We start from the raw sequence: 57,671 nt of genomic DNA, 5'->3' as shown, positions 1-57,671 counted from the left end.
AGATGCGATCTAATATTAGGCAGTTATTTTACTATATAAAGCCTAATCTATCCTATTTTGTCATAGCTTTTATTGCAGTTTTATTTTCAGCCTTAACGATCCTCCTCTTTGGCAGAGGCTTAAGCAATATAATTGATTCTGGCACAGAGCACGATTTTACTACCAAACTATTAGTTGCAATACTTATAGTTTTAGCCATTTCTCTCACTGCATTTACTCGGTTATATTTCATTGGCATTGGCAGCGAGAAAGTTATCGCAAGAATCAGATATGACTTATATAGCAGTATCACTAACTTGCAACCAAGTTTCTTTGAGAACACAGGCGTACAAGATGTTATCTCAGCGTTAATTACTGATACCTCTGTGCTGCAATCAATAATAAACAGCAGCTTACTAACCATATTACGAAATTTTGTGATTCTGATTGGCAGTGTTGCTATGTTATTATATACAAATATACAACTAACTGCGTATGCAGCCGCAATAATACCTATACTACTCATTATCATGACCTCACTTGGAAAAAAAGTGCGTAGCTATGCACGCTTTGCCCAGGATAAATTAAGTGAGCTTGCGTCATTTAGTGAGGAAAATTTTAGATCTATAGTGACTATCAAATCGTTTGTACTCGAAGAAAATGAAAAAACCCGTTTTAAGGAGTATTTAAACTCAGTATCAAAATCATACGTAAAATTAGTACTCTTGCGTGCTATTCTAGTAACTCTAGTTATCACGTGTGTGATAGGTTCACTAGTTGTTTTGCTCTTTTTTGGTATTAAAGAAGTCTTAAGCAATAATATAACTATTGGAGAACTCTCCTCATTTGTGTTTTATTCAGCGCTTGCGGCAGGAGCTATAAATAATTTGAGCGATAATATCAGTGATTTACAACGAGGTCTTGGAATAGTAGAGCGTTTATTTGAATTTAAAAATATGAAAAGCTCTATAGTAGATGCCGATGATCCTATAAAAATTTATAGTGTTCAAAAAGGAATTTCGTTTAATGGTGTAACATTTTTTTATGCTGATAAGCCAGCATTAGATAACGTATCATTTTCTATAGAGGCAGGTCAAGCAGTATCAATTGTTGGACCATCTGGCAGTGGTAAAAGCACCATTTTAAAGCTTCTGCTCCGTTTTCATGATCCAAACAAAGGTAGCATTACTATCGATGGGCACAATATTAAGTCAATTGCGCTAAATGACCTCAGATCGTTGTTTGGCTTAGTGCCACAAGATCACATGATATTTTCTTGCTCAATAATGGAAAATATACTATATGGCAAACCAGGTGCCGAATATGAGGAAGTGAAGCAAGCAGCCATCAGCGCTTATGCGATGGAATTTATTGATAAGCTGCCTGATAAATTTGATACATTTGTAGGAAAAAGAGGATTAAAACTTTCTGAAGGACAAAAACAACGTATTGTAATAGCAAGGGCCATACTCAACAATCCTCAGGTTTTAATACTGGATGAAGCAACCTCTGCCCTTGATTACAAAAGTGAGAACCTCGTGCAAAAAGCATTGAGCAAGTTAATGCAAAACAGAACAACAATCGTAATTACACACAGGCTATCAACCGCACTCAAGACTGACAAGATTATAGTAATTAATCATGGAAAAGTAGAAGAAGTAGGAACTCATGACTTTCTAATGAGTAAAGACGGGCTGTATGCAAAACTGGCGAAGATACAGTGGAATTGAAAGAAAATTTAAATCATACCGTTAGTTGATATGCTAGATTTATAATTAAAATTATTAAATTTTTAATTTTATTATTTTATAATGGTTCCATAGTTATCCGGAAATTTCGTGATCTGTAGTTTCTTTCATTCACGTTATATTCATAGCTTGTTCTATCTTAATGTAATTCCAATTTTGACTGTATAGGAGGTCTCTATGTTAAAACATAACTATAGTGATAAAATCAATAATCGCTATTCATATACTAACAAATTTTCTTATAGTGATGAGGGTGTAGACGAGACGATCAAGGATAAAATCACAACTGAAGATCAGGTAGTAACTGATGATGTTGAAGAGCCTGATGCTGGTAATGATGGTTACAGCGAAGGTATGGCTTTCTCTTACCATGGTTACGGCAACGACTTAATATAAACTCTGATCCAGGAAGATAAAATAGTTAAGATAAACCTTCAACTAGTCCCACTTATTCACTATACTGCTATAGATTTTATAGCAATATAGTGAATGAACATTTTTAAGCAGATTTCCTCTCTAATCTTTAGTAAATTGAATGAGTTGAAACAAAGGGGTGTTATAAGCACAAGTGCAGCAAACTTTATCATAGAGCCTCCAAGCAATAGAGTCCATGGAGACATTTACACAAATGTTGCTATGGTGCTTGCAAAGCATGAAAAGAAGAATCCCATTGAAATTGCAGAGGTTTTAGCCAAAGAATTTGAACTTTTTGATGAAGTTGCAAAAGTGGAAATAGCAGGCTCTGGTTTCATCAACATGCACTTAAAAATAGAAGTGTGGCATGGAATTTTAAAACAAATAAATGAGCTAAAAACAGAGTTTGGCACCCTAGATATAGGGAACAATCAGGCCATTAATGTTGAATTTGTATCTGCAAATCCAACTGGTCCACTGCATATTGGTCATGCAAGAGGGGCAGTATTTGGTGACGTTCTGGCAAATTTATTGAAAAAAGTTGGTTATAAAGTTACTAAGGAATACTATATTAATGATGCTGGAGCGCAGATAGATACGCTAATTCGGTCAGTATATTTGCGGTATAAGGAAGCTCTGGGAGAAAAAATCAGCATCGAAAAAGGTTTATACCCAGGTGAATATTTAAAACCAATAGGGACTGGGCTGGCCAAAAAATATGGCGCAGAGCTTCTAGAAAAGCAAGATAATCAAGTGATTAGAGACTATACTTTAAGTTCTATCTTAGAAATCATAAAGGAAGACATGAACTTACTTGGAGTAAATCATGATGTTTTTACTTCAGAGTATGAGCTACAAAAAAGTGGCAAAATTGAAGAGAGTATAAAGATATTGTCTGACAAGGGTCTAGTGTATGAAGGGTACCTGGAGAAACCAAAAGGCAAAGAAAGCGAAAATTGGACTTCCAGAAAAGAGATGCTATTTCGCTCTACAAAATTTGGTGATGACGTTGACCGTGCATTGAAGAAAGAGGACGGCAGTTGGACTTATTTTGCCTCGGATATCGCTTACCATTTTGATAAGATATCGCGTGGTTTTAACAATATGATCGTAGAGCTTGGTAGTGACCACGGCGGTTATGTCAAAAGACTCAAAGCAGTCGTCTCTGCGCTCAGTGATGATCAAGCAAAAATAGAGGTAAAACTGCATAATATTGTGAATTTTTTCGAGAACGGCAAACCTGTTAAGATGTCCAAAAGATCAGGAAACTTCCTAACAGCAAGAGATGTAGTGGAAGAAGTTGGCAGGGACATAACTCGTTTTATAATGCTAACACGCAAGAATGATATGGTCTTGGACTTTGATTTTGCTAAAGTTAAAGAACAGTCAAAAGACAACCCTATTTTTTACGTGCAATATGCGCATGCTCGTGCTCATTCGTTAATGCGTAATGCTCCAAAAGAGCTCCCAACAGCAGATCCTTCACTTTTAAGGACAGGTGGAGAGCTCTTCCTCATAAAAACCTTAGCAAAGTGGCCAGATGTGGTAGAAATTGCAGCAAGGCTTTGTGAGCCACACAGAATTACTTTCTACTTACTTGAAGTTGCAGAAGCGTTTCACGTTTTATGGGGGTATGGCAAGAGTGATTTAAACATGCGTTTCATACTGGAAGACAACTTAAACCTCACCGCTGCAAGAATGTTTCTCGTGCAGGCCTTAGCACACGTCATCGCTTCTGGACTTTCTATCTTCAATATAGAGCCTTTGGAAGAGATGAGTTGATTTTTTTATGCAAGATTGTTTTTTCAACGAATAGAGAAGTTGACAAAATTAAGTAAAAATGTTATAGTTTGTAGTAGTATTTTCTGGTTAATATATGGCTCACAGTCAAAAAAAGCTCAATGTTAATGTAAGTTTTGACAGTAAATTGGCTCAGTATCTTACAGAAATGGCAGAGACTCAAAATAAAACTATTCCTGAAGTTTTAGTAGATTTAGTGGAAGAAGAGTTCGAAGAAGATGTAGAGCTATCCAAAATAGCTGACGATCGCCTCTCTGAAGGTGAAGAAGAAGTAGAGGATGATGAAAACATCTGGAAATAAAACTTACACTATAAAATTCTTAAAAAATGTTATTGAAAAAGAAATTCCAGCTCTTCCGGCAAAGATTAAATTAATGGTTCAGGAGGCCATAAAGAAACGCCTTACAGTTGATCCTTTTAATCTAGGAAAGCCTTTATGTCATAGCTTTAGAGGGCAATATAGGATAAGGGTTAGCAACTACCGTATAATTTACATCATAAATCATTCAGAACGTAAAGTACTTATTACTGCAGTGGGGTATAGAAAAAACATTTACAAACACAGAAGATTACACAATTAAAAATATAAGAAAGATCTCACCGCTGCAACTTGTCCAAGCCTTAGCACACGTCATTGCTTCTGGACTTTCTATCTTTAATATAGAGCCGTTAGAAGAAATGAGTTGATTTTTTTTTGTTACAATATGTAATGATCAAAATATTATTCAAAGTAGGGTAAAGTTATGACGATCAGTTTTAGGGAGTATTCAACTGTATTCACTGAAGTTGCGGAACAGACAGATTTAAATGGAAATAACATAATTGAAAGAATAAAAGGGCATTAGCATAGATCCCGCTAACAAGCAGCGGGATGACGGTTGTCAGGGTGTCAGGCTAGTACCTTCTCTTGTCATCCCAGTGCCCAGACACTGGGATCCAGAAAAGTTTGCTTGTGAACAAGCAAACTAGCATGGAAAGTGGTTACAACATTTTCGATGAGATTATATGGAAAACTGTATTCCAGTGTCAAGCACTGGAATACATCACAGGGGCACTGGAATGACACCCTTTACGGGCTCTTAAATTGCAACTATAAATGTTTAAGAAATTTACCAAATGAAAAAAAAGGCAAAAGAAGCCCCATGGTGGTTGGCTATTTACTATGTACTAAAATATCGGCGTTTTTTTTATTCTAAAACGCTTGATTAAGAGCGATTTAGCTGCTTTTAACTTGCAACTAACCTACACCGCAAGTGTTTAAGAAATTTACTAAGCAGGAAAAAAGGCAAAGAAACCCCGTAGTAGCTAGCATTCAAATTCTCCCTTGTCAATTTGACGTTTTTTGCTGTCTTAAACGCTTTGTAAGCGCGTTTCGGCTTATATAGGTAAAAACCCAGAAATTTTTAAAGACATGCGATGCACGTAGTGCGAAAAATTAAACATGAGACGCCAAATACCCTAAGTTTTTTGTCATTAACCTGCACAGATTGCGAAGATAAATAAATAGCTTCAGTTTCATGATAAGGGGGTTGGCGAAGGGTGTCAAGTAATTCCGTTCCTTATGGGTAAAAAAAGAGAAACTCTAAGTTGCAGCCGCACAATGTTTCTCTTTTCTGCTGTTGATGATTATTTCGCCTATTGTAACTGCCGCTAGAATAAAGCAATAATATACCTGTGTTAATAAAGAAATAGGTGATACAGAGGCGATGCTACCTGCTAGCAATAGTTGGGAACCATAAGGTAAGATACCTTTTGTAGCACAAGCAAAAACATCTAATAAGTATGCGCTGCGATGTGGCGCAATACTGTGTTTTTGTGCAAGCCTTTTTGCAATGCCACCACTTAGTAAAATAGCAATGGTATTATTGGCAACTAAGGTAGTAAACATAGACGCAATTCCTGCTATCACAAATTCAGCTTTAGTTTTTGTGATATTGCTTTCATCGATGAGTTTATGCAACGCTTTTTGACCTTGCTTGTACATTATATGGCTCAATCCACCGATAAATAGAGCAAATATCACTATTTCGTTTACTTTTTTGAAACCGTCATACACGTCATGAGGAAATTGAATGATAGCATAGTCAAAAAAAGTTATTCCTAGCACACCAGCAATAATTATGTTTATAGTTATTGTTACTAAAGTGGCGACTTCAAGCAGCCCCATGATTATTAAAGAAATGTAAGGAATAATTTTTATTATAGAATAATAATCTAAATTTGATATAGAAATAATTTTTGTACTATTTGAGGCAACTGCTAGGTAGATGAGTGTTATAATGCTGGCAATAAGTGCAACTTTAGAGTTCATTTTAAGTTTATCTTTTGCTGAAGCTTCCTGTGAAGAAACAGATGCAATGGTGGTATCAGATATCATCGAAAGGTTATCGCCAAACACGGCACCACCTACTACAGTTGCAGTTCCTATTTCGAGACCAAAAGCTCCACTTTTTGCCAGATTAACAGCTATAGGTACCATCAGCGCAACAACTCCCATAGATGTGCCAATTGCAGTTGAAATAAAAGCAGAAGCCAAAAATACTCCAGGCAGCAGTAATCTTGCTGGAAGGAAATTAAGAATTAAATTAGCAACAGTGTCTGCGCTACCGATTGATTGAGTCACCGCAGAAAATGCTCCAGAAAATAAAAAAATTAAACACATAGTAAGGGTGTTTTTGTCACCCATGCCCTTGATAACAGTATCGATGTTATGCTGAATTTTATTTGTACCACGTGAGACAGCAAAAAATAGTGCTGGTAATAAGCAGATTACTGGTGAAACCTGATGAAGTGGATTATCAGTTCCGATAAAAGAAAAATAAGCACCACTTCCAAGATACAAGATTAAAAAAATAATCAAGGGGACAAAAGCTGTCATTTTACTGTACCTAAACTTATAACTATAACTAATTAAGTGGTTTTAAGCAAGTTTGGTTTTCACTAGTTCTACAGGAAGTCAATAGCAGAGTTTTAAACTTCATATTTAATCTACTAAATAAATAGCACATGTAGCTTATTGCTTGACAATAGGATCTAATTGTTGTCTAGATTCCAGCATCACGCGCACAACTGTACGAACATTTGTTTGCGAAGAAATGTTATAGCTGGTTTTGCCTCAAACACAAAGATGTCATCCGAGTAGCTGACTACTTGGATCCAGAAAATTTTGCTGCGAGTAAGCAAATTTGTTTGGTGAGCATAGAAAGTGGAATGTGTAAGCGCAGCCTCAACAGGTTGTCATCCAAGTAGCTGACTACTTGGATCCAGATTGGATACTGAGTTGGTGAGTATAAAAGTATAGCTAACGCGAGCTCTACGTCATACCGCCGCAGAATAATTAACCGTCATACCGCGATTCATTCGCAGTATCCCTTCGCGGTATCCCTTAGCCGCTAACAAGCAGCGGGATGACGAGCTTATCGTCATGCCACCGCGAACCGTCATACCGCGATTCATTCGCGGTATCTCTAGATCCCGCTAACAAGCAGCGGGATGACGGTTGTCGTTTAGCTATAAATATTTAAGAAATTTACTAAACAGAAAAAAAGGCAAAAGAAGCCCCGTAGTTGGCTAATTACTTACATTATACTTTCAAGTATGGCGTTTTTTTATTCTAAACGCTTAATAACCGCGACTCAGCTGCTTTTAAATGCAACTAACCTTAGCTATAAATATTTAAGAAATTTACTAAACAGAAAAAAAGGCAAAAGAAACCCTAGGGTAGCTAGTTATTCACTATCCATTTTTTAAGTTGGCGTTTTTTTATGTTTTAAACGCTTTATAAGCGCGTTTCAGCTTATGTAGGTAGAAGTTTGATAAAGACATAAGGTGCACATAGTGCAAAAAATTAAACATGAGACGCCAGATACGTGAGTTTTTTTGTCATTTAATCTGTACAGAGAAGATAAATAAATAGCTTCAGTGTTTATGATAAGGGGGCTGGCGGAGTTTGTCAAGCAAGTTTTTTATTTCTAGCGGTTGTTGCCAAAAACTATACAAGAAGTCTATTGAAATTACGTATATCAATCGTTGTAAAATCACACAATTGCTCTGTAGAGCTATGCCCTGTAATAATTACTATACCATTTTGCTCAGAGCGTATTGAGATTAGGTTCAGCACTAATTCACACGTTGCACTATCAAGATTACAAAATGGTTCATCTATCAGCCAAACGTTTGCATTAGAAATCAAGAGGCGAGCAAGCGCAACTCTCCTTTTCCAGCCTGCAGAAAGTTCGCCATATCTAATATTAAGTACAGGTTGCAACTGCAAGCAACAAATAGCTGCCACAATCAATTCTCTAGTATTTCGTATTCCTGCCCAGAATTCTACGTTTTGAGCAACAGTTAAGCTATCTTTACAGGCATTCTTATGGCCTATATAGACCATAGAAGATATATAGGATTTTGGATCATCATATATATCTTTTCCGCAGTGCCTTATATTGCCTGATACCGGCGGTAAAAGTCCAGATAAACTTCTAATTAAGCTGGTTTTACCACTACCATTTGGACCAGTGATTAGAATCTTTGATTTTAGCTCAGCTTTAAAACTGAGATTCTTAAATAGTACCTTATTATTACGAGTGCAGGATAAATTTTCACATTCAAGCATGGATTATCTGCCCTTTCCCTTATGTTTACCTTGAGTTGAAGCCTGAGCTTTTACAAACAGCTCCCAAAATCCTTTCTGTCCGCCTTCTCTATGTATCAATTGTGCAAAACGCTGCATTAAACCATTACCCATCATAACCATCTTTGTCCATTTACCTACCGGTTTTGCTATGTCAACTATTTCTGGATCTTCTTTATAAACTTGCACATCTTTTTGCTTCTCACGCAGTATTTCCTGTTGTTTCATCAACTCTTTTTGCTTATTTTTTTGATATAATTCATTGAATTTTCTGTCTTCTTCCCACTCTTCTTTAAAAACTTTTCTAGGAAATATGATTTTTCTAATGCGATTTTTGTATATTTTTCTCAAAAAGAGAAATACTTTGACTATAGCAAGTAATGCTATACTATATATAATAATTTGTCCGAAAGACATTTTCTGTACTCAGCTTACGCCACATTATATTATACCATAATTATAGAAATTGTGCAATTTTTGTGTGAGTAAAGACAGTATAAAAGTAATACTGCTCTATTTCGTAAACTGGACAAATATCTGACGAATGGGCTTGTATGTGGTAAGGTTTATTTCTATACTTTTTAAAGAATTTAGAAGTGAAACAAATATGAACTGCTACAAGACTCACACGTGTGAAGAATTAAGAAAGAATGATGTAGAAAAGGAAGTTACCCTTTCTGGATGGTTATATCGTAAGCGCGACCATGGTAACCTAATTTTTGTTGATTTAAGAGACTTCTACGGAATCACTCAGCTAGTATTTAATAATGACAAAGACTTTTTTGATGAGATATCAAATTTAAAATTGGAGAGTGTAATTACTGTTACAGGAATAGTTGAAGCTAGAACTGAAGATACGGTAAACAGCTCTATTTCTACCGGAGAAATCGAGGTGATAGTCAACAATTTGCGCGTTGAGTCGGAAGTTGAGTTCCACTTTGATGAAGAAATAGCAAAAGAAGAAAGAAGTATATTGGCAAGCATTACCGGCGAGCAAGAATACCCAGAAAACATGAGATTTAAATATCGATTTCTTGACTTAAGACGTGAAAAAGTCCGCAACAATATTATTTTGCGCTCACAAATTATTGCAGAGCTCCGCAAGCTCATGATAGAGCGAGGATTTTTAGAGATTCAAACTCCAATACTCACTGCTTCCTCTCCTGAAGGAGCACGCGACTACCTAGTGCCAAGCAGGCTAAATCCTGGCAAGTTCTATGCATTGCCACAAGCTCCGCAGATTTTCAAACAGTTGCTCATGGTTTCAGGGTTTGATAAATATTTCCAAATTGCACCGTGTTTTCGTGATGAAGACGCAAGGGCTGACCGTTCTCCGGGAGAGTTTTATCAGCTAGATCTTGAAATGTCTTTTGTAACTCAAGAAGACATCTTTCAGATTATTGAGTCTACCTTATATAGAGTGTTTGCTAAATTTTCTCGCAAGTCTGTCGATAAAGATTTTCCACGCATTACATACAAAGAGGCAATGCTTAAGTATGGTTCTGACAAGCCAGATTTGCGTAATCCACTATTAATCAGCGATGTTACAGAAATTTTTCGTGATTCAGGGTTCAATATTTTCAAAAGCAATATTGAGCGTGGTATGGTAGTGAGAGCCATCCCTGCACCTAAAACAGCAGAGGAACCACGCAGCTTCTTTGATAAAAAGATAGAACATGCGCAAAAAGAATTCGGTGCTAAGGGTCTCGGATATATAACGTTTGATAAAGATGGAACTGCGAAAGGCCCAATTGCTAAATTTCTTGATGAAAATAGGCTAAACCACATAAGAGAAGCAACAAACATAGAGCCAGGAGATAGTGTATTTTTTGCTTCTGACAAAGAGAATGAGGCGGCAAACATTGCAGGAAAAGTACGCACTCTTTTAGGGTCAGAACTCAGTCTTATAGATGATAATATCTTCAAGTTTTGTTGGATCATTGATTTTCCATATTTTGTATATGACGATAAAAGTAAAAAAATCGATTTCTTTCATAACCCATTCTCCATGCCACACGGTGGTCTGAAAGATTTAGAGGACAAAAATCCACTGGATATCCTTGCTTACCAATATGATCTTGTTTGCAATGGAATAGAACTGTCAAGTGGGGCGATTCGTAATAACAAACTGGATATCATGTATAAAGCTTTTGCCATTGCAGGTTATAGCCGGGGAGAAGTTGATACAAGATTCGGTGCACTTGTACGTGCATTCAGATTTGGTGTTCCTCCTCATGGTGGAATAGCACCAGGAGTTGATAGAATAGTTATGCTGCTTGCTGATGAGCCAAATATTCGTGAAGTAATCTGTTTTCCTATGAACCAGCAAGGTGAAGATGTTCTAATGGGTGCTCCTTCCAAGGTGGAGGATAAGCATTTACGTGAATTATCCTTGAAGGTTATTGAATGAAAAATTTTATAGCAAGGAGCACCGGTTAATGATATATTAGGTTATGTTAAATTGAAAGACCATGAATAATATCCAAAAAGCAATACTATCGGGCATGATCTGTAACATGATTGTGTGGTATGAACTCACTCTTTTTGGAGTATTAACAGATACAATCATCAACGTTTTTTTCCCATCAGAAGATCATTATTTGAGTACACTCAAATTCCTTGGTGTTTTTGCAATTGGTTTTGCGTTTAGACCAATTGGTGCAGTAATTTTTGGTTATATGGGAGATAAGTATGGCAGAAGAAAGACTTTACTTACTTCAGTAATATTAATTTCAATATCATCCACAATTATGGGAATTATACCTGGGTATAAAGAAATAGGGTTGCTTTCACCTGTATTGCTTGTGTTTTGTAGAATAGTGCAAGGAATAACTGCAGGAGGTGAAACAAGCATTAATACAGCATTTACGATAGAGCATTCAAAAGATAAAAAAAATCTAGGTTTCTTAGGAAGTATGAAGCCCTTTAGCGGAGCCCTTGGAACGCTCTTATGCATAACAATGATATTTATCTGCAAAAGAGTTACAGGTGAGAACTATGAAATATGGGGATGGAAGTTGCTTTTTTATTTTTGCTTTTTTTGGGGGACAATAGGTTTTTTAACTAGGTACATATTAAAAGAAAGCTTAGCATATAAAACTAATAAGTACGCTAATAATTTAGCACATTCACCATTGTTAGAACTAGTAAGAAACTATAAAAGACCGCTTATTATTTCAATCAATCTGGGAATTGCTCAGAATGCAATTGTCTACGCAGCAATAATGTTTTATAATATATCAATAAAAGAGCTAGTTATTTTATCTATTAGTGTTAAAGATTTAATGAGGATAGTAATACAGGTTGTATTTGCAGCATCTGCGGTACTTTTTGCAATTTTATCTGATAAAGTTGGAAGAAAACGCGTAATGATTCCTGTACTGATTATGCTATCTCTGATTGGTACATGTGTATTACCATTATTATCTTCCGTTAACCACTATGTCGTAATAATAACTTACTTATTGATTACTATACCAGTAGGTGCATCTTTTGGAATATATGGTTCTGTTATTTGTGAACTGTTTCCAACAAAAGTAAGATGCACTGGCGTAAGCTTAGCAAATAATATATCTGCAGGAATTTTTGGTGGCCTTTCTCCATACATATGCATGTGGCTTATAGAAAAAACCGAAACAAAACTTGCAGCAGGCATTTATCTTACTGCCTGCGCATTAATTAGCCTAATATCTGTGCTTCAAATTAAAGCCAAAGACAGAAAAGTTGATTGGTGAAATCGTTTCAGTCGAAAAATAGCGCTTCAATGGATTTTTCGATGTGTTTAGTGATAGGAGCGGTGATAGTGATTTCTTTATTGTTTGGCAGTTTTAAAGATAAAGAATGCGAATGAAGGTGAATTTTATTTGCTATCCCATCAATAAAAGCTTTTTTACCACCATATTTACCGTCACCAAGAATAGGGCAATTTATATGAGCTAAATGTGCACGTAACTGATGGGTTCTGCCGGTAATTGGTTGTAATTTTAAATAAGCAACATTGTGTTTGGATTTTGCTATAATTGAAAAATGCGTAGTGGCATTCTGAGGTGAATTTTCATCAACGACCACTTTTTCTTGACCTGAAACATATTTTTTCACCAATGGATAGTCTATTGTTCCACTATCCTTGCTCGGTATGCCAGAAGTTAATGCTAAATAAGTTTTTTTTACTCTTCGTCCTTTAAATTCTTCCATAAGGTATCTGGCAACATTAGCGTTGCGTGCGAATATTATCACTCCACTCGTATCTCTATCTAGCCTATGGACAATTTTAAATGTTTCTCCCTCTCTTATTTGGTCAAGCAAATCACTCATGCTAATCTTTACTTTTACGCCACCTTGAACGATGACCCCTGCGGGTTTGTTTATAGCTAGTATATATTCGTCTTCATATAATATGTTCTCTCTTAGTAGATTCACTAACTTTTCATTATATTTGCGATCAGAATTAGCGTTTTCAATATAATTCAAGTGCTTCAGCGTTATAGTTTGCCCAGAATTTACTCTATCACTGGACTTTGCTTTGCAATCATCAACTTTGATTAATCCTTTCCTTAAAGATTTTTCAATTACAGATTGCTTTAGATCAGGAAAGATTCTTCTGATGTACCTATCCAGCCTAACGTTATCGTCTTCTATTAATATGGTTTTTATACTTTGTAGCATTCCATTATTTATAATGAATATCTAGTGAAATGTCAATTATTGGTGTCATTCCAGTGTCAAGCACTGGAATGACACCGAAGGGGCTACTGCCGTCATAAAGGAACCAGTGTCAGCTACTCGGATGACAGGAGAAGGAGACTACTGAGATGACAGCTAGCCTGAAAACCGTCATCCCGCTGCTTGTTAGCGGGATCTAGAGATACCGCGAATGAATCGCGGTATGACGGTTCGCGGCGGCATGACGTAGAGCTTGCGTTAGCTATACTTTTATACTCACCAACTCAGCTGGATCCAAGTAGTCAGAGCACTGGGATGACAAAAAAAGGAGGGCACTTGGATGACGGGAGAAGGAGCTATTTGGATGACATCGTTTACTATACAATGTTTGTACAGTTCTGGATAAAAAAATTAGCTAACAAATTTATAAACATCAGTATACAGCTCATCAACGCTTGGTTCTTTACTATTTTTGGCAAAATCTTCCGACTTTTTTACTAAATCACGTATTTCCTTATCAATTACTTTGCACTCTTCTTCTGAAGCCATTTTATTATCTGTCATGTATTTCTTTAAAGTGCTTATAGGGTCATGATTTTGCTTCATATCTTCAACTTCTTCTTTTAAGCGATAAGTAGCAGGATCTGACATTGAGTGACCGCGATATCGATATGTCTTCATTTCAAGCAGGATAGGCCCTTTTCCGCTGCGTGTGTGTTCCGCTGCTTCGCTTGTAGCCTCATAAACAGAGAAAAAATCCATTCCATCAACTTGTTTTCCAGGAATACCAAAACTTTCTCCTCTTTTATATAACTCTGTTACTAAAGTTGACCTTTGCACGGAGGTTCCCATTGCGTATTCATTATTTTCTATGATGTAAACCACAGGCAACTCCCACAAAGATGCCATATTAAACGATTCATATACTTGTCCTTGATTTGCAGCACCGTCGCCAAAATATGTAAATACCACATTATCTTTTTTCTTATATTTATTAGCAAATGCTATTCCTGTGCCAATTGGAACTTGTGCTCCCACTATTCCATGCCCGCCGAAGAATTTTTTTTCAACGTCAAATACGTGCATCGAACCACCTTTACCTTTCGAGCATCCTGTTTCTTTGCCGGTAAGCTCTGCCATTACAACATTTGGATCAGAATCACATGCGAGCATTAAGCCATGGTCTCTATAACTTGTGATAAAAGCGTCACCTAATTTTGATGCAGCTTGAGTTCCAACTGCAACTGCTTCTTGTCCTATTGATAGGTGACAGAACCCGCCTATTAATCCCATCCCATATAATTGTCCTGCTTTTTCCTCAAATCTGCGTATGAGTAGCATTTTCCTGTAGAATCCAATTATCTGTTCTTTAGTGAAATTTTCTGCTTTCATATCGATTTCTTTTTCATTAAACTAACACAATACCAGGAATTTTAAATTTTTGCTAATGAACTATTACCACTGGCTTGAGGCTTTTCACGTTATCTCTGTTATCATGTGGATGGCAGGTATGCTTTATTTACCCAGGCTTTATGTCTACCATGCAACTGTAAAACCGGGATCGGAAAATGATAGCTTGCTTCAAACAATGGAAAAGAGGCTACTTAGATATATCATAAACCCTGCAATGCTTTTCTCACTTGGTCTTGGAATTACACTAATGGTTATTAGGGAAGCATATCGTGAAGGATGGTTTCATGTAAAAGCATTTGCAATACTTTTGATGTTAATTATTCATATGCTACTTGCAAAATATAGGAAAAATTTTGCAATGGGTTCGAATAAGAAGTCACATATTTATTTTCGCGTTTTAAATGAAGCAGTTACAGTATTGATAATAGTTATAGTTATTATGGTTGTTGTAAAACCTTTTTGACTGACCTTACCCAAAAAAAGCAGAAAGCTCGTATCTGTTCAGATGCATGGCTAATGTACAATACTGAAATAAAAATTCCAGTGCTCCCTTTCTTGTCATCCCAGTGCTTGACACTGGGATCCAGCTTTCTTTACAAATTCACCAAAAGTGCTTCATTCTATAACGCAAAACCCATACTCACCAAACTCAATGCATTACTTGCAATTAAGTCTCCTGGATGCCAGTGTCAAGCTACTCGGATGACACCATTCTTTTTCCTGGATCCCAGTGTTAGCTACTTGCATGACACCATTCTTTTTCCTGGATCCCAGTGGGCTTTGTTGCATCGCTAGCTATGATGGATAAAGATAAAAAAGGTAGAGAATATCAGTAGCTTATTATTCTGGTATTTATAACAAGAACGGTCAGTGAATACCTAAATTTGAGTAAAAGAAATTTCACTACCACTCACTAATCCGGCTAAAATTCAAGAATTTCAATGCTTTAGCTATTTTCAATAGAATTAAATTTATTAATATAAATAATAAATTACTATTCTTAAATTTGATCAGATTGATTGCAAAAAAACAAGATTTTCAATAGGTTGCTTATAATCCTAACTATAGTTAGCCTTTCATAAGTAGCGATGCAACAAAGCCATCCCAGTGTCAAGCACTGGGATGACAAGAAGAGGGCACTGCCCTCTTGGATGGAAGCCAGTGTTAGCTACTTTCATGACACCCTGACAACCGTCATCCCGCTACTTGTTAGCGGGATCTAGAGATACCGTGATGGTATGACGTAGGGGTTGCCGAGAACTTGTCATCCCAGTGCTTGACACTGGGATCCAGTTTTTCGTATAATTTTGTCAAAATCTATTGTGCTAGCAAGTTCACTAGCGTCACGCGCTGGTCTGTTAGACATTTACGTGTAGGGTGAAGAAATTTTGAAAAAGACATACCAAATATGAAAGGCCTATATATTAAAACTTACGGCTGTCAGATGAACGTTTATGACTCCGTTTTAATGGAAAATGTAATTAAACCTTTGGGGTTCAACGTTGTTAGTGATGCAGGGAAAGCCGATTTAGTGATACTGAATACTTGTCACATTAGAGAGAAGGCAGCAGAAAAACTTTACTCAGAGCTTGGGAAGATTCATTCGTTACGAAAAGAAATGACTATAGTGGTGGCTGGGTGTGTAGCGCAAGCAGAGGGAGAAGAAGTGTTCAGAAGGGCTCCTTTTGTTGATATTGTTGTTGGTCCGCAGAGTATCGCTACCTTACCGGAGCTGATAGTCAAAGCAAGCAGAAGTAAAGGTCATGTAATAAACACTGATTTTCCTGAAGTTGCAAAGTTTGATAAATTGCCAGATGAATGCTATGGCAATAGCCAGGGGTCTTCTGCGTTTCTTGCCATACAAGAGGGTTGTGATAAATTTTGTACGTTTTGTGTAGTGCCCTATACTCGTGGAGCTGAGTATTCACGGCCAGTGAATGAAATATTTCGTGAAGCATTGAAATTAGTTGCAAATGGGGCAAATGAGATCAATTTGCTTGGTCAGAACGTCAATGCTTACCATGGGGAGTGCGAAGGGGAAGTGTGGGATTTAGGAAAATTAATTAGTCATATTGCTAAAATTGAAAAGCTAGAGAGGATTCGTTATACAACTTCTCATCCAAGAGATATGCATGAATCTCTCTACTTGGCACATGCGGAAGAGCCAAAGCTCATGCCGTTTGTTCACCTGCCTGTGCAGTCTGGTTCGAATAAAATATTGCACGCGATGAACAGGAAACACACTGCAGAGGAGTATTTGGAAATAATAGACAGATTTCGCAAATTGAAACCTGAAATCGAATTTTCTTCTGATTTTATTGTTGGTTTTCCTGGAGAAACCGAAAAAGATTTTGAAGAAACTATGAAATTAGTAGAAAAAGTTAGATATGCTCAGGCTTATAGTTTTAAATACAGCCCAAGACCAGGCACACCGGGAGCGGAAAGAAAAGATCAAGTACCAGAAGAGGTTAAAACAGAGCGCCTTCTTCGTTTACAGAAATTAATTAGTAAGCAACAACTTGAGTTTAACCAGAGTATGGTAGGTAAAACTATACCTGTTCTATTTAGCGATAAAAAAGGTAAACACCAAAACCAAATTATTGGTAAAAGCCCATATATGCAATCAGTGTGCATTGATGATTCTGAAGATAAATACAGGGACAAAATAGTAAATGTGAAAGTGTTGGAAGCTCGGCAGAGTAGTTTGCTGGGGTGTGCATTTCACTGATTTTAAGCAGCGTTAAATATAAATCTTAAGCAAAGAGTATTGAAAAAATGCAATCATAATCTTTTTCAAAAGTTACAAAGTTTAATTGCTACCTCTGCTGAACGGGTACCTTAAACCTACAAATTTGAGCTTACCTATATCAATTTTTTGTACAAGATGAGTTAGTAACAACTTTATGTATAAAATTGAAGAAGAATAAAAATACAATAACGAGCATTAAATTAAATATTCCCACCTTTAAAAAACCCTCTTTATATATTTCTAAAGATTCTAAATAATTTATTTTACCATTTACTGAAGGAACTGACATAAATTTTGATATTGCAACTCCGGCTAGGTTAGAAAACGCTAATGACAGCATTACTATACCCATCACTACTCCTCTAAGGTTTTTGGGGGCTAGTGTAGTTGCTTGTTCTTGGACTAATGGAGCAATACATAATTCTCCCAGTCCCATAAAGGAGATAGCAATTATTAAATATAAGTATTCTACTTTACCTTCAATGTTAGAGTTTAAACATCCTATGTACAGTGTGAAAAAACACATAGCCATTGTCAGAAGGCCAAGGGTAAACATGGAAGTTGCATATTTTTGCTTAAACTTCATGTATGTTCCAAAAAGAAAGCCAAATATTATAATTGACAAAGGATTTATGGCTTGAGAAACTGAAGCTGGGATTGTTATACCTAATACATTGTTAATAACGTTTCTTTCGGTGAATAAGTTAACCAAAGAGCCAAGCTGCATTTCTAAAGCAAAAAAACACAAGAAAAATACCACAAGAATAGATAATGCCACTAATTTTCGTCTTTGTTCTGCTGATAATTTAGATATTATATAAATAAATATGCCCAGAGCTGTTATTCCAATAAATATGAGCATATTAGTAAAAAATTCACTATGTATAAGCATTTTAGCAATTATTGATGATGACAGAAAGCTTCCTATCAATACTATACCAAAAATTTTAATCCCTAATATGCGCTTATTCATAAGCTCTGGATAAGGAGAAAGGCCGCTATCTCCTAAAAGATTCTGAAATTTGAGAAAAAAGATTAGCCCTATAGACATCCCAATACCAGCTAAACCAAAGCCGTAGTGCCAGCCAAACAAGTGGGCTACATAACCACATGAAATAGAAGCCAATATTGCTCCAATATTCACACCTACGTAAAATAAAGTAAAGCCTCTGCTACGTTCAGGATCGTCTTTGCCATAGCATGAACTAAGTAAGTTAGTTACGTTCCCTTTAAACATACCAGTACCTATGGCTATTAGAGATAAACCTAAATATAATAAACCTGGTTCAAACTTAACCAATGACATGCAAGCATGACCTGCTATCATCACTATCCCTCCAAGCAACACCATGTTGCGGAATCCCATCAACTTATCAGCTAAAAAACCTCCAAGTATTGGTATAGCATAACCTGTTGCAGCAAATAATGAGTAAATAGTAAAGGCCCTCTCATCAGTGAAACCTAAGTGAGAAGTCAAAAATAGGACCAAAAGTGCCCTCATTCCATAGTAAGAGAAACGTTCCCACATTTCAACAAAGCACAACATTTTTAAAAATTGTGGAAACTTATCTGTCTTCTGATCCATAAAATACCCCTAAAGCTTGGGTTAATGTTAAGTAAAACAATAAAAACTGCAAGTAAAACTTAAAAAAAGGTATTGGAAGCTCGGCAGAATAGTTTGTTGGGGTGTGAGCTACGGAAATATTTTTGAATTTGTAATTTTTCAGAAAGCCCTATATTCTTTAGTTTTACATAGCGAACATGAAGTCAAAGCATTATCCTGATACAGTAAGTAGTCCTGATTTTTTATCGTTAGAAAAGGAAATCATAAAATTTTGGCAGGAAAACAAAGTTTTTGAGCGGTCAGTTGAAGAACGTTCCAAGGATAATTGTTTTGTCTTTTACGATGGGCCTCCGTTTGCAAATGGACTTCCGCATTATGGACATTTACTCACTGGTTTCATCAAAGACGCATTTGCAAGATATCAAACTATGCTTCAAAAAAGGGTTGAACGTAGATTTGGCTGGGATTGCCATGGATTGCCGGCTGAGATGGGTGCAGAAAAAGAACTTGGAATATCTGGTAGAACTGAGATAGAGAAGTTTGGTATAGATAAATTTAACGATCATTGCCGTACTTCTGTGATGAAATTTTCATCAGAGTGGGAGAAGTATGTAAATAGGCAAGCAAGGTGGGTAGACTTTCACAATGACTATAAGACTATGGATAAATCATTCATGGAGTCGGTCATGTGGGCATTCAAGCAGCTTTATGATAAGGGTCTGGTGTATGAATCAGTGCGCGTTGTACCATATAGCTGGGCATGCGAAACTCCATTATCTAATTTCGAAACAAGGCTTGATAACGCGTATAGAGAAAAAGTTAGCAAAGCTGTAACTGTTGCATTTGAGCTTTTAGAAAACCCACAGCAATTTAAAAGTGTTAAACGAAAGTGTAAATTACTTGCTTGGACTACAACTCCTTGGACGTTGCCGAGCAACTTGGCTTTAGCAATAGGAAAAGATATTAAGTATTGTGCAGTGTCAGTCCACCCTTTGATGTCATTCCAGCGCGTGACGCTGGAATCTATTTCTGGATCCCAGTGTCTGGGCACTGGGATGACAGGGAGTAGTGAAGGAAGTTCAATGAATGGTGAAATATACATTTTTGCTGAAAGCTACTTAGAGAAATTTATCAGCCACTCTGAACAAAACAATATTCCATATGAAAACTGCAATATAAAACTTAAAGCGAATGATCTTGCAGGTCTTTCTTACAAACCACTGTTTGACTATTTTAAAGACACAAAAAATGCATTTCGCGTTTTTATTGCTGATTATGTGACGGAAGAAGACGGTACTGGCGTTGTGCATACTGCTCCTGGATTTGGTGAGGAAGATTTTTACCTTTGCCAAAGCCATGATATTCCAGTTATTTGTCCAATTGATAACAGTGGAAAATTTACTGCTGAAGTTTCAGATTTGGCAGGGGTTCATGTTTTTGATGCCAATGATACAGTAATAAAAAAATTGAAAGGGCAGGGAAGTTGGTTTAAGACTGAGCAATATATTCACAATTATCCACACTGCTGGAGAACTGACACTCCTTTGATCTATCGAACTATGCCTTCTTGGTATGTTGCTGTTACAAAATTCAAAAGCAGAATGGTAGAGCTAAATAAGAGAGTTAATTGGATACCAAACCACATTAGAGATGGTCAATTTGGAAAATGGCTTGAAGGGGCACACGACTGGTCAATTTCACGCAATCGATTCTGGGGTACGCCAATCCCTGTATGGAAATCAGATGATGCGAGATATCCAAGAGTAGATGTATATGGTTCAATAGAAGAACTGGAGAGAGATTTTAATGTTAAAATAGACGACTTGCACAGACCATTTATCGATACTTTAACAAGACTAAATCCTGATGATCCAACAGGAAAATCAGTTATGCGCCGTGTACCTGACGTGTTTGACTGCTGGTTTGAATCTGGCTCGATGCCATTTGCGCAAATCCACTATCCGTTTGAAAATAAGGAGTGGTTTGAATCTGCGGATTTTATCACTGAATACATAGCGCAAACCAGGGGGTGGTTTTATACGCTCTTTGTATTGTCCACTGCTTTGTTTAATAGGGAACCATTTAAGAACTGCATATGCCACGGTGTTGTTTTGGATGTAAAAGGGCAAAAATTGTCCAAACGTTTGAATAACTATGCAGATCCAATGGAGGTTTTTGATAGATACGGTTCTGATGCACTGCGTTTTCTTATGCTTTCTGGATCTATTATTTGTGGTGGTAATTTGCTACTCGATAAAGAAGGAAACTCAATACGAGATGTTCTGAAAAACGTAATAAAACCTATTTGGAACAGTTATCACTTTTTTACTATGTATGCAAATGCAGATGGAATTAAAGCTGAAGTTTGTAAGGATTATCAAAGTACTATTGATCGCTACATGATTTCCAAATGTTTTGAAGCTGTAGAAAGTATCCAAGCTTCTATGAACAGCTATAGCTCCCAAGAGGCTTGCAAAATTCTGATAGATTTTTTTGAAGTGCTGAATAACTGGTATATTCGTCGCAGTCGCGAGCGTTTTTGGAAAAGTGATTTGGATCAGGATAAAACTGATGCTTATAATGTTCTATATACGGTTTTTTATTACATACTAAGAGCTGCAGCTCCTTTGTTGCCACTTATAACAGAGAATATATGGCAAGGGCTTAAGTATGAAGAAACATCTGTTCATTTGGCTAATTTTCCACAATTAGAGAAGTTTGATAGTCAGCTCATTGCCAAGATGGATCTAGTGAGAGAGGTGTGCAACTCTGCACTTTCGATCAGAAACACTTTTAATATACGTATCAGACAGCCGCTTGGCAGTATGATCATTTATCATCAGTCTTCCTGTAGTTTTCTTGAAGGTGAACCGCTTTCTGTCATCCCAGAGTTCTCTCCTGTTATCCAAGTAGCTGACACTGGGATCCAGTGTGCTGCAGATTCAAATGAGTACCAGGAGATGATAAAAGATGAGGTGAATGTAAAAAGCTTGGAATTAGTAAACAGACTTGAAGGTATTGCATCACTAGAGTTAAAGCTAAATTTCCCACTGCTTGGGAAAAGAATTCCAGACAAAATCAAGAAGCTAGTTCAATATGTCAAGGAGGGAAAATGGAAGCAAGTTGAGAATGAGCAGATATTTCTAGGAGACGAATCAGAGAACTATATTATAGAAAAAGGCGAATATGAACTATTGTTAAAAGCAAACAGTGAATATTCCTCTGTATTTGATAACAATAAAGGGATTGTCATTCTAAATACTGAACTAAATGATGAATTAATTCTAGAAGGGTTAGCGAGAGATGTCGTGAGGCTCATTCAAGAAACCAGAAAACAAGCTGATTTTCATATATCAGATAGAATCAGAGTAATAATCAAAACAGAAGAAGAGAAAATTAAGGAAGCAATAAATACGTGGTTTGAATATATAAAAGAGCAGACCCTTGCCTTATCTTTGGACATTAATACAGAAATTGGAACTAACTTCTATTCTAAGGAATATCAGGATTTAAGTGTTAGTATTGAGCGTTAAATTTTTAATAAAGTTGCAAGATTGTCAGTATTTATGCTATACTTAAGGTAATTGGATAAGGTTATAATATGAATAAAGCTGTTGCAGATGATTATGAAGAAGTTGTTAACAATAGTGGTGGTTTAGGTAAAGCAGAATCTGTTGTTACTTTGGAGGAGGAAGAAGAGTTTTTTGATGCTATGGAAGCTGTTTCTAATGTAGAAGAAGGGAATAATTTAGGTCTTGCTACTTCAGAAGAGGAAGAAGAATTTTTTGATGCTGTGGAAGAACAAGAGCCGTTAGCTAATTTTAACGTTCCACTCAGTATATTTCATTATAAAGATTATAACTCTGATTTTTTTACTTCCTGGTATAATATATCAAGCGAAATATTTAAGGAAATAAATAGAACTTGCCCAGAAAAGAAAATATTAAATTTAGCTCTGTCAGTTTTAATGCTTCCTTATATTGCTTTTACTGCACTGGGATTAGTCGTATGCAGTAGATTTCAAGCAAACAGCAAGACACAAGACAGTGTAGGGGAAGATAAGACAAAAAAGAGTGAAACTGGCGTGCCAAAAAGATTGGCATATGGTGTTCTTGCTGCAATAGCAATTTTTGTTAATATGGCTGTACTTGTAGCCTTAGTTGTTCCTGCAACAATTGCTTTGGCTACTTTTTATCTTTTAAATAGAGATTTATCTCACTCTTTAGTTACTGCTCTTAAAATAAGTATGGGGCGGTATTCTAATAAGCATCAAAATATTGAGGTGTCTTTTCATGAAAAGGAAGTTACTGGACCAAATATTGCGTGGGATATGGAAATAGAATTTCCACCGCAATTTAAACGATTGCTTAGAGATTTGTATGAAAATGAAAATAACAAGTGGTTTGATGTGACGCGGAATTCAGAGCATAGCATCGTACTGAAATTGTCAACTAACATCAATTTAAAAAATGGTCTTAAGCCCTTACGCAATGAAATCAAGGATGTGCTTGCAACTTCTATTCAGGAATTTGCGAAGACTATGGAAGAACTGATAAAGCTAGAAAAGAAAGAGATTACATATGATAAATTGAAGGAATTATTGAACGAATTCAAGTCGAAAGTGGTAGATAGTATAGGTCCTAATTTGACAAGTCACTTAATACAAAGTGCTTATCAAGTTGCCTTTATACAAGCAATTAAGTTTCAGCGAGATAGACGGGGAGAAGATTTTTCGCTGGAAGATGAGATAAAAAATTCTTTAGTGAGACAGGAATTAGAGAGTTTAAGAGGAATAGGTCAAACAAGGTGTAACAATATATATAAGAAATTAAAAGAAATACATGAAAACAGTAGCTTAACAAATGACACCTTAAAAAGGGGGTTAGAAGACCTTTTTAAATTCGAATATGATGATCAAGAGATTGAGCGCAGGCTGATAAAATCAGTAATGAAAAAAGTTCAAGGTAAGTTAAGTCAATCAGATATACCGGATAAGGAGAAGCAAAGCCTAAGGAAGCAGCTTGAAGATTTAGAAAAAAAAGTAAAGGTTCCATCGGATAAGGAAGCTTCAGCTAAAATAAATGACTTTATAGAAAAGATGTATTTAGAAATAAAAAAATATAAAGTGCAAAGGTTACTTCGAGAACAAAAAAAGGGTGTTTTACGTTTATGCAAGAAATTAAGAAAATATGGTGAATCAGGTCTAGCAGAAATAATTGAAGCTTTTCGCGTGCAAGATGAAGGACATTTAGAAAAATCTACATTAGAACAAACACTCAAAGATCAAAATAAGCGTTTACAAGCTGAACAAAATAACAGGGAAAAAGGGCATCCGGGTACAAGATCAATAGAAGTGCTCTTAAAAAGGAATGAAGAAATTCTGAAAGCATTAAAACAGTTAGAATTAGGCAAAAAAGAATTATTGATAAATGAAGAAACAAAAAATGATTATAAAGAAGAACTAACGTCTCGTGAAAAAATAAAATTTGCAGTAATAGAAGATGATTTACTGAAGGTATTCAAGCTTGAAACTTTTGATGAAAAAGAAATCAAGAAGTTATTAGAAAGAGCAGAACTGGAGTACTGTTTAGCAGAAAAACGCATCAAATATCCTGTAATTAAAACAAAAGATAATATCAAACATTTTAGTCAAAATTTATTGTCTCCTTTGGTAGACAATTTGACAAAAAATATAATAAATAATATACCAGGAAATAGTGAAGGTTGTATACAGAAAGTTAAGAACTGGAGTAAAGTTATGTTTGGTGCAATAAAGATTGGAGCATCAAATGCTTATAAAGAGACTACAGAGAGAAAAGCGTTAAATGTGGCACATAATACTTATAAAGAAGGAGAGACATTTCTTCAATGTTTTCAGTCAAATTATGAAGGTATTGGAGCCTTTTTAGGTAATTTATTTTCTGATGATGGGGTAACATTTAAAAATGATGTGTGGCCTAAAATAGAAGAGCATTTGCATGGAATGTGGGATAGATTTTTCAAGGATATTGAATTCAATATTGGAAATAAATTGGATGAAGTAAGTGTGACACAGCAACGGCAGGAAACTATGATTGTGACTCAACGATAAGTTCTCAAAGTTCCTCCGGTATTTTCACATACTAAATTAACTATAGCACTTGATTCTTTTTGGATCTCTTTTTCAGTTAAAGTGTGGATTGGAGAGCAAAAAGTAACTGACAACGCTATAGACATCTTATTCGGTTCTATATTATTTCCATGGTATACATCGAATATCAAAACTTCTGTGATGAGCTCTGAGCTTTTTTTTATCACATTGATTATGTTACCTACTTCCACATCCTTATTTACTATAAATGCAAAATCACGTTTTACACTTTGGTATTTATAATCGATAAATTTCTTTCTACTTACAGGTAAATTTTCAATATTTTCTAGTATTACCTCAAAACCTACAACTTTTTGCTTGATATCAAAAAGATCTAATATATTAGGATGCAACTCTCCAAAATAACCTGCTACTTTATTCTTAAAAGAGAGAGTGCCTGACTTTCCTGGGTGGTAATGTTCTTTTTCTGCTTTCTCTATCGTTAAATTATCACAATTAACGTTAAAAAACTCCAAAGCTGCTATGCAATCAGCCTTTGCGTCAAAAACATCTACTTTCCTATCAGTATTATAATGGTTTCGCGGTAAATTATTTCCTGACCTAATTCCACTTAAAACATACTTAGACTGAGCTTCACCATCGTAAATCGGCCCGATTTCGAAGATTGCAAGATCAGATATTCCATGGGCAATATTATCAGCAGTAACTTGCAATAAATTTGGCATAATACTTGGTCTCATTATATTAAAGCTATTGTTAAACGGATTATCGATGATAAATAACTTATTCGAGTAACCAAATTTTTCAGCTGTTGATTCACTCATAAACGACCAGGTTAGCACTTCATGAAACCCTCTGTTTGTCATCAAAATACGCAAATTGTCGTATGTACTATCTACTTCTTCAACATTATTTGGTAGTGGTTCTTCTTTTATTTTGTCATAGCCGTATATCCTTGTTACTTCTTCGATTAGGTCAGCCGGTATTGTCACGTCCGGTCTCCAGCTTGGTACTTGTACATTCCAATTGCCTTCGGTTTTTTTATCAATACTAAACCCTAGTTTCGTTAAGATATCAAGCACCTCATCAGGCGATACAGACACACTTCCAAACTTGTTCACATCCTGATAATCAAAGCTCACCTTGGTGTCAGCACTATCTAAACTGCCAGCAGACACTACGCTTGAGGTTTCTCCACCACATAAGTCCAGAATCATTTTAGCTGCAAGGTTGAGTCCATCAAAAGTAAATTCAGGATCAACTGAACGTGCAAATCTGTAACTAGCGTCTGTGGAGATGCCGAGCTGCCTTGAAGATTTAGTAATAGAGATGGGATCGAACCAAGCAGACTCTAAAAAGATATCAGTAGTTTCAAGAGTACATTCACTGCACTTACCACCTATAATTCCAGCAATTCCATGAATATTTTTATCACCTGCAATAACGCTTATGTCTTTGTTTAATAAGTATTCTTTACCGTTCAAACCAGCAAATTTTTCTCCGTCGTTTGCTTTGCGTACTGTGAGCTCTCCTTCTATTTTTTTTGCATCATACGCGTGCATTGGGCGGCTGAAAGATATCATAATATAGTTCGTGATATCAACTATTGCAGAAATGGAGCGCATTCCTATCGATTCCAGCCTATCTTTTAACCATTTTGGGCTTTCTTGATTTTTTACATTGGCGATGTATATTCCACTAATAAAACTTTCCCCGTCAGTAACTTCAACATCGATTGGTGAATTTATGGAGCTGGTAAGTTGTGGAATGCTTAAAGTCTTTAATGTCCCAATTCCAGTTGCAGCAAGGTCGCGAGCTATTCCATAAATGCCTAAGCAATCTCCACGGTTTGGAGTAACATTTATATCAATTACAGGGTCACAATTGAAAAATTTATCCCCTACTTTATAATCATCGGAAAGCTCGATTATTCCTTCACTTTCCTCTTGAACCAGCGCAAGTTCAGAAGCAGAGCAGAGCATCCCTTCACTTAGCACTCCTCGTATTTTTGTGGGCTTGATTGTGAAATCACTTTCTGGCAATGTGCTACCAAGAGATGCAAGCACAGTTTTCATACCTTCTCTAACATTGTTTGCTCCGCAAACTATTTGTAGAATTTTACTTCCGTCATCTACTTTACATAATTTTAATTTATCAGCATTTGGATGAGGTACGACTTCTAATACCTCTGCAACGATAAACCCAGTCAATCTGGAATTATCGATCACATCTTCTACTTCTAACCCTATGTGAGTTAATTTATCGGTAATTTCTTCTAAACTAGCATTGGTTTCTAAGTACTCTAATAACCAAGATAATGTGAATTTCATGGACCTAAAAAGAAGTGAAAAAGTTATTGTAATATAAAATGTAGTGCTTTTAAAGCTTGTTGTAGTGGAATACTTCTACATCATTGTTTATGATGTAGAAGCTTTTGTAACTTTATATCTTCTTGCGAAGAGAAAGAATTTTTTCTATATCACCTTTTAAATCTATCTCCAGAAAGAATTTAAGACTTTCATAATCCCAGGCATCCTCATCAATGTTACCATCAAAAAAGAAGTGTATTATTGCATTGTTGAGTCCTATGTAATAATCGCGAGTATCTTCGTCAAGGAAACAATCTACTGATTCGATGTATCCGTTACCAAATTCCTGCTCCAAATTTAAAGGATGATTAGTGTTAATAAAATCTATTTCGTTCATTATATACCTCACTAAAAATTAAATTATAATCAAAATAAGATATTAAGTCAAGATATTGAATAATTTAACAAGATTAGTAAATTTTAAAATACAGAGCTGACTGTAATTAACATTCTAATTACATATTTTGTTAATATGTTAATGTTATAATAATACAGAGCCTTATCTTAATTCTTGACTTTGTCCTATAAAATTCATACTTTATTTACTGTTTATAATTCAGATTAAAATGGCACTAAATCCACTGGAACAGTTTAAGGTATATACAATAATAGAGTTACCTAGGTTATTTGGGTATGACGTAAGCTTTACCAATTCATCTTTTTTCACGATGATTTCGGTGATATTGATGATACTCTTTTTGCTTTTTGGAATAAAGAAGGGGTCAGTAATACCAGGATATTTGCAAGCTGCAGTTGAGTATGTATATGATTTTGTTATTTCAATAATAGAAAATAACACTGGAAGCAAAGGCTTGCAGCACATTCCATTGATATTCACAGTATTTATTTTCATTTTATCGTGTAATTTAGTTGGTGTTCTTCCTTATAGTTTCACGGTCACAAGTCATGTGATAGTCACCTTCGCTTTATCGATGGTGGTTTTTATTTATATAACGATTGTTGGATTTAAAGAAAGGGGAGTAGAATTTTTACGCATATTGCTACCAAAAGGAACTCCTTCGTGGCTTGCACCTATAATAATTATTATTAAGTTGTTTGCTTATTTAGTAAGGCCGGTTAGCCTATCAATAAGGCTTGCAGCAAATATGATTGCTGGTCATACAATCATCAAAGTGATAGCAGGGTTTATTGTAAATATGAACATATTTTTCACTCCTGCGCCGTTTTTGTTCATAATTGCATTGATAGGATTTGAAGTATTTGTTGCAATTTTACAAGCTTATATATTTACTATATTAACATGTGTATATTTGTCAGATGCAGTAAAGTAATTGACTTCCTTGTAGAATATTTTACAATTATATTATAAAGAAATAATTAAAGGTAATATATGGATTTAGTAGCTTTAAAATTTATAGCAATTGGTTTAGCTGTGTTTGGAATGCTCGGCGCTGGTTTAGGTATAGCTAATATCTTCTCTGCTATGTTAAATGGGATTGCGAGAAACCCTGAATCAGAAGGTAAAATGAAAAGTTATGTTTATATTGGTGCTGCCATGGTTGAAATCATGGGATTGCTTGCGTTTGTACTTGCAATGTTATTAATATTTGCTGCTTAACAGATGCCACAGCTTGATGTTTCAACCTTCTTTTCTCAAGTTTTTTGGTTTTTAATTTTTTTCTCTTCACTTTTTTTCGTAGTAAGTTGTTTATTTTTGCCAAAGTTAGATGAAATAATAAGCACTAGAAGTAAAGAAGTATTGGGTTCTTTTAATAGTTCTGTTCATCTTTTAAGACTTACGGAAGATCAGATTACCAAGTATAACGCAGCTTTAACCCAAGCTAGAATACAGGCAAAAAAAATCATAGATGATGCACTTGCTCAGGTAGAAGAAATGAGAGCTAATGTTAAGAATATATTAGAAGAGGAAGATAAAAAAAAGAGCAAGCTTATTGAAAAAAAAGTGGCAGAATTTAAATCTGAATATACTGATCAGTTAAAACAAATGGCTACTAGTATTGCTTTAATTTATTATACTAAATTGACTAATTCTGAAATTGAAGAGGAATTTATTGCTGACTTGGTGTCCAAAGAATTTTAGGGGTTTTTATGTCTACATCACTGATTATCGGTCTTGCCTTCTTGGTAAGTTTTGTCCTTTCGTATAAATTGCTAAAGAAAGTGATAAAAAATGCGCTTAACAATAAGCGTAACAAAAGCAAATTTTCAAGTGAAGAAACTGAAAAATTCAGGAAAGATATGTTGGAGTATTACAAAAAATCTTCTAAAAAATACAAAGAATTAGATGCAGAAGTTAATAAAATGATGAATGAAGCACTTGATAAAGCTAATAGTATCATTAAGCACAATAGACAGCAGCTAGATCAGACATTAGATGACAATGCCCATTCTAACTTGAAGAAAGTCACTGACCAAGTTGAAAAAGCTCTTGGAGATTTACAGGCTAACACAGCGAGTATAGCTGCTGATGCTGTAAAAAAAATAATGCATGAACGTAAAGATGATAAGCGTAGTAGCGAGGTCATATCTTCATTTTCACGTGACTTAAATAAAAAATTGCATTAGGTTTAATGCCTATACTTCAAGCTGATAATGTAGAAAAAATTAAGTTTGATTCTAGTTTGTGCAAAGAGCAAGAGAAACTTTTTTACTATAAATTTAATATAATTCCTTGGCAAAAATTAAATGATACTACTTTTTTTATGGTTGAAGACACAAGCCGAGATATCAACCGTTGGGTCGAAGCTCATTACGGCATTGACTATGTATTAATAAAAGTGGATAGCGAACAGATTTTAAATCTTCTTAACTCGCACTTTGGTATTTCAGAATTTGCAAGCAACTACTTATATTACAAGAATCCTAATTTTTCAGCTAAAAGCATTAAACTAAGCTCAATATTTTTTGCTTCTTTCTTTATTGTAACTTCAATTTTAACACTAACAGAGAAATATACATATTTTGCTTTGATGTTGATATTTATAATCGGATGTTCTAGTTATTTATTCAAGTTTATAGCTACAGTTTTTAGCTTATGTGAAACCTCTAATCAAAAAGTGGATTATAGTAAGCTGAATGAAGAAGATTTTCCTATATATACTATTTTATTGCCTGCTTTTAAAGAAAGTGCAGTGATAGAGCAATTGATCGAAAGCATTGAAAGTTTGGATTATCCAAAATCAAAATTAGATGTGAAGCTTCAGGTAGAAAGTGATGACCAAGAAACGCTAGCAGCTATAGAAAAGTACACTTTACCGCAGTATTTTGAAGTAATAAAAGTGCCTCATTCTTTGCCTAGAACAAAAGCCAAGTCATGCAATTATGCTATGAGCTTTGCTAGAGGAAAGTATGCAGTAATATATGATGCGGACGATAAACCAGACCCATTGCAGTTAAAAAAAGCACTGATTGAATTTAATAAGGACGACGATAAGCTTGCCTGTGTACAGGCGAAATTAAATTACTACAATTGTGATTATAATTTTCTCACAAAATTCTTTTCTCTGGAGTATATGAACTGGTTTCAATACTTATTGCCTGGATTCCAAAAAATGAACATGCCGATACCTTTGGGTGGTAGCAGTAATCATTTTTCAGTAAAAATTCTAAAAGAAGTGTTTTTCTGGGATGCTTATAGTGTTACCGAAGATGCTGACCTTGGTTTGAGACTTGCGCAAATGGGATATAAAACCAGGATGATTGACTCAGAAACATTGGAAGAGTCACCAATTGCTGTATTTGCTTGGATTAAGCAAAGAGCGCGCTGGATCAAAGGCTATATGCAAACTTATATTGTTCATTTAAAAAATATAAAGTCACTTTATAAACACACTGGATTTAAGGGAATTTTGCTATTGAATCTTTTTGTTGGCTCTGCAGCTTTTATATTTTTTACTACTCCATTTTTACTGCTTTCATTGATATTAACTAAAGTTTTAAATGAATTATTTTTGTACTACTTTGTAGTGGTATACGTTACTAACCTGATTCTTTTGGTAATAGCTGTCAAACAGCAAAAGATGCCTTTTTATTTTTATATAGTATCGATATTTTTTCCGGTCTATAGTCTGCTACATAGTGTTGCAGCTTTTCTTGCCTTATGGGAATTTATTCTTTACCCTGAGCGATGGAACAAAACTCAGCATGGTTTATGGAAGCAAAACCTGTAGCTATTTGGCTTTTTCTCTGCTCGGTCATGGTAATTCTCATGGTAGGGATTGGTGGATTTACCAGACTTTCAAAAGCAGGATTGTCAATCACGGAGTGGAAACCCATTACTGGAACATTACCACCACTGAGTGAACAAGACTGGCTACAAGAAAAATTAAAATACGAAGCTACACCTGAATATAAAGCACTTAACTATGGTATTAGTATGGAGGAGTTTCGCGCTATATACTTAATAGAATATGTACACAGATTGGTTGCAAGACTAACAGGTTTAGTTTTTGTCCTGCCATTTATATATTTTACATTAAGAAGAAAAATATCTAAAAAGGTAGTAATAAAGCTATTTGTGGCATTATTATTTGGAGCTTTACAAGCTTTTGCTGGTTGGTATATGGTAAAAAGCGGCTTGGTAGCCAAGCCTCATGTTAGCCACTATAGGCTCGCACTTCACTTATTATTAGCATTAATTATCTTTGCATTATTTTCATATCAATTTTTTGATTACCAAATCAGGCCAAAGCAAACTAAACTTAAGATTAGTTGTAACACCAAGTACTACGTAGGAATTATTTTAGTTCTGATCATGATACAAATAATTTTCGGCGCATTTGTTGCAGGATTAAATGCTGGTCTAATTTACAATACCTTTCCACTAATGGACGGACAAATCGTTCCAGAAGATTTATTTTTCTTACAGCCTACATGGCTGAATATCTTTGAGAACAGAGCGACAGTGCAATTTATACATCGAGCACTGGCATTGCTAATACTAACTTTGGTAGTAATACTCACAGTAAAAAATGCTAGCATAAAACCGGTATATATTATGCTGCTCTCCGTCGTCATTCAGATCATTTTAGGTGTAATTACTCTATTATTGCACATACCAATAGCCATTGCCATAGCTCATCAAGTGTTTTCATTTATCTTGTTTGGGTCAAGTTTGTACTTCTTATGTTATTTAAGAAAGCAGACTACATCACCAATCTGCACATTTTTTCCTTCTTGAACGGGAATATTTTTTATCACCATTGCTGCTTCAGCACATATGATATTTTCCATTTTCATTGCCTCCACCACAAATAAAGGTTGTCCTATTTCCACCTGATCTCCTACATTTACGTGCAATTTAACTAATAAACCAGATATTGGGGATTTTACAGCATCTGCTGAAATCCCTTCTGTTTCATTATTTAGCATTAACCTACTTAATTCAGCTACATGAGGCTTAAATATACAACACTCAGCTTTCATGCCTGCATGCCTTATGAAGTACTTGCTGCCTTGTCTTTCTATTTTAAGTGCTATATTGGTATCGTCATTAATTGTGATATATAGCAATCTATAACTTGATTTCCACTTGCCTATAACGGAGTATTTATTGTGATTATATACCGTTATTAATATATTATCTTGGTATTTTGCATTTACGGAGTACTCATTGTCATTTATATTCACTATGAATAAATCTCTTGCACGGTCACCTGCCATCCGAGTAGCTGATACTGGTGCCCCTTCTTTTTTACTAGATTCCAGTGTCACGCACTGGAATGACACCTGAGATGTTTCATTCACTGCTTTATGATGGTACCTTTCTTCATTTTCCAAATGAACATATAACGCAGTGAAAATAAATATTTTAATATACTCCTCTGTAACAAAATCGCCGTGAAACCCACTAGGGTAATGATCTGGAATGAATCTCGTATGGAGCTTTGCTGCGATAAAATTTGGGTGATGGAAGATGGATTCTAGAAATTCTATATTATTTGTTACTCCTTCTATATAGCATTCAGACAATGCTTTTTGCATTCTGCTGATCGCTTCTACTCTATCTTTTCCATATGTTATCACTTTGGCAATCATCGAATCATAGAACATGCTAATTTCTGAACCTGCAGCAACTCCATCATCTATTCTTACATAATCATTTTCACCCGGTTTATCGTAATATTTTATTCTTCCGCTGGAAGGGAAAAATTTCTTCGATGGGTCTTCAGCGCAAATTCTACTTTCTATTGCAGAACCAGTAAGTTTAATATCATCCTGATTGAATCTCAATTTCTCTCCACAGGAAGTTCTAATCATTTCTTCTACTATGTCTATTCCAGTTATAAATTCTGTTACTGGATGCTCAACTTGCAATCTCGTATTTACCTCAAGAAAATAGAAGTTTTGGTCTTTATCTACAACAAACTCAACAGTGCCTGCTGAAAAATAGCCAACTTGCTTTGCCAGAGAAACACATTGAACATACATTTTTTGTCTTACTTCTTCACTAATGAATGGACTTGGCGTTTCTTCTATTATTTTCTGATTATTCCTTTGTATCGAGCATTCTCTTTCTCCAAGACAAACTATATTGCCATATTTATCTGCTATGATTTGTATTTCAATATGTCTTGGCAACTCTATATATTTCTCTATAAAGATACTGCCATCCTTAAAACTTTTCTCTGCTTCATTTGTGGCTGATGTAAATGCTAGTTCAATTTCTTTTTTGGAGTTTACAATTCGCATTCCTTTGCCACCACCGCCTGATGCAGCTTTGAGCATAACGGGAAAACCGACCTCTTTAGCAACTTGAGCTGCGTGGGCAGCATCGCTGATCTTACCCATATATCCTGGCACTACATTCACTCCAGCTTTTCTTGCAGCTTCTTTTGCTGTTATTTTGTTGGCTGTAACTTCTATTGTTTCTGCACTGGGACCGATGAAGTCTATATTATGTTTTTGAAGAGCACGTGGAAAATCTGGATTCTCTGCTAAAAAACCATAGCCAGGATGAACTGCCTCAGCACCTGTTTCAACTGCTACTTCACATATTTTTTCAATGTTTAAATAACTGAGGCAAGATGGCGAAGGGCCGATATATCTTGACTCATCTGCTTGTCTTACATGCACAGAATTTACATCTGCATCCGAGTATATGCACACACAAGATATACCCATCTTATGGGCAGTTCTGATAATCCTGCAGGCAATCTCTCCTCTGTTTGCTATTAAAATCTTACTGTACTTCTTTTCTATCATCGTATGAGTATACTTTCTGAAGTTAAGAAAGTAAATTTCTATATCATTGCCTGCAAGTAATTTCTAGCTTCATCAAACACCTAAACTTTCTCCTGCAAGTTGTACATTAGCATTTTCCACTAAAGTGCTTTCGTTATGCAAGGCATGTATCTCGCTACATGCTTTAACTGACAGGTATGTGACTCCGCCAGAAGCTATTGCAACCATCGAGCTTAGTGCAAAAGATTGAGAAACTAAAAATAAAAAGTATAAAGACAAACATAAAGCAGCGATACATGCTATCGCTCCTATTATATATAAGCACAGGTGAAACTTCTGGTTACATATAAAGCTGTCTTTTATGCCTGCGATTTGCTTAATTTCTTTCTGTCGTGCAGCATTTAAGTAATAAAGAGGAGTTTCCCTCTTCTTATTAAAAGCATAGCCTTTACTGCAGAGCGCATCTTTAATATATTTTTTATTACATTTGAGTTCCTCTTTCAATCTGCTTACTTCTTTCCGATCTCCAGCTTCTTCTGCTTTCGTAATTTTGTTATTAGCTTCCTTCTCTAAGTCATTCACAATCTCTTGTACTGCAGGCAGCAAAATTCCACTTCTTGCTGCTTCATGAAATGGATTATCTCCATATTCATTATGCGCAGTTACAGAAGCAATGTTCTTCTTACAAATGTCTACAAATTTACCTTTGTTTTGTATTCTTGCAGCTAAATGCAGGAGATTACCTGCCTGTACTCTTTGTTTTGTTTTATCAAAAGGGCCGGTGTAACGCCAATTGATATTAGCTTCATTACCTGAAAGCAATTTTGCTATATCTACAAGTCCATCCATAACTCACCTCGCTATATTCAACCAATACTAAATTATACAACACAATTTATGAAAAACAAGTAAATTTTATCTCTCAGAACAAATAAATTCTAAATTGTTACAAACATAAATTTTAGCTATCATCATTTACATTACTGTAACAGACAAATATGCCAGGTATAGTCACGAGATTTGCTCCATCACCAACAGGATTTTTGCACATTGGAGGAGCTCGTACTGCGTTATTTAATTGGCTCTATGCAAAGCATCATGGTGGCAGGTTTTTGCTAAGAATTGAGGACACCGACAGAAAACGTTCAACACAAGAAGCAATTGATGCAATTATAGAAGGGCTAAGATGGCTCGGTATGAGCTATGATGGGGAAATAGTATATCAGTCAAAAAGAATAGAGCGGCATAAAGAAGTAGCAAACCTTTTAGTTGAAAAGGGTAGGGCGTATCACTGTTACTGCCCTGAAGATGAAGTTGCAGAAAAGAAGGCAAAAGCAAGAGAAGAGGGCAAGATATACAAGCATAAATGTACTACAAAACCTCCTTCTTGTCATCCAAGTAGCCGACACTGGAAAAATATGTGGTCACGCGCTGGAATGACATCGGGTGTGAGGTCAGTTGTCCGCTTTAAAGTGCCAGATTCGCAAGAGATCGTCATTGATGACAAAATATACGGCCAAATCAAAGTAAATAGCGACCAGCTTGATGATATAGTGATCTTACGCTCTGATAACACTCCAACATATATTTTTGCCGTGGTAGTTGACGATCATGATGCTGGAATAACTGATATAATACGTGGTTCTGACCATCTCACTAATACCTTTAAACATCTGCTAATATACCAGGCTCTTGATTTTGACATTCCACGCTTTGCACATGTGCCGCTTATCCATGGGGAAGATGGGAATAAGCTATCCAAAAGGCATGGTGCCACAAGCGTTTGCGATTATGAAAAGATGGGAATATTGCCAAAAGCGATGCGTAATTACTTGCTGAGACTTGGCTGGAGTCACGGCAACGATGAGATTATTAGCGATGAGCAAGCAATAGAGTGGTTTAATTTAGAAAGTATTGGTCGTTCACCTGCACGGCTCGATTTCAAAAAACTGGAGCATTTGAATAACCACTATATTAGTAATATGAGCAATGAAGATATTCTGACTCTAATGCTTAGAGAAAATACTCTAACTGACAAAAAAAAGGGCTATTTACTGCAGGGACTGACAGAGCTAAAAAAAAGAGCAAACTACCTGACCGAATTATTGGATTTAGCAAAATTTTATATTCAAGATCCGCCACTTGATTTAAGTGAAGAGGCTGAGCAAATTGTCAAATCTAACCTCGATATAATCAAGTTACTTGCGTCATTTCTGTCAAAGATCGGTGATGAAAATTGGAATAAGGGTTTTTTATCTTCTCAGATCAAGGAATGTGCAAAATTGCACGATATGAAAATAAGCGATGTATACCACTCATTACGCGCCCCTATAACTGGAGTAATGGATGCACCTGGAATCATTGATATCATGGTGATTCTTGGTAAAGATGAGTGTATAAGAAGGTTACAAGCAATTTAAATGAAATAAGAAAATTTCTTGACAAGCTTTGCCAGCCCCTTTATCATGACAGTGAAGCTATTGTATTTGCTTTCGCCAATCTGCAGATTAAAAGGTAAGGATTACTTAATGTATCGGCGTCTTATGTTTAATTTTTTGCAGTATATAGATACTGTATGTCTTTACAAAACTTCATCTACATCTAGATTTTTATCTAAATAAGCTGAACGCGCTTACAAAGCGTTACAAGACATCAAAAAATGCCAATACTCGACAAAGATAGTAAAAGACTAGCTAACTCGGGGATTCTTTGTCTTTTTTTCTGCTTGGTAAATTTCTTAAACATTTGCAGCGTAGGTTAGTTGCAATTAAAAGCAGCTGAATTTCGCTTGTCAAGCGTTTAAAACATAAAAAACGCCAATATTTTAAAGCGGATAATAACCACGGGGCTTCTTTTGCCTTTTTTTTCGTTTGGTAAATTTCTTAATGTTTATAGCTAAACGACAATCGTCATCCCGCTGCTTGTTAGCGGGATCTAGAGATACCGCGAATGAATCGCGGTATGACGGTTCGTGGCGGCATGACAATAAGCTCGTCATCCCGCTACGTGTTAGTGGCTGAGATACTGCGGCGGTATGACGTAGGATTGCTGTCATCCCGCTACTTGTTAGCGCCGCGGCGGCATGACGTCTTAACTATAGAAAACTTGTATAGATTTTTTCTACTTCTGTGATATCATAAGCCTGTAATGATAAAATAAGTAAATATGGATAAGTCAGCGTATGAGATCATAGAACATGAGTATGACGTGGTAGTAGTAGGTGCAGGTGGAGCAGGGCTCAGAGCAACGCTTGGGATGGCTGCAACTAATTTTTCAGTTGCCTGCATTTCTAAAATTTTCCCTACACGAAGTCATACAGTTGCAGCACAAGGCGGAATTAGTGCAGCTTTAGGTAATATCGGTGAAGACGATTGGCGCTGGCATGCATATGACACAATAAAAGGTTCAGACTGGCTTGGTGATCAAGATGCAATAGAATATATGTGTAAAAACGCTGCTAAAGCTGTTATTGAACTTGAAAATTTTGGCGTACCTTTTTCTCGTACAGAAGATGGCAAAATATACCAGCGTTCCTTTGGTGGAATGACAACTCACTTTGGTAAAGGAAAATCAGCGCAGCGCACTTGTGCGGCAGCAGATAAGACTGGGCACGCAATCCTTCACACTCTATATCAGCAGTGTCTTAAATTCAACGCTGAATTTTTTGTTGAATACTTTGTGATTGATTTAATTATGGATAGCGAAACATGCTGCGGAGTTCTTGCTTGGTCGCTATGCGACGGCACATTACATAGATTTCGTGCGCATAGAGTGGTGCTAGCAACAGGTGGATATGGACGTGTTTATTTCTCTGCAACAAGTGCGCATACCTGCACAGGTGATGGTAATGGCATGGTAGTAAGGGCTGGATTACCACTTGAAGATATGGAATTTGTACAATTTCATCCAACAGGAATATATGGCTCAGGGTGCTTGATGACAGAAGGATGCCGTGGTGAAGGGGGGTACCTCGTTAATTCTCAGGGCGAGAAGTTTATGGAACGTTACGCACCAAAAGCAAAAGATTTAGCTTCCCGTGATGTGGTAAGTCGCGCAATAACAATTGAAATTAGAGAGGGAAGGGGGGTTGGACCAAAAAAAGATCATATGTATTTAACTATAGCGCATCTTGATCCGGAAGTAATAAAACTCAGATTGCCGGGCATCAGCGAAACCGCAAGAACTTTTGCTGGAGTTGATGTCACTAAAGATCCAATACCGGTCATTCCGACTGTTCACTATAACATGGGTGGCATTCCAACCAATTATTATGGAGAAGTGATCACGCTGAAGCAAGGTAAGGAAGAGGTAGTAGATGGACTATTTGCAATTGGAGAAGCTGCGTGTGTCTCTGTGCACGGTGCAAATCGACTTGGCTCTAACTCGCTTCTTGATCTTGTGGTTTTTGGTAGAGCTGCAGCGCTCAGAGCAAAAGAGAAGCTAAAGTCCGGTACACCACATAAAAAATTGCATTCAGACTGCACAGACTGGATAGTAGATAGATTTAATAAAATGCGATTTGCTTCCGGTGGGCTAAAAGTAGCAAAAATACGCGGTGAAATGCAGAACACTATGCAAAAATACGCATCAGTTTTCCGTGTTGCTGAAGTTTTAGAAGAAGGCAAAAAAGCTATAAAAAAGGTAGCAAAAATGATGCCTGATATTTCACTTGAGGATCGCAGTATGATGTGGAACAGTGATTTAGTTGAAGCGCTGGAGCTTGCTAACATGATCCCACAAGCGGTTATTACCATGGAATGCGCAGCTAATCGCGAGGAAAGCAGAGGTGCACATGCTCGTGAAGACTTTCCTGAACGTGATGACAAAAACTGGATGAAGCACACTATAGCGTGGCTTGAAGAAAAGAAAGGGCAAATTAACGTAAAAATTGATTATAAAAAAGTGGCTGAAAAAACTCTGAGCGGTGAGATTGATTTCATAGCGCCAGAGAAGAGGGTTTATTAGTCAGCCCATCTAGCTTATTCATGAATTGACGTAGTATTGATACATCGCTCATTTTAGTAGCTGGGTTTTCTGTATGCTCTGATTGATCTGATGCTCTAGCATTAAGAGCATTTTCTAACTTTAAGTAAATAGGGTAACACATTGCACAAACCGCTATGGTCACCGATAAAGCGGCTGCAGCTATCATGTTTCCTGCTAAAGCACTAAATACTGTTGCAAAAATTAAACCTCCGAGTATCCATTTTACTGGAAGACTTATATTCTTACGAGCATTCTTCTTAGAAAAATGCTCTTCAAGTTCTTCTTGTGTTTCTGGGTCAGGGCTAACACCTGTTATATCTTTGATTCTTTTTGTAGTCTGATAATATTTTTGCTTACGATGCTCTTTAGGTATTGTTATATGGTCACTTTTATTCTCAGCACCATTTTGTAACAATTCTGCACAAAATTCAGCAGTATAATAATGTTTTGTGGGCCTTGATCTAACCCACCTAGAAAAGTCTTTTAACTTACTAGGTATCTTCTCTGTTTGTCTAATTAAAGCAACTTGCGCTGGATATTTATCATCTTTATTTTGAGCGTTTATAGCCTTATGCAATTTTTCTGAAGATATTACTCCTTTTTTTTCAAAATCTAATATTAACTTCAAATATTTGATTTTATATTCTCCTTTAAGTAAAGCAATGTGGTGTAAGGCATTATTTTTATTTGCACCTTCAAGGCTAATGTTCGCCCCCTCTTGCAATAGTTCTTTAAAAAGTTCTTTATCATTATTTTTAATTGCTAAATGTAACGGATAATCACTATTACTATTTGGAGTGTTTACAGTATGTGCCACAATTTCTTTAACTTTTGCTTCTGTCTTGATTTTTATTTCCTGCTTTAGCTCAGCCTTTTTAGCTAATTTCTTTAAAAATTTACAATAGTATTCATTTTGCCCCTTAGACAATTTTTTTAAGCTTTCCTCAGGTAATTCTAACTGATCATGGCTGGCTCCATGCTCTAACAATTTTGTAAGAAACTTAAGTGTGTTATCGTTATCTTGGATTGTGTGAGACTCATGTTTTTCTTTTGTTATCTTGTTAATTAGTGCCACCTGAAGAGGGGTCTGATTTTCACTATTAATGAGTTGTGCTAGATCTTTCTTGGTGACCGTTTTTATTAGAATACCTAGAAACTTGCGTTTCTGTTTCTTTTCCAACGATACGATAAGGTGTAAAATATTGTTTCCTTTTTCATCTTTTATGCTGCTAATATCCGTACAATCTTTTAGATATTTTTCAAATTTCCTGTTATTTCCATTTTTGATCGCTTTTAGTAATAGAGCATTGCTATTTGTTATTTCGTTGCTTTTCTCTACTTCTTGATCTTCATTTGCTGTATTAGGGTTACTGATTGAATGTTTCTCATAATCATCACCAGCATCGCTACTGTAGTCACTTTCAATTCCACTGTCCCTACGATCATTTTGGTTACAATATTTGCTATTATAAGTAATTTCTGAAATTGCTTGCTTTACTCGCTCTTTTGTTTCATTTGATATTTTTTTCGATCGTTCTATTGCTTTATCTAGCACTGGAAGGAAGCATTGGACATAATACCTATAATATTTTTCTTGTTCTCTAAGTGATTCTTCTAATTTAGTTAATACTTCAGGACTAGCATCTTTTTCAAATAACCTTTTACACTTCTTGAGGGTTCCATCTTGACCTCTTGGTTTTTCACGCTTGTGTTCTTCTTTTTTTACCTTTCTCTCTATAATGCCATACAATTGCTCGTCTTTTCTATCCTGCTCTTGCTTTTTATTTTTATCTATGCATTCACCTAATTTATCTGCATTAGTAGTTAGTGCAGTTATATCTATACCCATACTAAAACCTCAATATTAAAAGCTATTTAAGTTGTCAGCACTAAACTAACAACCAAGAAGTTTGACTTTTAAATTGAGCTAAACGTTGTATATGTGATCAAAATATAGGTGGAAAGGCAGAAAATTAATTTCTGTGAGAAAATTTGCCGTCATAGTTAAACCTCACTTGAACAGTTGCTACTATTTTAACCATTTAATCTTAAAAAATAATAAATATAGCTAAACTGTGAAATGTGCTATTGGCTAAAATAGGATAAGAAACTATAGCTGCAAATATCCAAATTGATGTTTTTATCAGTCTTCCAGACTTGGTTTTTCTTTTAGTTTTTTAAGTCTTTCTTTATTTAGTATGGAGCTTATCTCTTCTACACTTTTATCAATATCATCATTGATTATTACATAATCATATTTATCACGTTTGCTTATCTCTTTTTGAGCTTCGGCTAATCTGCGCTCTATTTCGCTTGCATCATCACTATTACGCTTTTGCAAACGCAACCTAAGCTCTTCCATTGAAGGGGGAAGTATAAAAACACTCACAACTTTTTTTCTCATGAGCTTGAATAAGTGAAATGCTCCTTGCCAGTCTATGCTGAGTAAAACGCTTATTCCACTGCTCAGGTTTTGCTCTATAAAATCTCTTGGTATACCATAAAAATTCTCAAAAACTTTGGCGTATTCAAGCATTTGGCCAGCTTTGCATAACTCGTGAAATTTTTCTTCGGTAACGAAAAAATAGTCTTTTCCATTTATTTCGCCGGGGCGAGGCTTGCGTGTAGTCATAGAAACAGACCTAACTAAATTAGTTGATTGCTCAAGTAATTTTGCTGATATAGTAGTTTTTCCAGCTCCAGAAGGGGAGGATAGAACCAATAATACGCCCTCACTTTTTACGGTCATTTTTCTTTGCATTTTTTAACATGGTGCTTTTTGGATCAGAGTTTAAAAAGCTAGAACCTTCTAAATTAGAATTTGATAAGTTGGTGCCAATGAGAGAAGAGTTATCAAAGACAGTATAGCGCAAATCGGTTTTTTCAAAATTTGCCTTATTCAAATTAACGTTTACAAACTTTGCTCTACTCAATGTTGAATTAGAAAAATCGGCATTTTCTAAATTCATATTCTTAAATTCAAAGTAAGAATAATTTACATTAAATTTTTCACCCTGTGATATTTTCTCTTGCAAATCTCCAATTGAAGTTATAGCATTTTCTAACCCTGCAAGTTTTTTCTGTCCTTGATTGTCAATCAAAATCGAATTATCAAACTTGCAATCTGTTAAATGAACATCAGCAACTGAACTTTTATATATGCTTGAAGAGTGAAAAGACATATCACTAATTGTTGAATTACTCAAATTGCTAAGAAAAAAACTAGTTTTCCTAAAGGCATTAGCGTGAAGCAAAGAAGATCTGAAATCGCTTTCAATAAAATTTGAATTAGTTACTTTTAAATTGGACCAACTCGAATTATCAGCTAATAAATTAAAGAATGTTGAATTTTCTATTTCACTGGAATCAATATTATGGCGAGAAAGTGTACTGTTATAAACTTGAGAGTCTTGGATTTTTATCTTATACATTGAAGTTGTAGAAAGGTCTGAATCTTCTATCTTCACATAGGTGAATAGTGAATGGTCAAAAAATGAGCCATTCATGTTAGAATTTGCAACTTTAGTATTATGAAACTTTCCGTGACGAATGTCAGCATTAGAGACATTAACTTGATGCAGTTCACTAAAACTAAAATCAATATTGGATAAATCAGCATCATGAAGATTTGCTTCAGAAACATATGCATGTTTTATCTTGGAACCATTTAGTATAGATTGAACAAAACTTGAATTATCGTCATTCACATAGGAAATTTGTGTGTTGCTTAAATCAGTTTCGTCGAAGTTACTGTTAATTATGATAGAAGAATTAAGGCAAGCATCGGAAAGATTGCTACCTGTAAAGTCTGATTCTTTTAACTCTGCACCATATATGTTAGCATTTTTTAATGAAGAAAATTGTATCTTTAATTTATATGCATCCACTCCAAAGAAACTTGCATTATCAAGGTTGTTTTTCTGCATAACAGTATCGTTTATTTCACTATCACTAAAATTTACGTGGCTAACATTCGAGTTTGATAAGTTGGAGAAATTCATTTTCACATTCGAGAAATTAGTATGCAAACCAATTACGTTGTGCATACTTACTTTTTTGAGATCGGAACTGATAAAATCAGCATAACTAACATTAGACTGATCAAATACGATATCTGTTAAGTTTGCAGAAACAAATTTTGTAAAACTCAAATTTGTACCTTTTATTTTAATGCCATGTAAATTAGCATTGGAAAAATTAGCACCACGTAAATCAACATCAATGAAAGACACATCGGATAAATCGGTGTTAGAAAAATCGGCACCAATCAGACTTACTCCATCAAAAACAGATTTACTTAGGTACAGTTGGTTAAAATTAGCTCCATTTAAGTTAGAACCAAAACCTTTCTTAAAATCTTCTGGCACGCCCTCTTTGTGGCACTGCACCAAAAATTCAGCAAAGTCTTTTTTACTGTAAGATACGTATTTTGCATCACGCAAAGCGTTTAAAAAATCACTAATCTGATTTTTTTCATCATTTGTTTCGTTTCCATAACATAAATGACCAACTAAAATTAATATCAAAAATCTAATCATCTTGCTTATCGCACTGTATTTCTTTCGTTTTCACAGCCCAATCGTACATTGCTGAGCTTTCTTTATTGTCTATTTTTCTATCCTCCAAAAGATGTGGCATCATTTCGGCAATCGCATTTATTATATTGATCTGCTTTTTTTCGATTGCTATATCAATTGGGGATTGAAAATTATTGTTAACTACTCTAAGATCAGCACCTTGTAATAAGAGAAAGCGCACTATGTCTACCTCACCTTGTTTAACTGAATAAATGAGAGGAGTATCACCCAATTTATTTCTAAACCTTAGTATCTCTTGAATTGTTAATCCAATTTTTTCTAGCTTACTTATTACTCCTCTTAAGCAAGTTAAGTTGTTCTTCTTAATGCAGTAAAAAAATTGCTTACTGTAATCATCAATAAACACAGTTGTAGGAAGATGCTCATTAAGGCTATCATATTGTCGTTTATATATTGACTTGCTTTGTATGTCTTTATGACCCCATTCTTTTATTGGTTCTCTGTTTAGCTTTGTCCATTTTTGTAAACTTTTCTTTTCACTTTGCTCTTCTTCATCTTTTTTAGTTATAGGTTTTACTCTATTGCGGTCCTTGGAATTACTGTTTGTTTCTTTCACTTTTTTTTCTTCAGACTGATTCTCTACTTTTTCTTTTTTTCCCTCTAATAATTGACTCGCATCACTTTTTGAAAGTTCATTATCTTTTATATCAATCTTCTGATCAGCTTGTAGATTTTTTTGCGGGTTAGCTGTATTCTCATTTAAATCAGCACTTAAAGGCAAAGGCTCTGGTTTCAAATCTTTATTCACTTCTTTATTGGCCACATTTGGTAAATTTTGAGCAAATTTGTCTGTGCTTCCTTCTAGCTGGTCATTTGGCAAATCTTTATCAATCCTTTCACCTTCACTTATAGTTTTTTCAACCACGAAAGCTTTGTTCTCGTTGTGTTGCAGTTTCTCTTTATCGGTAGTGCCGTCTAATCTTTTGCTCTCAGCCTCTTGTGTTTGTTTAGCATCGACGTTGCTTTTTAACTCATCTTTTTGATTTGTGCTATCTTGCTTCCTTACACCTACATTTTCGTTTTTATGAACTGATTCAATTTTCTTTTCTTCAAGCTGCTCTACGGCAAACAGGATGGGTGATCCGAATACGACAGCTAATAATATAAAATATAAAATATTCTTCATAAATATCCCAAGCATAAGCTTAATTAAAATGATACTATAATCAAATGATTAATCTACAGTAAAAAATGCCTTAGGATTTAATTTATAAAAAAACAATAGATTTTTTGTATCTGTTCAGGGGCATCGCAAATATTGAAGCAAAGTGGTCAGTGCTTACTGTACGAACATTGTGGTTTGAGAGCAATCTCCGCTAGGGAGGATGTCATCCCAGTGCCCAGACACTGGGATCCAGAAAACTTAACTTTAAATAAGTGGCTGCATAATAAACTACACATTAAACCTAAAGTGCATTATATCGCCATCTTGCACGATATAATCTCTGCCTTCAAAGCGAATTTTTCCTGCGTCTTTGCAAGCTGATTCACTTCCATACTTTATGTAGTCTGCAAAGCTTATTGTCTCTGCTTTTATAAAGCCTTTCTCAAAATCAGTGTGGATTACACCTGCTGCTTTATCGGCTGTTGACCCTATTTTTACTGGCCATGCACGTGCTTCTTTGGGGCCCACAGTAAAGAAAGTTATCATACTCAGCACTTCATACATAATACGCGCTACTCCATCAAGGCCTGATTCTTGTAAGCCAAATTCTGATAAAAAACTCTGTTTTTCCTCTTCACTATCAAGATTTGCAATATCTGCTTCGAGTTTTGCTGAAATGCAATAAAATTTGCTTTTATTTTCCTCCGCCATCCTCTCTACCTTTTTAGATAATTCATTGCCAGTTATAACATTTGTATCTTCAACATTGCAAACGTACATAACGGGCTTTGTTGTCAGCAATTGAAGCAACTTCATCTCATCTTCATTGATATTCTCCAAACTTCTTGCAGGTTTACCTAATTTTAAAGTAGCTAATACCTCTTGCATTAATTCAAGTTGTCTCTTTAGCTCTTTATCACCTTGCTTTGCTTTCTTTTCCAATTGAGGAAGCCTTTTTTCTATGCTATCAATATCAGCTAGGATTAATTCCATTTCTACCACTTCAGCATCTGATATTGGATCTATTTTACTGTGTATATGGCTGATATCGTCATCCGTAAAGCACCTGAGCAGATGAACGATGGCATCAACTTCTCTGATATGGCTTAAAAATTTATTGCCAAGCCCTTCGCCTTTGCTCGCACCCTTTACCAGACCTGCAATATCTACAACTTCTAATTGGTTGTAGATTACCTTCTCTGAGCCTGCAATTGCTGCGATTTGTTTCAAACGTTGATCTTTTATCGAAATCTTGCCTATATTTGGCTCGATTGTGCAAAAAGGATAATTTGCAGCTTCGGCTGCACTTGACTCTGTAAGCGCATTAAATAAGGTTGATTTTCCTATGTTTGGTAACCCAACTATACCGCAGTTAAAACTCATATTTGCTATGTAAAATTATAACTATTGCATAATTTAAAAATTTCTGCTATACTTAGTTAGTCGCTTATTGACAATTTTGTTGGTATAGTAATATATAGCTTAAATTAAGGTAAAACTATGACTACAGCTAAGAAACGGAAACTACCAAGTGACTTTCATGATGTTGAGGTTGGAATAAAAAGGCCCAGGATCTCAGGGCAAGAAATAACTCTTTTAAATAGTAACCCTTACCCTGACAATTTCTATGTAGGACAAGCAATTGGTAATGGAAGCTGTTTTTTTGACTCGTTCAGGCAAAGTCTAGAACAACAGACAGGAGAGCAAGTTACTGCCGAAAAATTAAGAAATGATTGTAGGGAATTTGCGCAAAAGAATCCACCAAAGTGGTTTACAAATGCAATTGTCAATAGTCATGATAACAATGGCCAGCACCGTAGTGAAACTGTAGATGATTATACAGCAGACATTATGCGTAACAGTAGGTGGGGTGATCCTGACGTTGAAGGCAGAATACTTTGTGAAAAGTATAAGGTAAAGCTACATGTTATAGAGAACCAGACTGTTGATAACCAAGATCTGTCTTTGCATGAATTAATAGACAATTCAGGTTCAAAAAGTGCAGGTGAATACAATAAAGTTGATTATGATGATAGTAGTACTGTGCATATAATAAACAAAGGCGGATTGCATTTCGAACCATTGCTTGATAGAAATAAAAGTTCAGCAAAACAACTGCAAGAGGAAACCAAACTTAAACAAGAGCAAGAACAAGAAGATTTCCTATTAGCAAAAAAACTGCAGCTAGACGAGATCTTAGAATATTGTAACCTTTCAAAGGATATCTCTGAGAGAGCAGAGGTTGAAAAGGGATTTGATAAGTTATTGGCAGAAAATGCTGATGGAAAAATTGGTGATGTTGTAGGGCAGTGCGTTAGTGATATAAAGCAGCGCATAGAGCAGCAAAACCCTTCAAGTTTACTAAGATGTGGTACGGAATCGATGGCAGAACCATTTCATCAACAACGAGCACCACAACTTGTAAAATCTTAATAGCCCTGTATATTTTTATATAGGGCTTTTGCAAGCATTTCATATAATATGAACTTGCAGTACGTACTAACCTAAATGCAAGTTGACCATGAGACTAGTTTAATTATTGATGCCATAGAGGAATTTGGTGGTGAGGCTAGGCTTGTCGGCGGGTGTGTGAGAGACTCAATTTTGCAGCGTGATGTCCACGACATCGATTTAGCTACTAATTTGCTTCCCAATCAAACGATTAAAGCGCTAAAACTCCGTAATATAAAAACTATTCCAACTGGCTTAAAACATGGAACTATCACTGCGGTTCTAAATCAGAGGTCTTTTGAAATTACGACACTAAGGCATGATGTGAAATGTGATGGTAGGCATGCAAAAGTAGAATTTACCAATAATTGGCAAGCGGATGCTTCAAGGCGCGACTTTACATTTAATGCTCTGTATGCAGATAAGCATGGCCATATATATGACTACTTTGGTGGTATAGAGGACTTAAAAGCGCGAAGGTTAAACTTTATAGGCAACGCTGAAGATAGAATTAAAGAAGACTATCTACGTATTCTAAGAGCTTTTCGTTTTCATGCAAAAATATGTGTCGGAGATTTGAGTGATGAAATACTAAGCGTATGCAAAAAGCATTCGCATATGATCCAAAACCTCTCTGGAGAGAGAATAAGAGATGAAATACTTAAATTGCTGGAGTGCAATGATCCTTTTCCAACACTTAAGAGCATGCAAGAATCTGATGTTTTGCAAAAGATTATCCCAAAAGAAGTAAAATGCGAAATTCTGTCTTCGCCACTTCTTTTGGGCACTGATGCACTAGTAAAATTAGCGTTACTCCTTAGGGCTACTAAAAAAAATGACAGGTTAAGTCTTGGAGAATATGTAAGCAAATTTTTACGTCTTTCGAACAAGCAAAAGAAAAAGCTGCTATTTTTACTATCCAACGATATCAAAACAGAACTCTCAGAAAAAGAGCAAAAAAAATACATATCTTTATTTGGTAGAGAATTATATTGTGATTTAGTGAAAATTTGTGGTGTTGAGTCTGGAGAAAATGTTGATGAATACATTTCATTTGCTAACACATTCAATATTCCAAAATTTCCTTTATCTGGCGATGATTTAATAAGTATAGGTCACCAGCCAGGAAAAAGTTTAGGTAGAAACTTGGAATTGCTAAAACAACATTGGGAAGATAGCTCCTACATTTTAACAAAAGAGGAGCTGGTGCTTTATGCTAAGAACCTATTCTAACTGCTTTCTGACTGTTCAATGAATGTATGCTTGCAATATTAGGGGAACTCATAGAGGAATTAGGTATATGTTCTTTTTTAGCTTTTTCTGTTAATTGATATTCGTTTACTCCTCCTTGAGTTTGATTACACATTCCCTGATCTGGAGATAAAAATTTATCTCTTATGCTTAATGCCAGTTGTAACTCTTGAATCTTATTTGAAAAACATTTCATTTTAGCCTCTGTTAATTTTCCTGTAACAATTTCTTTAAGCTATTCTCCTGAGTCGTTATTATTATTATTCTTGCTATTAAAGCTGTGCAAGATAGAGTCTACAATCTTATTTACCCCTTCTTGTTTGTTAAATTCTAATTTTTTTACGCATTTTCTAACAGAAGGTGACAACTTGGCTTTTAACGTGTCATCTCGTAGTTCTTTACCCATATTTTTTCCAATGTTACAATGTTCGTTGACAACTTCTTTAACCTTAGCTTCTATGATCTCCCTTGCGGATTGTTTCAAATTACTTTCTAATAATTCAGGCAGCTTACTGCTTTCAAATTTGCCATCATCTTGATTTGATAGAGACTTTATAGTTTCATTAAGCACGTTATGGCAAAAGTGTTTCTCTTTAAATTCAGGAAAACCTTTTTTTAACTCCTCGTTTTTCCCAGATAAAAAGTTATTGAGACCCTTATCCCTAGAAAGCTTATTGGGCAAGTTTCGTAATTTTGAAAGAGTTGATTTTGCAGTAGATACTGTACTCACTGCACCTGCCTTTTTAGCCAATTGACCTTCTTTTGCTTCCTGTAGTTTCTTAGTGTCAGCTTTCAATTGACCTTCTAAATCAATCTCCAATTGTTGTTTAGATTCTTGAACACTTTGTAATTGCTTCCCCAAGTTCTCCATTTCACCCAATTGAGCAGTCAATGTATTCACACTTAATCGTAGAGCTTTGTTTTCATGACCTAAGTCACTGACTTTATTTTCTAATTCAGTATTTTTGTCTTTAGCCTGACACAATTTATCAGTCTGTGATTTAAGTAAAGCCACTAATTTGCTAGCTTGCCATTGTTGATTCAATTCAATTAATTTATCCTCCTTGTCCTTTAACCTACTCTTAAGTTCTATTATTTGTGCTTGCAGACTTTCATTATCTTTCCTAGTAGCTTCAATTTCTTCTCCTTGCTCTCTTATTATCATGTATTGATCAAATATAGTTTTCTGTTGTTCATCAACTTTATCCTGCATTGCTTTTTTATCTTGTTTGTATTTGGTTAGTTCCTCTTCTCGTTCGCCTGCATCTTCTGTAAGTCCCTTATAACTCTTTTCAAGTCCTTCAATTGCAGATCGTAATTCTCTATTTTCTTCTTTTAAGGAAGCATTTTGTAAACGTTCAAGTTCTAATTCCTGATTTATGCCCTCCAGCTGTTCTTCTAATGCTTCATCATCTTCCTCTGTTATCAATGCTACTCCATCAGTCTGAACCCCTCCATCTTTGTTTATCACTACACTTTGGCTCTCTTTCTCTACAACTTCAGGTTTTAAGTCAACTTGAACACTTCCATCTATTGTCTTAAAAGCATCAGTTTGAACTTCATTGTTTGCAGTAGTTTTATCGTAGTACAAAATATTTTCTGCCCATCTATTCCATCTCTTGGGCAATATTCGTCCAATCGTTTTTAGATATAACCAAGCAAATACAGTAGACCAGCTGTATTTTTTTTCCTTTCGCTTAATATTAATTTCATAATTAACCTTATTATTAATATTTAGCATAAAATTACCTTATTTTTTAACTTTAATTTACAGAAAATTTTAATAGTAATAAAGTTATATATATTAGTATAAATGTTAAACAAATACTAACGCAGGTGTCAAATTATGGTAAAGTCTTTGCCCGCCTAATACACTTTAAGCAGAAATGTACATGTCTGCAAGTACAGCATTTGCTTTTTCTATCGCTCTTGCTAACACTCCCTGTTCATTGTTCTGATTTTTCACATTGATTACCTGAGCAGCCAAGTTTGCAGGAAAAGTGACCAAACTGACTTCCCATAATTCCACTTGTTTTAACACTCTAGCTCCACTTTTATGATCAACATCATACTCTATAGGTATATAGCCGATGGAAAGTCCGTTAATTGCCCCAGTTTTGAGCATCAAATACACTTCTTCTGCTTTCTGAATACCCAAAAGTAAATGTGCGGTTATATACAGGCCAACATCATTTTCATAAATATCTATGATACTACCTATAGGTTCGTCAGGATTATGCTGCCAAAGGAGTTTTATTTTATTTCTGTTTAAATTTTCCTTAAATGCTCCGGGCAATATCAGATCATTTTGTTTATCAACTATGTTAAAAACGCTCGCATAACCAGAAAATACACCGTTTTCTCCTATACTTTTTATTGACAATGGTGAATAGAGAAATTTCTTATTCATAAAGCCTCCTGTAGTATTGGGAATTTTGTTTCGCAATGCACTGCGATATAATTCTATTATATGCAGTGCTCTAAAAGGGGGAAGCACTTTCTTAGTTACTAAAAACGCTAAATTGTAATATGGTACAATGTTACAACGATGTCATGAAAGTAGCTGAAACTGGTTCCTTTATGACGGCAGTACCTTCTCCTGTCATCCGAGTAGCCTCCTTTTTTTGTCATCCCAGTGCTTGACACTGGGATGGCTTTGTTGCATCGCTACTTATGAAAGGCTAACTATAGTTAGGATTATAAGCAACCTATTGAAAATCTTGTTTTTTTGCAATCAATCTGATCAAATTTAAGAATAGTAATTTGTTATTTATATTAATAAATTTAATTCTATTGAAAATAGCTAAAGCATTGAAATTCTTGAATTTTAGCCGGATTGGTAAATGGTAGTGAAATTTCTTTTACTCAAATTTAGGTATTCATTGACCGTTCTTGTTATAAATACCAGAATAATAAGCTACTGATATTCCCTATCTTTTTTATCTTTAATCCATCATAGCTAGCGATGCAACAAAGCCCACTGGGATCCAGAAGACTTAATTTCAACCAAGTGGCTGCATAATAAAGGCTGGATTCCAGTGTCAAGCACTGGAATGACATCACAGGGGCATTGACCTCTCTTGGGCTCTTTTAGCTATAAACATTAAGAAATTTACCAAATGAAAAAAAAGGCAAAAGAAGCCCTGGGGTTATTATCTGCTTTAAAATATTGGCGTTTTTTATGTTTTAAACGTTTGACAAGCAAGATTTAGCTGCTTTTAATTGCAACTAACCTACGCTGCAAATGTTTAAGAAATTTACCAAGCAGAAAAAAAGACAAAGAATCCCCGAGTTAGCTAGTCTTTTACTATCTCTGTCAAGTATTGGCATTTTTTGATGTCTTGTAACGCTTTATAAGCGCGTTCAGCTTATTTAGATAAAAATCTAGATGTAGATGAAGTTTTGTAAAGACATACAGTATCTATATACTGCAAAAAATTAAACATAAGACGCCGATACATTAAGTAATCCTTAACTTTTAATCTGCAGATTGGCGAAAGCAAATACAATAGCTTCAGTTTCATGATAAGGGGGCTGGCGGAGTTTGTCAAGCAAGTTTTTAGCCCTGTCTCCTTGCTATAATGTTCATATCGATAGAAAAGCAAAAGAATAAAATGAAATATCAAGTGATATCCTCTATAATTAAATTTTTTGAATGAAGAGATGACGATTCGTGTAGGAATTAATGGTCTGGGTAGAATAGGCAGAGGCGTATTGCGTGCTATTTTCGAAATAGAAGAATATAGCAAACAAATAGAAGTTGTAGCTGTCAATGGATCGCTCAGTGCAAAGCAGCATGCACATTTGATTAAATATGATTCTGTTCATGGCAAATTCAGTGGTGATATTGATTTTAATGAGTCTCAAAATTGGATTTCTATAAATGGCAAAAAGTTTTCTTTATATAGAGAACGGAATCCTGAAAATATTCCTTGGAATGTTGATGTAATACTTGAATGTACTGGTGCATTCAATAAACGTGAAGAAGCAATAAGGCACAATGCAGAGAAAGTAATTGTCTCTGCTCCAGTTCCGGATGCTGATGTCACTATAGTTTATGGTGTGAATGACGATATGCTCGAAAAAGAGCATAAAGTGATATCAGCAGGTTCTTGCACTACAAATTGCCTTGCTCCGATTGTGAAAGTCCTACACTCCAGTTTAGGTATAAAAAGCGGTTTTATGACTACTATACATGCCTACACGAATGATCAAAATGTTCTTGATGGTAATCATAAAGATTTGCGTAGAGCAAGGGCTTGCGGATTATCTATGGTGCCAACTACAACCGGGGCAGCAAAAACAATTGGTTCTATAATTCCTGAATTAAAGGGCAAGCTAGATGGCACTGCCGTCAGAGTTCCGGTTAGCAATGTTTCTATGGTTGATTTTACATTTACGACTGATAAGAAAGCGACCGTTAAAGAAATCAATGAAATGTTTAAGGATGCAGCTCTCTCCTCTACGTCATTCCAGCGCGTGACGCTGGAATCTAATTTCTGGATCCCAGTGTCAGCTACTCGGATGACATCAGAGGGTACTAGGATGACAGAGGGTTATCCAATGTCAAATGTACTTTCTATATGCGAGGAACCTTTAGTCTCAATAGATTTTGTGCATAACCCTTATAGTGCAATTGTGGATTTAACTGGTACATATGTTACAGGTGATATATGCAGGGTTGCAGCGTGGTATGACAATGAGTGGGCTTTTTCGCTGAGAATGTTAGACATAGCATTATTGAGCTATAGTAAAGTATGAACTGGAACTCAAGCAAATACGCCTCATTTTATGAGCACTTTGCGGAACTCAGAAAAAGAGTTATCTTTTGCTTTCTATTTTTTTGCGTTGCTTTTGGTTTTTGTTATTACTTTAAGGAAAATATATACCGTTTTTTACTCGCACCTTTAATAGAAGCAACAAAAGGTAGCGAAGGTTTTTCTTTAATTTACACAGACTTAACAGAGGCATTTTTTGTGTATCTCCAAGTTGCAATAATGAGCGCACTTTTGTTTTCTTTTCCTGTGTTTGCATGGCAATTTTATATGTTCTTAGCACCTGGGTTATATAAAAGTGAAAGGGCAGTGTTGTTGCCATACTTGATTGCAACACCGGTTTTATTTGTAACGGGAGCTACTGTAGTCTATTACTATATATTTCCTTTAGCCTGGAAGTTTTTCATCACTTTTGAACATAGTGGGAAATCTTTCGGTATACCAATAGAGTTTATGCCATCAGTTAGCGAATATTTAGACCTCGTTCTCCAATTTATGTTTGCTTTTGGCACTGCATTTCAAATTCCAGTAATACTCACATTAATGGTGAGAGTAGGGTTACTCACTACACAAAGTTTGTCAAATAAACGCAGAATCGCGATAGTGGTAATTTTTATTATCGCTGCAATCTTAACTCCACCTGATGTATTAAGCCAAGTAGGGCTTGCAATACCTATGCTGATTCTATATGAATTGTCCATTCTGATATGTAGGTATATTGAAAAAAAGAAGACAAAGATTTAAACAAAGAAATCCCTCTTATCTCCTTTATATCACATTTTTAACTTACAACATTCTTATTCAGGACTTAAATATGGAAATGTTTCATAAATTGATTGTAATACTTTGTTAAGTTCAGCCTTACTTTTGATGATCAATAATACTGTATCATCACCTGCTATAGTTCCTATAATTCCTATGTTTTTGCTATTATTTAATGAATAAATAACATACTTCTGATCTAGAAAGTAAGCTAGGCTGCTAGCTTGTCCTGGTTGAGTGTGTAGTACTATTAAACCAAAATCCGAAATTTGCATATTAAGTATTAATGGTAATCGATATTGGTTGATGTCAATTACTTTATACATACCAGCAACTTTGGCAATTTTAAGTTTTTTTAATTTTCTTGATAAAGTAGCCTGAGGAATGTTGTGCCCTCTTTCTTTAAGCAAGGTCTGTAAATCGCTCTGCTCTAAAATTTCGTGATTTTGAATAATATTTAAAATATGTTCACCTAGTGTGTTGTCATGCATTATGCATTTTCCTCATATTGAATATGTAATAAGTATATTTGAAATTATATTCATTATTTCTTGACTATTCAATTTTTAATGTCTATATTCATAAGATGAATAAAATATGAATATAAATTAGTAATATGAAAAAATATATTTTAAATGCTATTATAGTGATAAGTATTCTATTAACAGGATGCAAGGAAAATAAACACGATAATATCATTAGATTTGCAATTTCTGCAGATTATCCACCTTTTGAATATTATGAAAATGGTAAATTTACTGGCTTTGACATTGAGCTTGCTCAATTAGTAGCAAAAGAGTTAGGTAAAGAAGCGATATTTAAAGATATGCAGTTTAGTGCTATATTTGCAGCATTGCAAAGTAATTCTGTAGATGCTGCTATATCTACTATTGGTAGCACAGAAGAGCGTGAAAAAAATTTTGATTTTTCAAATAGTTATTATACAGGGGAATTTGGTATTCTATATCACAAAAATAAACCCATAGCCGGTATAAACAACTTAACTCACAAGAAGATAGCCGTTCAACTAGGAACTGTCATGGAAATTTGGCTAAAAGAGCATGTTCCTACAACAGCTCAAATTATTGCTATAGACAATAATAATCAAGCTGTAGAAACATTAAAGTCTGGTCATGTTGATGGCGTCCTAATTGATGAATTCCAAGGTAAAGTATTTAGCAAAAAAAATCCTGGTCTATCATGGTCAGCCACTGCCAAGTTAGATGGTGGTTATGTTATTGCTGTGAATAAAGGATCTGCTTTAAAGGATAAAATAAACGAGGCATTAAAAAGTTTAGAAAGTAAAGGTGTAATACAAAAAATAGCAGAAAAATGGCTAGGAGATAACTGATGCAGGAATTAATTTCTAATTTCTTGTTTGTTGGAACAGGCCTTGCCTTTACTTTAAAATTATTGATTGGAGGACTGCTTTTAGGTGTGAGTCTAGGGGGATTATTGTCAGTACTCAGATATAATAAGATCTGTATTCCATTAATTAATGGAATTATATCTGTAATACGTGGCACCCCCCTTATATTACAGTTAAGTGTTGTTTATTTTATGACCCCAACCATTGCAGGAATTAAATTAAACATATTTAGTGCTGGCATTATAGCATTTGGTCTAAATAGCTGTGCTTATATTGCTGAGATTTTACGAGCTGGTATTGAAACTATATCAAAAAACCAGTTTGAAGCAGCTAAAACTTTACAAATACCTAGTTTCTATATGTGGAGAGATATTATATTACCACAAGTTATTAAAAATATTCTTCCTGCAATGATAAATGAGATCATTGCACTCCTTAAAGAAACGGCATTAATCTCTACTATTGGTGGTGTTGATATTATGCGCTCTGCGCAAATGCTTGCAGCAGAACAATTTACTTATTTTATACCACTTTGTCTTGCTGGGGCTTATTATTACGCTCTTGTATTACTAATTGAATATATAGGCAAAAAGATTGAACAGAAAGGTATATATGATAAAAATGCATAATGTTTGTAAATTATTTAATAATGTTCCAGTACTTAATAATATTAACCTGATTATAGAGCAATCTATAGTTGGTCTTGCTGGTCCTTCTGGTAGTGGTAAATCAACATTGTTACGTTGTATACAAAAACTCGAAGTTTTAGATTCTGGTAGCATTGAATGCAATGATAGTACTGGTTTTGTATTTCAGGATTTTCAACTTTTCTCACATATGACTGTCTGGGAAAATCTTACATATGCTCCCAAACTTAAAAACAAAACTCAGGATCAAAGTGATTCACTACTTGAGTCTTTGGGTATTGCCTCTAAAAAAAATGATTACCCTAGTAATCTATCCGGTGGGCAAAAACAGCGGGTTGCGCTTGCCAGAAGCTTAATGATGAATCCAAGGATTCTATTATGCGATGAGCCAACGTCTGGTTTAGATGTAGCAACAATAGTCGACGTTGTGGAACTACTACAATCAGTTAGAGATATGGGTATTACTATGATTATCGCTTCTCACAATTTGGATTTTTTAACAAAAATATCAGATCGGATTATTCTGTTAAAAAACGGAAAAATAATTGTAGATATCAATCCTAAAGAAATTGATGAACCAACAAACTATTTAAAAAATAATTATTAAAAGAGAATCACTCATATCATACTGAGAGCTATAACAGATCTTAGCATCGAAAATTACATAATATACATTATGGAAAACAAAATTACATAATGTAAGAAGCAATGCTAAAAATAAAATCACATAATATAGCAAACTATAGCTAACCCAAGAAAGGTTTTCCTACGTCATACCGCCGCGATATCTCAGCATAGATTCCGCTAACAAGTAGCGGAATGACGAATTTTTGTTTTTCAAACTGTCGGTAAATCTAAGTCAGTTTAGCTATATGTGTCAAGCACTGGGATGACACCCTCCTGATGGGCCAAAATCACAATGTTCGTACAGTTATGGAATGAATCGCGGTATGACGTGTTGCTTTGATCAGCTATAAAGATGATGCTGCGGAAGTTTTTAGTACTTGCTCGCAACTTTCAACAATTTAATAGCACTGGTGTTTACAACCTCTCCGCCGACACGCTTAGTGACAAAAAACCTCACATAAGGTTTATTCGTATAAGGGTCTCTTAATATTCTCATTCCTCTGTTATCTACAAT

Annotated in this window: 49 protein-coding genes (1 of these 49 only partly in view); 28 read left to right on the top strand and 21 right to left on the bottom strand. The window is 35.4% G+C overall.

The annotated features are described in order from the left end of the window. Nucleotides 1-2 precede the first annotated feature (2 nt). The 5 genes from ACFEL3_RS01945 to ACFEL3_RS01925 all read left to right on the top strand — a co-directional run bounded on the left by ACFEL3_RS01945 (nucleotide 3) and on the right by ACFEL3_RS01925 (nucleotide 4,522). A complete protein-coding gene (locus ACFEL3_RS01945) occupies nucleotides 3-1,709 on the top strand; it encodes an ABC transporter ATP-binding protein (protein ID WP_010962562.1) in 1,707 nt (568 codons plus the stop codon). A gap of 195 nt (nucleotides 1,710-1,904) precedes the next feature. Then, nucleotides 1,905-2,123 (top strand): hypothetical protein, encoded by a 219-nt coding sequence (locus ACFEL3_RS01940; RefSeq protein WP_010962563.1) that lies wholly within the window; start codon nucleotides 1,905-1,907, stop codon nucleotides 2,121-2,123. Nucleotides 2,124-2,216: 93 nt separating this feature from the next. Next, nucleotides 2,217-3,923, top strand: a complete 1,707-nt coding sequence (argS, locus tag ACFEL3_RS01935) for an arginine--tRNA ligase (RefSeq protein ID WP_010962564.1) — start codon at nucleotides 2,217-2,219, stop codon at nucleotides 3,921-3,923. Nucleotides 3,924-4,017: 94 nt separating this feature from the next. After that, complete coding sequence (locus ACFEL3_RS01930; RefSeq protein ID WP_010962565.1) at nucleotides 4,018-4,242, top strand: hypothetical protein; 225 nt, start codon at nucleotides 4,018-4,020, stop codon at nucleotides 4,240-4,242. Further along, on the top strand, nucleotides 4,223-4,522 hold the full coding sequence (locus ACFEL3_RS01925; protein WP_010962566.1) for a type II toxin-antitoxin system RelE family toxin: 300 nt from the start codon (nucleotides 4,223-4,225) through the stop codon (nucleotides 4,520-4,522). Before ACFEL3_RS01930 ends, ACFEL3_RS01925 begins: the two co-directional genes overlap by 20 nt. Before the next feature lie 1,001 nt (nucleotides 4,523-5,523). On the opposite strand, the gene ACFEL3_RS01920 is transcribed toward ACFEL3_RS01925, so the two are convergent. Then, nucleotides 5,524-6,819, bottom strand: coding sequence for a Na+/H+ antiporter NhaC family protein (locus ACFEL3_RS01920; RefSeq protein ID WP_006280467.1), 1,296 nt, complete (start codon nucleotides 6,817-6,819; stop codon nucleotides 5,524-5,526). 203 nt (nucleotides 6,820-7,022) lie between these two features. Between ACFEL3_RS01920 and ACFEL3_RS01915 the strand changes: the two genes are divergently transcribed. Continuing rightward, nucleotides 7,023-7,190 (top strand): hypothetical protein, encoded by a 168-nt coding sequence (locus ACFEL3_RS01915; RefSeq protein WP_155975180.1) that lies wholly within the window; start codon nucleotides 7,023-7,025, stop codon nucleotides 7,188-7,190. Between the two features lie 742 nt (nucleotides 7,191-7,932). Here the strand turns inward: ACFEL3_RS01915 and ccmA are convergent. Together ccmA and ACFEL3_RS01905 are read right to left on the bottom strand one after the other, a co-directional pair. Beyond that, entirely contained in the window at nucleotides 7,933-8,556 is a 624-nt protein-coding gene (gene ccmA, locus ACFEL3_RS01910; RefSeq protein ID WP_007548816.1) for a heme ABC exporter ATP-binding protein CcmA, read from the bottom strand. Between the two features lie 3 nt (nucleotides 8,557-8,559). Next, nucleotides 8,560-8,991 (bottom strand): hypothetical protein, encoded by a 432-nt coding sequence (locus ACFEL3_RS01905; RefSeq protein WP_010082661.1) that lies wholly within the window; start codon nucleotides 8,989-8,991, stop codon nucleotides 8,560-8,562. A 190-nt stretch (nucleotides 8,992-9,181) separates the two neighbouring features. Here ACFEL3_RS01905 and aspS point away from each other — a divergent pair, with 190 nt between their 5' ends. Then, nucleotides 9,182-10,984, top strand: coding sequence for an aspartate--tRNA ligase (gene aspS / locus ACFEL3_RS01900; protein WP_038198726.1), 1,803 nt, complete (start codon nucleotides 9,182-9,184; stop codon nucleotides 10,982-10,984). 61 nt (nucleotides 10,985-11,045) lie between these two features. Continuing rightward, on the top strand, nucleotides 11,046-12,308 hold the full coding sequence (locus ACFEL3_RS01895) for an MFS transporter (RefSeq protein ID WP_038198717.1): 1,263 nt from the start codon (nucleotides 11,046-11,048) through the stop codon (nucleotides 12,306-12,308). Between the two features lie 7 nt (nucleotides 12,309-12,315). On the opposite strand, the gene ACFEL3_RS01890 is transcribed toward ACFEL3_RS01895, so the two are convergent. Beyond that, the gene (locus tag ACFEL3_RS01890; protein ID WP_006279888.1) at nucleotides 12,316-13,239 is read right to left on the bottom strand and encodes an RluA family pseudouridine synthase; all 924 of its coding nucleotides are present in this window, start codon (nucleotides 13,237-13,239) and stop codon (nucleotides 12,316-12,318) included. Nucleotides 13,240-13,647: 408 nt separating this feature from the next. Next, on the bottom strand, nucleotides 13,648-14,628 hold the full coding sequence (gene pdhA, locus ACFEL3_RS01885; protein ID WP_006279887.1) for a pyruvate dehydrogenase (acetyl-transferring) E1 component subunit alpha: 981 nt from the start codon (nucleotides 14,626-14,628) through the stop codon (nucleotides 13,648-13,650). A gap of 55 nt (nucleotides 14,629-14,683) precedes the next feature. Between pdhA and hemJ the strand changes: the two genes are divergently transcribed. From hemJ to miaB, 3 genes are all read left to right on the top strand, one after another. Beyond that, on the top strand, nucleotides 14,684-15,112 hold the full coding sequence (gene hemJ / locus ACFEL3_RS01880) for a protoporphyrinogen oxidase HemJ (protein ID WP_010082641.1): 429 nt from the start codon (nucleotides 14,684-14,686) through the stop codon (nucleotides 15,110-15,112). A gap of 53 nt (nucleotides 15,113-15,165) precedes the next feature. Beyond that, a complete protein-coding gene (locus ACFEL3_RS01875; RefSeq protein ID WP_138265071.1) occupies nucleotides 15,166-15,444 on the top strand; it encodes a hypothetical protein in 279 nt (92 codons plus the stop codon). Between the two features lie 613 nt (nucleotides 15,445-16,057). After that, nucleotides 16,058-17,377, top strand: coding sequence for a tRNA (N6-isopentenyl adenosine(37)-C2)-methylthiotransferase MiaB (miaB, locus tag ACFEL3_RS01865; protein WP_010962578.1), 1,320 nt, complete (start codon nucleotides 16,058-16,060; stop codon nucleotides 17,375-17,377). A gap of 139 nt (nucleotides 17,378-17,516) precedes the next feature. On the opposite strand, the gene ACFEL3_RS01860 is transcribed toward miaB, so the two are convergent. Beyond that, on the bottom strand, nucleotides 17,517-18,983 hold the full coding sequence (locus ACFEL3_RS01860) for a peptide MFS transporter (protein ID WP_007548626.1): 1,467 nt from the start codon (nucleotides 18,981-18,983) through the stop codon (nucleotides 17,517-17,519). A gap of 176 nt (nucleotides 18,984-19,159) precedes the next feature. Here ACFEL3_RS01860 and ACFEL3_RS01855 point away from each other — a divergent pair, with 176 nt between their 5' ends. Further along, nucleotides 19,160-22,495: a class I tRNA ligase family protein gene (locus ACFEL3_RS01855; RefSeq protein WP_070356811.1), complete on the top strand. Its 3,336-nt coding sequence runs from the start codon at nucleotides 19,160-19,162 to the stop codon at nucleotides 22,493-22,495. 68 nt (nucleotides 22,496-22,563) lie between these two features. Further along, the gene (locus ACFEL3_RS01850) at nucleotides 22,564-25,053 is read left to right on the top strand and encodes a hypothetical protein (protein WP_265039514.1); all 2,490 of its coding nucleotides are present in this window, start codon (nucleotides 22,564-22,566) and stop codon (nucleotides 25,051-25,053) included. Here the strand turns inward: ACFEL3_RS01850 and pheT are convergent. Together pheT and ACFEL3_RS01840 are read right to left on the bottom strand one after the other, a co-directional pair. Next, a complete protein-coding gene (pheT, locus tag ACFEL3_RS01845) occupies nucleotides 25,044-27,383 on the bottom strand; it encodes a phenylalanine--tRNA ligase subunit beta (protein ID WP_010962581.1) in 2,340 nt (779 codons plus the stop codon). The genes ACFEL3_RS01850 and pheT overlap by 10 nt on opposite strands. Before the next feature lie 112 nt (nucleotides 27,384-27,495). Then, the gene (locus ACFEL3_RS01840) at nucleotides 27,496-27,759 is read right to left on the bottom strand and encodes a hypothetical protein (protein WP_010962582.1); all 264 of its coding nucleotides are present in this window, start codon (nucleotides 27,757-27,759) and stop codon (nucleotides 27,496-27,498) included. Nucleotides 27,760-27,988: 229 nt separating this feature from the next. Between ACFEL3_RS01840 and ACFEL3_RS01835 the strand changes: the two genes are divergently transcribed. From ACFEL3_RS01835 to ACFEL3_RS01810, 6 genes are read left to right on the top strand one after another with little or no spacing between them, the layout of a single operon-like run. Continuing rightward, the gene (locus tag ACFEL3_RS01835; protein ID WP_022626288.1) at nucleotides 27,989-28,714 is read left to right on the top strand and encodes a F0F1 ATP synthase subunit A; all 726 of its coding nucleotides are present in this window, start codon (nucleotides 27,989-27,991) and stop codon (nucleotides 28,712-28,714) included. 59 nt (nucleotides 28,715-28,773) lie between these two features. Next, nucleotides 28,774-29,001, top strand: a complete 228-nt coding sequence (locus tag ACFEL3_RS01830; protein WP_006014985.1) for a F0F1 ATP synthase subunit C — start codon at nucleotides 28,774-28,776, stop codon at nucleotides 28,999-29,001. A gap of 3 nt (nucleotides 29,002-29,004) precedes the next feature. Beyond that, nucleotides 29,005-29,484 (top strand): ATP synthase F0 subunit B, encoded by a 480-nt coding sequence (locus tag ACFEL3_RS01825; RefSeq protein WP_010962584.1) that lies wholly within the window; start codon nucleotides 29,005-29,007, stop codon nucleotides 29,482-29,484. An 8-nt stretch (nucleotides 29,485-29,492) separates the two neighbouring features. After that, nucleotides 29,493-29,969: a hypothetical protein gene (locus ACFEL3_RS01820; RefSeq protein WP_070356812.1), complete on the top strand. Its 477-nt coding sequence runs from the start codon at nucleotides 29,493-29,495 to the stop codon at nucleotides 29,967-29,969. 5 nt (nucleotides 29,970-29,974) lie between these two features. Beyond that, nucleotides 29,975-31,573, top strand: coding sequence for a glycosyltransferase family 2 protein (locus ACFEL3_RS01815; protein ID WP_038198745.1), 1,599 nt, complete (start codon nucleotides 29,975-29,977; stop codon nucleotides 31,571-31,573). Further along, complete coding sequence (locus ACFEL3_RS01810; RefSeq protein ID WP_038198748.1) at nucleotides 31,555-32,583, top strand: COX15/CtaA family protein; 1,029 nt, start codon at nucleotides 31,555-31,557, stop codon at nucleotides 32,581-32,583. Before ACFEL3_RS01815 ends, ACFEL3_RS01810 begins: the two co-directional genes overlap by 19 nt. Here the strand turns inward: ACFEL3_RS01810 and ACFEL3_RS01805 are convergent. Together ACFEL3_RS01805 and ACFEL3_RS01800 are read right to left on the bottom strand one after the other, a co-directional pair. Continuing rightward, on the bottom strand, nucleotides 32,532-34,607 hold the full coding sequence (locus tag ACFEL3_RS01805; RefSeq protein WP_070356813.1) for an acetyl-CoA carboxylase biotin carboxylase subunit: 2,076 nt from the start codon (nucleotides 34,605-34,607) through the stop codon (nucleotides 32,532-32,534). The two genes, ACFEL3_RS01810 and ACFEL3_RS01805, sit on opposite strands and share 52 nt — an antisense overlap. Before the next feature lie 72 nt (nucleotides 34,608-34,679). Next, a complete protein-coding gene (locus tag ACFEL3_RS01800) occupies nucleotides 34,680-35,435 on the bottom strand; it encodes an ankyrin repeat domain-containing protein (RefSeq protein WP_265041282.1) in 756 nt (251 codons plus the stop codon). A 149-nt stretch (nucleotides 35,436-35,584) separates the two neighbouring features. Here ACFEL3_RS01800 and gltX point away from each other — a divergent pair, with 149 nt between their 5' ends. Together gltX and sdhA are read left to right on the top strand one after the other, a co-directional pair. After that, complete coding sequence (gene gltX / locus ACFEL3_RS01795) at nucleotides 35,585-37,006, top strand: glutamate--tRNA ligase (protein ID WP_010962590.1); 1,422 nt, start codon at nucleotides 35,585-35,587, stop codon at nucleotides 37,004-37,006. Between the two features lie 745 nt (nucleotides 37,007-37,751). Continuing rightward, the gene (gene sdhA / locus ACFEL3_RS01790; RefSeq protein ID WP_010962592.1) at nucleotides 37,752-39,551 is read left to right on the top strand and encodes a succinate dehydrogenase flavoprotein subunit; all 1,800 of its coding nucleotides are present in this window, start codon (nucleotides 37,752-37,754) and stop codon (nucleotides 39,549-39,551) included. Here sdhA and ACFEL3_RS01785 read toward each other — a convergent pair. The 6 genes from ACFEL3_RS01785 to ychF all read right to left on the bottom strand — a co-directional run bounded on the left by ACFEL3_RS01785 (nucleotide 39,523) and on the right by ychF (nucleotide 46,658). Beyond that, nucleotides 39,523-41,421: an ankyrin repeat domain-containing protein gene (locus ACFEL3_RS01785; protein ID WP_038198760.1), complete on the bottom strand. Its 1,899-nt coding sequence runs from the start codon at nucleotides 41,419-41,421 to the stop codon at nucleotides 39,523-39,525. The two genes, sdhA and ACFEL3_RS01785, sit on opposite strands and share 29 nt — an antisense overlap. Nucleotides 41,422-41,715: 294 nt before the next feature. Next, nucleotides 41,716-42,321 carry a guanylate kinase gene (gmk, locus tag ACFEL3_RS01780; protein WP_022626283.1) on the bottom strand — a complete coding sequence of 202 codons (606 nt, stop codon included), beginning with the start codon at nucleotides 42,319-42,321 and terminating at the stop codon, nucleotides 41,716-41,718. Further along, complete coding sequence (locus tag ACFEL3_RS01775) at nucleotides 42,305-44,110, bottom strand: pentapeptide repeat-containing protein (protein ID WP_070356815.1); 1,806 nt, start codon at nucleotides 44,108-44,110, stop codon at nucleotides 42,305-42,307. The genes gmk and ACFEL3_RS01775 overlap by 17 nt, the downstream gene beginning before the upstream one ends. Beyond that, entirely contained in the window at nucleotides 44,103-45,296 is a 1,194-nt protein-coding gene (locus ACFEL3_RS01770; protein ID WP_070356816.1) for an ankyrin repeat domain-containing protein, read from the bottom strand. The genes ACFEL3_RS01775 and ACFEL3_RS01770 overlap by 8 nt, the downstream gene beginning before the upstream one ends. Before the next feature lie 146 nt (nucleotides 45,297-45,442). Next, nucleotides 45,443-45,571 (bottom strand): hypothetical protein, encoded by a 129-nt coding sequence (locus ACFEL3_RS06840; protein ID WP_348994354.1) that lies wholly within the window; start codon nucleotides 45,569-45,571, stop codon nucleotides 45,443-45,445. Next, nucleotides 45,564-46,658, bottom strand: coding sequence for a redox-regulated ATPase YchF (gene ychF, locus ACFEL3_RS01765; RefSeq protein WP_010962597.1), 1,095 nt, complete (start codon nucleotides 46,656-46,658; stop codon nucleotides 45,564-45,566). The genes ACFEL3_RS06840 and ychF overlap by 8 nt, the downstream gene beginning before the upstream one ends. A 117-nt stretch (nucleotides 46,659-46,775) precedes the next feature. On the opposite strand from ychF, the gene ACFEL3_RS01760 reads away from it, so the two are divergent. Both ACFEL3_RS01760 and ACFEL3_RS01755 read left to right on the top strand, forming a co-directional pair. After that, entirely contained in the window at nucleotides 46,776-47,708 is a 933-nt protein-coding gene (locus ACFEL3_RS01760) for a hypothetical protein (protein ID WP_095742689.1), read from the top strand. A 75-nt stretch (nucleotides 47,709-47,783) separates the two neighbouring features. Then, nucleotides 47,784-48,959 (top strand): CCA tRNA nucleotidyltransferase, encoded by a 1,176-nt coding sequence (locus ACFEL3_RS01755; RefSeq protein WP_375316773.1) that lies wholly within the window; start codon nucleotides 47,784-47,786, stop codon nucleotides 48,957-48,959. Here ACFEL3_RS01755 and ACFEL3_RS01750 read toward each other — a convergent pair. The 3 genes from ACFEL3_RS01750 to ACFEL3_RS01740 all read right to left on the bottom strand — a co-directional run bounded on the left by ACFEL3_RS01750 (nucleotide 48,943) and on the right by ACFEL3_RS01740 (nucleotide 51,387). Next, complete coding sequence (locus ACFEL3_RS01750) at nucleotides 48,943-49,173, bottom strand: hypothetical protein (RefSeq protein ID WP_265039512.1); 231 nt, start codon at nucleotides 49,171-49,173, stop codon at nucleotides 48,943-48,945. The two genes, ACFEL3_RS01755 and ACFEL3_RS01750, sit on opposite strands and share 17 nt — an antisense overlap. Before the next feature lie 39 nt (nucleotides 49,174-49,212). Continuing rightward, entirely contained in the window at nucleotides 49,213-50,718 is a 1,506-nt protein-coding gene (locus tag ACFEL3_RS01745) for a hypothetical protein (RefSeq protein ID WP_265039511.1), read from the bottom strand. A 135-nt stretch (nucleotides 50,719-50,853) separates the two neighbouring features. Beyond that, nucleotides 50,854-51,387, bottom strand: a complete 534-nt coding sequence (locus ACFEL3_RS01740; RefSeq protein WP_070357044.1) for an HK97 family phage prohead protease — start codon at nucleotides 51,385-51,387, stop codon at nucleotides 50,854-50,856. Between the two features lie 1,253 nt (nucleotides 51,388-52,640). Here ACFEL3_RS01740 and ACFEL3_RS01730 point away from each other — a divergent pair. Further along, nucleotides 52,641-53,738 carry a type I glyceraldehyde-3-phosphate dehydrogenase gene (locus ACFEL3_RS01730; protein WP_010962604.1) on the top strand — a complete coding sequence of 366 codons (1,098 nt, stop codon included), beginning with the start codon at nucleotides 52,641-52,643 and terminating at the stop codon, nucleotides 53,736-53,738. Beyond that, entirely contained in the window at nucleotides 53,735-54,496 is a 762-nt protein-coding gene (tatC, locus tag ACFEL3_RS01725) for a twin-arginine translocase subunit TatC (RefSeq protein WP_010962605.1), read from the top strand. The genes ACFEL3_RS01730 and tatC overlap by 4 nt, the downstream gene beginning before the upstream one ends. A gap of 53 nt (nucleotides 54,497-54,549) precedes the next feature. Here tatC and ACFEL3_RS01720 read toward each other — a convergent pair whose 3' ends face one another. Next, on the bottom strand, nucleotides 54,550-55,005 hold the full coding sequence (locus tag ACFEL3_RS01720) for an arginine repressor ArgR (RefSeq protein WP_010081874.1): 456 nt from the start codon (nucleotides 55,003-55,005) through the stop codon (nucleotides 54,550-54,552). 125 nt (nucleotides 55,006-55,130) lie between these two features. Here ACFEL3_RS01720 and ACFEL3_RS01715 point away from each other — a divergent pair, with 125 nt between their 5' ends. The 3 genes from ACFEL3_RS01715 to ACFEL3_RS01705 are packed head-to-tail and all read left to right on the top strand — an operon-like array spanning nucleotide 55,131 to nucleotide 57,137. After that, the gene (locus ACFEL3_RS01715) at nucleotides 55,131-55,865 is read left to right on the top strand and encodes an ABC transporter substrate-binding protein (protein ID WP_038198776.1); all 735 of its coding nucleotides are present in this window, start codon (nucleotides 55,131-55,133) and stop codon (nucleotides 55,863-55,865) included. Then, a complete protein-coding gene (locus tag ACFEL3_RS01710) occupies nucleotides 55,865-56,512 on the top strand; it encodes an amino acid ABC transporter permease (protein ID WP_022626279.1) in 648 nt (215 codons plus the stop codon). The genes ACFEL3_RS01715 and ACFEL3_RS01710 overlap by 1 nt, the downstream gene beginning before the upstream one ends. After that, nucleotides 56,496-57,137: an amino acid ABC transporter ATP-binding protein gene (locus ACFEL3_RS01705; RefSeq protein WP_010962606.1), complete on the top strand. Its 642-nt coding sequence runs from the start codon at nucleotides 56,496-56,498 to the stop codon at nucleotides 57,135-57,137. The genes ACFEL3_RS01710 and ACFEL3_RS01705 overlap by 17 nt, the downstream gene beginning before the upstream one ends. Before the next feature lie 390 nt (nucleotides 57,138-57,527). Here ACFEL3_RS01705 and ACFEL3_RS01700 read toward each other — a convergent pair whose 3' ends face one another. Further along, nucleotides 57,528-57,671, bottom strand: partial view of a phage major capsid protein gene (locus ACFEL3_RS01700; protein ID WP_065094900.1) — the 3' end only. Its footprint extends 1,056 nt past the window's final position; only the last 144 of its 1,200 coding nucleotides appear in the window; its start codon lies off the right edge, out of view — the gene reads right to left on this strand; the stop codon is at nucleotides 57,528-57,530.

It is taken from the genome of Wolbachia endosymbiont (group A) of Opomyza germinationis, from assembly GCF_964264765.1.
Lineage (GTDB): Bacteria > Pseudomonadota > Alphaproteobacteria > Rickettsiales > Anaplasmataceae > Wolbachia > Wolbachia pipientis.
This window is presented reverse-complemented; position numbering and strand designations above follow the sequence as displayed.

Coding starts and splice junctions, on each gene's coding strand:
- ACFEL3_RS01945 (WP_010962562.1), top strand. CDS start 3: ATGCGATCTAATATTAGGCAGTTATTTTACTATATAAAGCCTAATCTA.
- ACFEL3_RS01940 (WP_010962563.1), top strand. CDS start 1,905: ATGTTAAAACATAACTATAGTGATAAAATCAATAATCGCTATTCATAT.
- argS (WP_010962564.1), top strand. CDS start 2,217: ATGAACATTTTTAAGCAGATTTCCTCTCTAATCTTTAGTAAATTGAAT.
- ACFEL3_RS01930 (WP_010962565.1), top strand. CDS start 4,018: ATGGCTCACAGTCAAAAAAAGCTCAATGTTAATGTAAGTTTTGACAGT.
- ACFEL3_RS01925 (WP_010962566.1), top strand. CDS start 4,223: ATGAAAACATCTGGAAATAAAACTTACACTATAAAATTCTTAAAAAAT.
- ACFEL3_RS01920 (WP_006280467.1), bottom strand. CDS start 6,819: ATGACAGCTTTTGTCCCCTTGATTATTTTTTTAATCTTGTATCTTGGA.
- ccmA (WP_007548816.1), bottom strand. CDS start 8,556: ATGCTTGAATGTGAAAATTTATCCTGCACTCGTAATAATAAGGTACTA.
- ACFEL3_RS01905 (WP_010082661.1), bottom strand. CDS start 8,991: ATGTCTTTCGGACAAATTATTATATATAGTATAGCATTACTTGCTATA.
- aspS (WP_038198726.1), top strand. CDS start 9,182: ATGAACTGCTACAAGACTCACACGTGTGAAGAATTAAGAAAGAATGAT.
- ACFEL3_RS01895 (WP_038198717.1), top strand. CDS start 11,046: ATGAATAATATCCAAAAAGCAATACTATCGGGCATGATCTGTAACATG.
- ACFEL3_RS01890 (WP_006279888.1), bottom strand. CDS start 13,239: ATGCTACAAAGTATAAAAACCATATTAATAGAAGACGATAACGTTAGG.
- pdhA (WP_006279887.1), bottom strand. CDS start 14,628: ATGAAAGCAGAAAATTTCACTAAAGAACAGATAATTGGATTCTACAGG.
- hemJ (WP_010082641.1), top strand. CDS start 14,684: ATGAACTATTACCACTGGCTTGAGGCTTTTCACGTTATCTCTGTTATC.
- ACFEL3_RS01875 (WP_138265071.1), top strand. CDS start 15,166: ATGTACAATACTGAAATAAAAATTCCAGTGCTCCCTTTCTTGTCATCC.
- miaB (WP_010962578.1), top strand. CDS start 16,058: ATGAAAGGCCTATATATTAAAACTTACGGCTGTCAGATGAACGTTTAT.
- ACFEL3_RS01860 (WP_007548626.1), bottom strand. CDS start 18,983: ATGGATCAGAAGACAGATAAGTTTCCACAATTTTTAAAAATGTTGTGC.
- ACFEL3_RS01855 (WP_070356811.1), top strand. CDS start 19,160: ATGAAGTCAAAGCATTATCCTGATACAGTAAGTAGTCCTGATTTTTTA.
- ACFEL3_RS01850 (WP_265039514.1), top strand. CDS start 22,564: ATGAATAAAGCTGTTGCAGATGATTATGAAGAAGTTGTTAACAATAGT.
- pheT (WP_010962581.1), bottom strand. CDS start 27,383: ATGAAATTCACATTATCTTGGTTATTAGAGTACTTAGAAACCAATGCT.
- ACFEL3_RS01840 (WP_010962582.1), bottom strand. CDS start 27,759: ATGAACGAAATAGATTTTATTAACACTAATCATCCTTTAAATTTGGAG.
- ACFEL3_RS01835 (WP_022626288.1), top strand. CDS start 27,989: ATGGCACTAAATCCACTGGAACAGTTTAAGGTATATACAATAATAGAG.
- ACFEL3_RS01830 (WP_006014985.1), top strand. CDS start 28,774: ATGGATTTAGTAGCTTTAAAATTTATAGCAATTGGTTTAGCTGTGTTT.
- ACFEL3_RS01825 (WP_010962584.1), top strand. CDS start 29,005: ATGCCACAGCTTGATGTTTCAACCTTCTTTTCTCAAGTTTTTTGGTTT.
- ACFEL3_RS01820 (WP_070356812.1), top strand. CDS start 29,493: ATGTCTACATCACTGATTATCGGTCTTGCCTTCTTGGTAAGTTTTGTC.
- ACFEL3_RS01815 (WP_038198745.1), top strand. CDS start 29,975: ATGCCTATACTTCAAGCTGATAATGTAGAAAAAATTAAGTTTGATTCT.
- ACFEL3_RS01810 (WP_038198748.1), top strand. CDS start 31,555: ATGGAAGCAAAACCTGTAGCTATTTGGCTTTTTCTCTGCTCGGTCATG.
- ACFEL3_RS01805 (WP_070356813.1), bottom strand. CDS start 34,607: ATGATAGAAAAGAAGTACAGTAAGATTTTAATAGCAAACAGAGGAGAG.
- ACFEL3_RS01800 (WP_265041282.1), bottom strand. CDS start 35,435: ATGGATGGACTTGTAGATATAGCAAAATTGCTTTCAGGTAATGAAGCT.
- gltX (WP_010962590.1), top strand. CDS start 35,585: ATGCCAGGTATAGTCACGAGATTTGCTCCATCACCAACAGGATTTTTG.
- sdhA (WP_010962592.1), top strand. CDS start 37,752: ATGGATAAGTCAGCGTATGAGATCATAGAACATGAGTATGACGTGGTA.
- ACFEL3_RS01785 (WP_038198760.1), bottom strand. CDS start 41,421: ATGGGTATAGATATAACTGCACTAACTACTAATGCAGATAAATTAGGT.
- gmk (WP_022626283.1), bottom strand. CDS start 42,321: ATGACCGTAAAAAGTGAGGGCGTATTATTGGTTCTATCCTCCCCTTCT.
- ACFEL3_RS01775 (WP_070356815.1), bottom strand. CDS start 44,110: ATGATTAGATTTTTGATATTAATTTTAGTTGGTCATTTATGTTATGGA.
- ACFEL3_RS01770 (WP_070356816.1), bottom strand. CDS start 45,296: ATGAAGAATATTTTATATTTTATATTATTAGCTGTCGTATTCGGATCA.
- ACFEL3_RS06840 (WP_348994354.1), bottom strand. CDS start 45,571: ATGTGTAGTTTATTATGCAGCCACTTATTTAAAGTTAAGTTTTCTGGA.
- ychF (WP_010962597.1), bottom strand. CDS start 46,658: ATGAGTTTTAACTGCGGTATAGTTGGGTTACCAAACATAGGAAAATCA.
- ACFEL3_RS01760 (WP_095742689.1), top strand. CDS start 46,776: ATGACTACAGCTAAGAAACGGAAACTACCAAGTGACTTTCATGATGTT.
- ACFEL3_RS01755 (WP_375316773.1), top strand. CDS start 47,784: ATGCAAGTTGACCATGAGACTAGTTTAATTATTGATGCCATAGAGGAA.
- ACFEL3_RS01750 (WP_265039512.1), bottom strand. CDS start 49,173: ATGAAATGTTTTTCAAATAAGATTCAAGAGTTACAACTGGCATTAAGC.
- ACFEL3_RS01745 (WP_265039511.1), bottom strand. CDS start 50,718: ATGCTAAATATTAATAATAAGGTTAATTATGAAATTAATATTAAGCGA.
- ACFEL3_RS01740 (WP_070357044.1), bottom strand. CDS start 51,387: ATGAATAAGAAATTTCTCTATTCACCATTGTCAATAAAAAGTATAGGA.
- ACFEL3_RS01730 (WP_010962604.1), top strand. CDS start 52,641: ATGACGATTCGTGTAGGAATTAATGGTCTGGGTAGAATAGGCAGAGGC.
- tatC (WP_010962605.1), top strand. CDS start 53,735: ATGAACTGGAACTCAAGCAAATACGCCTCATTTTATGAGCACTTTGCG.
- ACFEL3_RS01720 (WP_010081874.1), bottom strand. CDS start 55,005: ATGCATGACAACACACTAGGTGAACATATTTTAAATATTATTCAAAAT.
- ACFEL3_RS01715 (WP_038198776.1), top strand. CDS start 55,131: ATGAAAAAATATATTTTAAATGCTATTATAGTGATAAGTATTCTATTA.
- ACFEL3_RS01710 (WP_022626279.1), top strand. CDS start 55,865: ATGCAGGAATTAATTTCTAATTTCTTGTTTGTTGGAACAGGCCTTGCC.
- ACFEL3_RS01705 (WP_010962606.1), top strand. CDS start 56,496: ATGATAAAAATGCATAATGTTTGTAAATTATTTAATAATGTTCCAGTA.